Source organism: Sporosarcina sp. resist (assembly GCF_014302295.1).
In the GTDB taxonomy this organism is placed as follows: Bacteria; Bacillota; Bacilli; order Bacillales_A; family Planococcaceae; genus Sporosarcina; species Sporosarcina psychrophila.
Window position 1 is genome coordinate 4,871,777 of record NZ_CP060287.1, and the last position, 57,671, is coordinate 4,929,447.

51 protein-coding genes and 2 pseudogenes are annotated in these 57,671 nt (G+C 35.9%); 19 read left to right on the top strand and 34 right to left on the bottom strand.

Annotated elements, in window-relative coordinates:
* Positions 1–107: 107 nt before the first annotated feature.
* Positions 108–356 (top strand): hypothetical protein, encoded by a 249-nt coding sequence (locus tag H7992_RS23455; protein ID WP_187046198.1) that lies wholly within the window; start codon positions 108–110, stop codon positions 354–356.
* A gap of 160 nt (positions 357–516) precedes the next feature.
* Here H7992_RS23455 and H7992_RS23460 read toward each other — a convergent pair whose 3' ends face one another.
* The 6 genes from H7992_RS23460 to H7992_RS23480 all read right to left on the bottom strand — a co-directional run bounded on the left by H7992_RS23460 (position 517) and on the right by H7992_RS23480 (position 5,583).
* Positions 517–1,083 (bottom strand): NADPH-dependent FMN reductase, encoded by a 567-nt coding sequence (locus H7992_RS23460; protein ID WP_187046199.1) that lies wholly within the window; start codon positions 1,081–1,083, stop codon positions 517–519.
* Positions 1,084–1,095: 12 nt separating this feature from the next.
* Complete coding sequence (locus H7992_RS23465) at positions 1,096–2,154, bottom strand: LLM class flavin-dependent oxidoreductase (protein ID WP_187046200.1); 1,059 nt, start codon at positions 2,152–2,154, stop codon at positions 1,096–1,098.
* 45 nt (positions 2,155–2,199) lie between these two features.
* Positions 2,200–3,141: a ring-cleaving dioxygenase gene (locus tag H7992_RS23470; protein ID WP_187046201.1), complete on the bottom strand. Its 942-nt coding sequence runs from the start codon at positions 3,139–3,141 to the stop codon at positions 2,200–2,202.
* Between the two features lie 54 nt (positions 3,142–3,195).
* Positions 3,196–3,639, bottom strand: a complete 444-nt coding sequence (locus H7992_RS23475; protein WP_067213680.1) for a MarR family winged helix-turn-helix transcriptional regulator — start codon at positions 3,637–3,639, stop codon at positions 3,196–3,198.
* Positions 3,640–4,153: 514 nt separating this feature from the next.
* Positions 4,154–4,288 carry a hypothetical protein gene (locus tag H7992_RS24940; protein WP_255428532.1) on the bottom strand — a complete coding sequence of 45 codons (135 nt, stop codon included), beginning with the start codon at positions 4,286–4,288 and terminating at the stop codon, positions 4,154–4,156.
* Positions 4,288–5,583: a tetratricopeptide repeat protein gene (locus H7992_RS23480; protein WP_187046202.1), complete on the bottom strand. Its 1,296-nt coding sequence runs from the start codon at positions 5,581–5,583 to the stop codon at positions 4,288–4,290. Before H7992_RS23480 ends, H7992_RS24940 begins: the two co-directional genes overlap by 1 nt.
* 357 nt (positions 5,584–5,940) lie before the next feature.
* On the opposite strand from H7992_RS23480, the gene H7992_RS23485 reads away from it, so the two are divergent.
* Entirely contained in the window at positions 5,941–6,105 is a 165-nt protein-coding gene (locus H7992_RS23485; protein WP_156476125.1) for a hypothetical protein, read from the top strand.
* Between the two features lie 271 nt (positions 6,106–6,376).
* Here H7992_RS23485 and H7992_RS23490 read toward each other — a convergent pair whose 3' ends face one another.
* The 5 genes and pseudogenes from H7992_RS23490 to H7992_RS23510 form a co-directional block, all read right to left on the bottom strand.
* Positions 6,377–6,865, bottom strand: a complete 489-nt coding sequence (locus tag H7992_RS23490; RefSeq protein WP_187046203.1) for a hypothetical protein — start codon at positions 6,863–6,865, stop codon at positions 6,377–6,379.
* A gap of 279 nt (positions 6,866–7,144) precedes the next feature.
* Positions 7,145–7,297, bottom strand: coding sequence for a hypothetical protein (locus H7992_RS23495; protein ID WP_187046204.1), 153 nt, complete (start codon positions 7,295–7,297; stop codon positions 7,145–7,147).
* 861 nt (positions 7,298–8,158) lie between these two features.
* Positions 8,159–9,031, bottom strand: coding sequence for a tetratricopeptide repeat protein (locus H7992_RS23500; RefSeq protein WP_187046205.1), 873 nt, complete (start codon positions 9,029–9,031; stop codon positions 8,159–8,161).
* Between the two features lie 13 nt (positions 9,032–9,044).
* Positions 9,045–9,992: an ATP-binding protein gene (locus tag H7992_RS23505; RefSeq protein ID WP_187046206.1), complete on the bottom strand. Its 948-nt coding sequence runs from the start codon at positions 9,990–9,992 to the stop codon at positions 9,045–9,047.
* A gap of 418 nt (positions 9,993–10,410) precedes the next feature.
* Positions 10,411–10,563, bottom strand: a pseudogene (locus H7992_RS23510) (bile acid:sodium symporter family protein); the annotation flags it as partial.
* A 561-nt stretch (positions 10,564–11,124) separates the two neighbouring features.
* Between H7992_RS23510 and H7992_RS23515 the strand changes: the two are divergent.
* The 5 genes from H7992_RS23515 (at position 11,125) to H7992_RS23535 (ending at position 14,594) form a co-directional block, all read left to right on the top strand.
* Positions 11,125–11,883, top strand: coding sequence for a GTP pyrophosphokinase (locus H7992_RS23515; protein ID WP_067213688.1), 759 nt, complete (start codon positions 11,125–11,127; stop codon positions 11,881–11,883).
* A 440-nt stretch (positions 11,884–12,323) separates the two neighbouring features.
* A complete protein-coding gene (locus H7992_RS23520; RefSeq protein ID WP_187046207.1) occupies positions 12,324–12,770 on the top strand; it encodes a PaaI family thioesterase in 447 nt (148 codons plus the stop codon).
* A gap of 213 nt (positions 12,771–12,983) precedes the next feature.
* A complete protein-coding gene (locus tag H7992_RS23525; RefSeq protein ID WP_067213690.1) occupies positions 12,984–13,466 on the top strand; it encodes a DUF2975 domain-containing protein in 483 nt (160 codons plus the stop codon).
* A gap of 10 nt (positions 13,467–13,476) precedes the next feature.
* Positions 13,477–13,698, top strand: coding sequence for a helix-turn-helix domain-containing protein (locus H7992_RS23530; RefSeq protein ID WP_067213691.1), 222 nt, complete (start codon positions 13,477–13,479; stop codon positions 13,696–13,698).
* A gap of 107 nt (positions 13,699–13,805) precedes the next feature.
* Positions 13,806–14,594, top strand: coding sequence for a DUF817 domain-containing protein (locus tag H7992_RS23535; RefSeq protein ID WP_187048030.1), 789 nt, complete (start codon positions 13,806–13,808; stop codon positions 14,592–14,594).
* 248 nt (positions 14,595–14,842) lie between these two features.
* Here the strand turns inward: H7992_RS23535 and H7992_RS23540 are convergent, their stop codons facing one another.
* The 3 genes from H7992_RS23540 to H7992_RS23550 form a co-directional block, all read right to left on the bottom strand.
* Positions 14,843–15,400: an NADPH-dependent FMN reductase gene (locus tag H7992_RS23540; protein WP_067213692.1), complete on the bottom strand. Its 558-nt coding sequence runs from the start codon at positions 15,398–15,400 to the stop codon at positions 14,843–14,845.
* Positions 15,401–15,515: 115 nt separating this feature from the next.
* On the bottom strand, positions 15,516–16,364 hold the full coding sequence (locus H7992_RS23545; RefSeq protein ID WP_187046208.1) for a VOC family protein: 849 nt from the start codon (positions 16,362–16,364) through the stop codon (positions 15,516–15,518).
* An 18-nt stretch (positions 16,365–16,382) separates the two neighbouring features.
* Positions 16,383–16,790 carry a DoxX family protein gene (locus H7992_RS23550; protein WP_187046209.1) on the bottom strand — a complete coding sequence of 136 codons (408 nt, stop codon included), beginning with the start codon at positions 16,788–16,790 and terminating at the stop codon, positions 16,383–16,385.
* 137 nt (positions 16,791–16,927) lie between these two features.
* Here H7992_RS23550 and H7992_RS23555 point away from each other — a divergent pair, with 137 nt between their 5' ends.
* Complete coding sequence (locus H7992_RS23555; RefSeq protein WP_187046210.1) at positions 16,928–17,254, top strand: winged helix-turn-helix transcriptional regulator; 327 nt, start codon at positions 16,928–16,930, stop codon at positions 17,252–17,254.
* 503 nt (positions 17,255–17,757) lie between these two features.
* Here the strand turns inward: H7992_RS23555 and H7992_RS23560 are convergent.
* The gene (locus H7992_RS23560; RefSeq protein WP_187046211.1) at positions 17,758–19,134 is read right to left on the bottom strand and encodes a catalase; all 1,377 of its coding nucleotides are present in this window, start codon (positions 19,132–19,134) and stop codon (positions 17,758–17,760) included.
* Between the two features lie 270 nt (positions 19,135–19,404).
* Between H7992_RS23560 and H7992_RS23565 the strand changes: the two genes are divergently transcribed.
* Complete coding sequence (locus H7992_RS23565) at positions 19,405–19,830, top strand: GatB/YqeY domain-containing protein (RefSeq protein WP_067213697.1); 426 nt, start codon at positions 19,405–19,407, stop codon at positions 19,828–19,830.
* Between the two features lie 482 nt (positions 19,831–20,312).
* On the opposite strand, the gene H7992_RS23570 is transcribed toward H7992_RS23565, so the two are convergent.
* On the bottom strand, positions 20,313–20,618 hold the full coding sequence (locus tag H7992_RS23570) for a monooxygenase (RefSeq protein ID WP_187046212.1): 306 nt from the start codon (positions 20,616–20,618) through the stop codon (positions 20,313–20,315).
* Positions 20,619–21,644: 1,026 nt separating this feature from the next.
* Between H7992_RS23570 and yiaA the strand changes: the two genes are divergently transcribed.
* Complete coding sequence (gene yiaA / locus H7992_RS23575) at positions 21,645–22,115, top strand: inner membrane protein YiaA (protein ID WP_067213699.1); 471 nt, start codon at positions 21,645–21,647, stop codon at positions 22,113–22,115.
* Positions 22,116–22,731: 616 nt separating this feature from the next.
* On the opposite strand, the gene H7992_RS23580 is transcribed toward yiaA, so the two are convergent.
* From H7992_RS23580 to H7992_RS23605, 7 genes are all read right to left on the bottom strand, one after another.
* Positions 22,732–23,628, bottom strand: a complete 897-nt coding sequence (locus H7992_RS23580) for a hypothetical protein (RefSeq protein ID WP_187046213.1) — start codon at positions 23,626–23,628, stop codon at positions 22,732–22,734.
* Entirely contained in the window at positions 23,621–24,787 is a 1,167-nt protein-coding gene (locus tag H7992_RS23585) for a sensor histidine kinase (protein WP_255428534.1), read from the bottom strand. The genes H7992_RS23580 and H7992_RS23585 overlap by 8 nt, the downstream gene beginning before the upstream one ends.
* 6 nt (positions 24,788–24,793) lie before the next feature.
* On the bottom strand, positions 24,794–25,258 hold the full coding sequence (locus H7992_RS24945; protein ID WP_255428535.1) for a hypothetical protein: 465 nt from the start codon (positions 25,256–25,258) through the stop codon (positions 24,794–24,796).
* A 110-nt stretch (positions 25,259–25,368) separates the two neighbouring features.
* Positions 25,369–26,049, bottom strand: coding sequence for a response regulator transcription factor (locus tag H7992_RS23590; RefSeq protein WP_187046214.1), 681 nt, complete (start codon positions 26,047–26,049; stop codon positions 25,369–25,371).
* 973 nt (positions 26,050–27,022) lie between these two features.
* Positions 27,023–27,262 (bottom strand): MMPL family transporter, encoded by a 240-nt coding sequence (locus H7992_RS23595; RefSeq protein WP_187046215.1) that lies wholly within the window; start codon positions 27,260–27,262, stop codon positions 27,023–27,025.
* A 425-nt stretch (positions 27,263–27,687) separates the two neighbouring features.
* The gene (locus H7992_RS23600; protein ID WP_187046216.1) at positions 27,688–28,305 is read right to left on the bottom strand and encodes an NAD(P)-dependent oxidoreductase; all 618 of its coding nucleotides are present in this window, start codon (positions 28,303–28,305) and stop codon (positions 27,688–27,690) included.
* A 1,158-nt stretch (positions 28,306–29,463) separates the two neighbouring features.
* The gene (locus H7992_RS23605) at positions 29,464–30,021 is read right to left on the bottom strand and encodes a cysteine hydrolase family protein (protein ID WP_067213704.1); all 558 of its coding nucleotides are present in this window, start codon (positions 30,019–30,021) and stop codon (positions 29,464–29,466) included.
* Between the two features lie 310 nt (positions 30,022–30,331).
* Here H7992_RS23605 and H7992_RS23610 point away from each other — a divergent pair, with 310 nt between their 5' ends.
* The 4 genes from H7992_RS23610 to H7992_RS23630 all read left to right on the top strand — a co-directional run bounded on the left by H7992_RS23610 (position 30,332) and on the right by H7992_RS23630 (position 33,761).
* The gene (locus H7992_RS23610; protein ID WP_187046217.1) at positions 30,332–30,985 is read left to right on the top strand and encodes a CPBP family intramembrane glutamic endopeptidase; all 654 of its coding nucleotides are present in this window, start codon (positions 30,332–30,334) and stop codon (positions 30,983–30,985) included.
* A 55-nt stretch (positions 30,986–31,040) separates the two neighbouring features.
* Positions 31,041–31,730 (top strand): response regulator transcription factor, encoded by a 690-nt coding sequence (locus tag H7992_RS23615; RefSeq protein ID WP_067213706.1) that lies wholly within the window; start codon positions 31,041–31,043, stop codon positions 31,728–31,730.
* Positions 31,727–32,779: a HAMP domain-containing sensor histidine kinase gene (locus H7992_RS23620; RefSeq protein ID WP_187046218.1), complete on the top strand. Its 1,053-nt coding sequence runs from the start codon at positions 31,727–31,729 to the stop codon at positions 32,777–32,779. Before H7992_RS23615 ends, H7992_RS23620 begins: the two co-directional genes overlap by 4 nt.
* 640 nt (positions 32,780–33,419) lie before the next feature.
* Positions 33,420–33,761, top strand: a complete 342-nt coding sequence (locus H7992_RS23630; protein WP_187046219.1) for a toprim domain-containing protein — start codon at positions 33,420–33,422, stop codon at positions 33,759–33,761.
* 191 nt (positions 33,762–33,952) lie between these two features.
* On the opposite strand, the gene H7992_RS23635 is transcribed toward H7992_RS23630, so the two are convergent.
* The 5 genes from H7992_RS23635 to H7992_RS23655 are packed head-to-tail and all read right to left on the bottom strand — an operon-like array spanning position 33,953 to position 38,206.
* Positions 33,953–35,047, bottom strand: a complete 1,095-nt coding sequence (locus tag H7992_RS23635; RefSeq protein ID WP_187046220.1) for a sensor histidine kinase — start codon at positions 35,045–35,047, stop codon at positions 33,953–33,955.
* 8 nt (positions 35,048–35,055) lie between these two features.
* Positions 35,056–35,754, bottom strand: a complete 699-nt coding sequence (locus H7992_RS23640; RefSeq protein ID WP_187046221.1) for a response regulator transcription factor — start codon at positions 35,752–35,754, stop codon at positions 35,056–35,058.
* 40 nt (positions 35,755–35,794) lie between these two features.
* The gene (locus H7992_RS23645; RefSeq protein WP_187046222.1) at positions 35,795–36,532 is read right to left on the bottom strand and encodes an ABC transporter permease; all 738 of its coding nucleotides are present in this window, start codon (positions 36,530–36,532) and stop codon (positions 35,795–35,797) included.
* Positions 36,533–36,546: 14 nt separating this feature from the next.
* Positions 36,547–37,293, bottom strand: coding sequence for an ABC transporter permease (locus H7992_RS23650; protein WP_187046223.1), 747 nt, complete (start codon positions 37,291–37,293; stop codon positions 36,547–36,549).
* Positions 37,265–38,206, bottom strand: a complete 942-nt coding sequence (locus H7992_RS23655; protein ID WP_187046224.1) for an ABC transporter ATP-binding protein — start codon at positions 38,204–38,206, stop codon at positions 37,265–37,267. The genes H7992_RS23650 and H7992_RS23655 overlap by 29 nt, the downstream gene beginning before the upstream one ends.
* Before the next feature lie 546 nt (positions 38,207–38,752).
* Between H7992_RS23655 and H7992_RS23660 the strand changes: the two genes are divergently transcribed.
* From H7992_RS23660 to topB, 4 genes are all read left to right on the top strand, one after another.
* Complete coding sequence (locus H7992_RS23660) at positions 38,753–40,267, top strand: hypothetical protein (RefSeq protein ID WP_187046225.1); 1,515 nt, start codon at positions 38,753–38,755, stop codon at positions 40,265–40,267.
* A gap of 2 nt (positions 40,268–40,269) precedes the next feature.
* Positions 40,270–40,803, top strand: a complete 534-nt coding sequence (locus H7992_RS23665) for an ABC-three component system middle component 1 (protein ID WP_187046226.1) — start codon at positions 40,270–40,272, stop codon at positions 40,801–40,803.
* A gap of 2 nt (positions 40,804–40,805) precedes the next feature.
* Complete coding sequence (locus H7992_RS23670) at positions 40,806–43,625, top strand: AAA family ATPase (protein ID WP_187046227.1); 2,820 nt, start codon at positions 40,806–40,808, stop codon at positions 43,623–43,625.
* A 350-nt stretch (positions 43,626–43,975) separates the two neighbouring features.
* On the top strand, positions 43,976–46,132 hold the full coding sequence (gene topB / locus H7992_RS23675) for a type IA DNA topoisomerase (protein WP_187046228.1): 2,157 nt from the start codon (positions 43,976–43,978) through the stop codon (positions 46,130–46,132).
* Positions 46,133–46,531: 399 nt separating this feature from the next.
* Here the strand turns inward: topB and H7992_RS24950 are convergent.
* The 6 genes and pseudogenes from H7992_RS24950 to H7992_RS23700 form a co-directional block, all read right to left on the bottom strand.
* Positions 46,532–46,645: pseudogene (locus H7992_RS24950) on the bottom strand (EamA family transporter); the annotation flags it as partial.
* A gap of 58 nt (positions 46,646–46,703) precedes the next feature.
* Positions 46,704–47,720, bottom strand: coding sequence for a hypothetical protein (locus tag H7992_RS23680; RefSeq protein WP_187046229.1), 1,017 nt, complete (start codon positions 47,718–47,720; stop codon positions 46,704–46,706).
* A gap of 125 nt (positions 47,721–47,845) precedes the next feature.
* On the bottom strand, positions 47,846–48,550 hold the full coding sequence (locus H7992_RS23685) for a hypothetical protein (protein ID WP_187046230.1): 705 nt from the start codon (positions 48,548–48,550) through the stop codon (positions 47,846–47,848).
* Positions 48,534–50,177 carry a tyrosine-type recombinase/integrase gene (locus tag H7992_RS23690; RefSeq protein WP_187046231.1) on the bottom strand — a complete coding sequence of 548 codons (1,644 nt, stop codon included), beginning with the start codon at positions 50,175–50,177 and terminating at the stop codon, positions 48,534–48,536. Before H7992_RS23690 ends, H7992_RS23685 begins: the two co-directional genes overlap by 17 nt.
* Positions 50,178–50,195: 18 nt before the next feature.
* A complete protein-coding gene (locus H7992_RS23695) occupies positions 50,196–54,275 on the bottom strand; it encodes a helix-turn-helix domain-containing protein (RefSeq protein ID WP_187046232.1) in 4,080 nt (1,359 codons plus the stop codon).
* Position 54,276: 1 nt separating this feature from the next.
* A complete protein-coding gene (locus tag H7992_RS23700; RefSeq protein ID WP_187046233.1) occupies positions 54,277–55,503 on the bottom strand; it encodes a tyrosine-type recombinase/integrase in 1,227 nt (408 codons plus the stop codon).
* 314 nt (positions 55,504–55,817) lie between these two features.
* Between H7992_RS23700 and H7992_RS23705 the strand changes: the two genes are divergently transcribed.
* Positions 55,818–57,539: a type IA DNA topoisomerase gene (locus H7992_RS23705; RefSeq protein WP_255428537.1), complete on the top strand. Its 1,722-nt coding sequence runs from the start codon at positions 55,818–55,820 to the stop codon at positions 57,537–57,539.
* The last annotated feature ends 132 nt before the right edge of the window (positions 57,540–57,671 follow it).

The following is a 57,671-nucleotide window of genomic DNA, read 5'->3' on the forward strand; positions in this document are numbered from 1 at the left end:
GTAGAACTTGTGAGCGGTTATCCGATTTAATTTATACATCTACTCATGAACTCCTATCATTAGCCATATAGTCAGGCTATATAAGTTGATATATGGAGGAGGATATCATGCAGACGAAAGAAGTACGCTTACGTCGAATCCAGCAACTAGCTCATGAAATCATGCATGAAATGAATAGAGGGAATGAGCCAAGACAGTTTGAGACGCTAAATCTCGCGGTTGATAATCTATCTCGGGCACTTGGAGACTTAGCAGATCCATCCGGTAACTATTCACTCGACTATATAGAAGAAAAATTAGGAAAAGCACATTATCTATTATTTAAAAACGAAAAAAAGATAAAGCTTCATTCTTAATAAGTGACAGTCACTACTAGCCAAAATCCCCACAATCTCGTCGTAAACTTCTACGAGATTGTGGGGATTTTTGTAACGCCCTAGATTTTCACTTTAAGCAGTACCACCTTTTTTCTTTCTAAGTTCCCGTCGCACAATGTGGACTACTGCCTTGAACTAGTTAAAAACCATATTCCTCATCTTTCGCTTTTCGAATCCCTACATAAGCATCGACAAGAAGCACGGTATCTTCCACTAAGCGCTCCAGACGGAAGAGAACATCATCATTAACGATTTCTTTGCGATGGAAATCCTTTTCTTCTATAAACACATAAGTAGGTACAATATGTGCCTTCATATACGCTAAAATTGGCTTTAACTGTTGTTCCGCCATCAAATAATGCTTAGCTGTACCTGCTGTTACGAGCATACTCACTACTTTATCCCGGAACGCATTGACTGGTAATAAATCAAATATATTTTTGAGCGTAGCCGGAATAGAAGCTTGGAACGTTGGCGATCCAATAATGATTGCATCCGCGGCCATAAGCGTTTCTGTAACATACTTGGTGTCACCCTCGTAGTCCCAATAATTACGCCCGTCACTAAAAACCATTTCAAATTCAGCCAGATCCAGTAATGTAATCTCTGCATCCGGGTATTTTTCATGCGCTATTTTGACTGTATAATCCATCGCTGTTCTTGTTTTAGACCCTACATTGGAGCCCGATAGTAAGACGATTTTCATGCTAGCATCTCCTTATTTACCAGCAGTATATTTCTTAACTGCTGGTAGTATTTCTGTCGCAATTAATTCGATATTTTTCATAACTTTATCAAACGGTACGCCACCAAAGTCAATTTGTGCCATGAATCGCTGTTGACCAAATAGCTCATATTGGTAGAGCATTTTTTCAATAATTTGCTGTGGACTACCAATCATTAATGCATCGCGCGTATCCGTTGATTGTGCAAATTGTTGTTTCGGATAGCCGCCGCCTCTTAACGCCTGCATACCTGCATTGGCATGTGGATAATATTCACGAAGCGCATCCTGTGAAGTTTCTGCTGTATAGAATAGGCTCGTTGTTGCAATTGGCAACGCCGCTGGATCAAAACCACTACGCTGCGCCGCCTCACGATAGGCATCCACCGACGCCTTAAAGTTAATCGCTGGTCCACCAAGAGTTGTCAGCATCATCGGGACTCCTGCATACCCCGCCTTAATCGCACTCGCGGGTGGTCCTCCTACTGCACGCCATATTGGCAGATGACCATTCTGCGGTTGTGGTAAAATCGTTGCATTTTCCAATGGTGCCCGAAATTGCCCCTGCCATGTCACCGTTTCTTCATTATTTATCTTCAACAGAAGTTCTAACTTTTCTTCAAATAACTCTTCGTAATCATGTACGTCAAACCCAAGTAAACTATAGGCCCCAATCCGTGAACCACGCCCTGCAACAATTTCAGCTCGACCTTTTGAAATTAAATCAATCGTGGCAAAATCCTCATAGATACGCACAGGATCAGATACACTTAACACCGTTGCAGAACTTGCAATTTTAATATTTTTTGTTGCCTGTGCGATAGCGCCTAAAATGACCGTATGCGCTTGTGTTGTAAAATGCGTTTGATGACTCTCCCCTACTGCAAAAACATCTAGTCCCGCCTCATCAGCCAACTTACTTGCTTCAATCAATTCGTGAATACGCTGCTCTGCGCTAATACGACTTCCTGTTAACGGATTTAGTAAATGATCCCCAATCGAATATAAACCAAATTCAAGTCCTTTAGTTGTGTCAATACGGTATTTCTCCATTTTCATCGTCTCCTTTTCCTATGCCCATACTTTGTATCGTTTCTATTAATCAATCGGTTGTAGTTTCGCTTCAATTTCTGCACGTTTTGATTCTAAAAATGGTGGTAAATCTAATTCTTTTCCTAAATCTTTAACCGCTGAATCAACTGTAAATCCAGGTCCATCTGTGGCAATTTCGAATAGAATGCCATTTGAATCACGGAAGTATAAGCTTTGGAAATAAAAACGATCGATAACACCAGATGAATCGAAGCCACGTTCTTTCACGACTCCGTCCCAATAGCGCAGCTCTTCCTCGTTCTTCACACGAATCGCTAAATGATGAATACTGCCTCGTCCCGGTTTTTCACTCGGCCCCTCCAACTGCTTCAAAACAATTTCACCAAATGCTTGCCCAGCAACCGACTGATAAATAGCTTCTTTCTCAGAATGAGCTACTTCCACATAGCCAAACATCTCTTGCAACATTTTAGCCGTCCGTTTCAAATAACGTACTGTTATTTCCGTAGTTCCCATTCCTAAAATACGATGCTCTTGCTCCACAACTGAATCTTCCCAAGGCGACCAAAATTCAGGTATCGCTTCGCCATTATTATTTAGCAAGATCATTCGTAACCCCTCTGTATCCTCAAATGGCAGCGCTGCTCGACCTGCATACGTTGTAATGTCTCCGTGCTCTACATCCAATTGCTCAAAGCGCTTTTTCCAATACGTTAAACTTTCAAGTGATGGCACGAGTAAGCCGATTTGTGTTATGGCATTTGTTCCACGGACGGTTTTTCCAGCGTTCGTCATTTCAAAAAATGATAACTCCGTTCCTGCACTTCCCGTTAAATCCCCATAAAACAAGTGATACATGGATGGGCTATCTTGGTTAACCGTCTTTTTCACACGGCGCAAGCCTAATACATCTCGGTAAAAGTGATTAGTCGCTTGAGCGCTTTTTGTAATCATTGAAATGTGGTGATGTCCTGGTATCTTATACATGCTAGTTCCTCCTTGGTTTTTAAATTGATTAGTCAAGTGATAGTGCAAAAAAAATCACTCCAGCGGCAATTCTTTTTTTTGACTATGTTTATGGATGCGTGTCATTAATTTGTAAAGTGTTTTCTCTTCTTCCTCGTTTAATACATCAGCAAAAAATGACGTTTGAAACGCCAGTTGAGCTGGCATCGCCTCTTCTAAAATCGCTTCAGCCTTGTCAGTTAAGCTAATCATTTTCGTTTTCCAGTCTTGCTTACGTACAATATAGTCTTCTTTTTCAAGTCGTGCGAGCATGCGGGAAATACCGCCTTGCGTAACGGTCACTTTTTCAGCTAATTCACTTTGTGTAAGTGGCTGGTATATCTGAATTTGAACAAGTACATCAAATTGGGCAGTTGTTAAATCAAAACGCTTTAAAAACTCATTCGACAGTTGGTTACTTTGGTTTGTAAAACGCATTAAACGTAACCAAATCAACGAGCCAATCGTATTATTACGCATCTTGTTTCGCCTCCTCATCACTAACCTTAATATCACTTTACCACGCAAGTGATGGAGAATCAAGTTATAAACCTTGAATTCAAGATTTAATATTTAAACTTTTACTTTCTAATAAGCAACTGGTAACCAGAATAAAAACTTCCTACCTCGCACATTGATTATTACTATATAGTCCGCACTTAACGAATGGAATGTTCCCCTAACACCGCTTTGTCGCTTGGTGATGGCCTCACGCAGTAAGCCCGCCAGAAGATCACTTGGGAGGGATTGAACTGCATCCCTCCTTGGTCTTATTGCTCCGGCTCACACTTGTCGCTCATTCGCTAGTTTTGTTCGTTATACTGGTTAGCTATACCACCTAGTTAACTCTAAATAAGTAGTGCCGAGTATATAGTAGTTTGTTCATTTTTACTTATTCCACTATTAATAAATACGGACGTTATACGAATCGCTTAAGTACCGGTTAAAATGACAAAGGGAACAACCCCATTAAGAGTTGTTCCCTTTGTTGTGCTTATTTTAGGAGTTCAATAGTAAAACTAGATGTTTTAAACAACTTAGGCACTTTATCTTCAGATGCGGAGGCCTGATTACCAGCAACCCCACTTAAAATTACTACAAGTAAAAGAATAGATAAAAGTTTCTTCATTATAAATCCTCCCATTTTTTTATTTTTCTGAAAATGTTTTCATACTTATTTGCTTCTTGATAACAAATAGATGATAGCTTGTATTTCCGATTACTAAAATGCCATTCGGCAAGTGCTAAATAGTATTTGTGAACATATCGGTAATCTTGTACTTTTTTAAAGTATTCAATTGCTTCTTCAGTAATACTTTCGGATAAACCTCGTTCACTATGGAGGGATTCGAAAATATTAAAATGATGATAATACGATGTTAAGCTTTTATCTTTTAATTTTAAAAACAATGAGGTTCCCTCATCACACCATACTTTAACTAACGCTTTATTGTTCATCTTAGAGTATTCAATCACTAAACAAAGTATTGAAATAATTGGATCATTTTCATCAGTTTTATATGCAATGCTTTGTTTATAGTAAGCAATTGCTTCCTCTTTATTGCCCATTATACTAGATAAGGATCCTAAGTTATGATAGACAATTCCTTTTTCTCGACGTAAATTGAATTCATCACAAATTTGCATCGCTTTTAGGTAGGATTCCAAGGCTTCTTGAAATTGTTCACTTTTCTTACGAGTGATTCCAATAAGTATGTAACACTCTAAAACTCTCTTCATTAAAAAGTTTTCCCTGAAATATTCAAGAGCTCTTCTTGTATATTCAATTGAGGTAAAGATTCGACTATCTGCGGTGTAAACTACCCCTATCATATAATTCAATTCTGCTTTTTCCCAAGCTTCTAATGCAATGTCATCGACTAATAATAACACATCTTCTAAATATTCAATCGATTTATTGCGATTTTCTGTTGAATAATTATAAATTGCTTTATTTACTTTATATAGATAGGTTTGCCGTGGGTTAAATTCTTTGCTTAACTCTTCAAGATCTTTAATTCCCTTTTTTATTTCATCCAAATTCCCGCCTGAAATAATGCGGAACCTTAATACAATCAGCAGATAAGTGTAGTAGAGCGTTCGATTTTCAAATAAGGGACTGTGTTGTTCTAAATACTCCAGTTTTTGTTTAGTGAAACTTTCATCTCGATTTGTGATTACTTCCTTGTAAGTAGCTTCTATCATTTTTTCAAAATCAATTTCAGTTTGCTGATTATTTTTCTGTAACTTCGATGAATCTATTCCTAAACGATTAAATAATAACGTGACTATGTCTTCGCTTGGGAAAATTAAATTCCGTTCGATTTTAGATAAGTAAGATGGCGTACAGATTCCTTTTGCTAATACTAATTGCTTCATTTCTTGTCTAATTCGTTCTGCCCTTATTAAATGACCAACTTTCATTAGCGAATCCCTCTCTTTTACAGCATAGTACATACTTAACATTAATCATACCATTTTAATGTGAGAAATTTATTACCGAAAGGCTTAAATAATGCATAATTCTAAATAAAATGTCCCAACCTAATTGGATGTTACTTTAGTCTTGTGGGTGGTATGTTTAACTTAGCAAGAAACAAGGGGTAGTACGCATGCGAATCGAAGACATTTATTCCCATAAAATCGTTAAGGTAATTAAAATAGATAAAGGCCATAGTCAATGTATAGATAATAATGGATCGGTTCCGGATTCTAAAGCAATTTCCAATATGTTAAATCTAGTGGATAAATTCATACCATTCTTTCGAAGGGAGTGAGATTATGCCTACAGAAACGACAAACGAGCAATTTGATGGTGAATATAAAGATCTGCAATTATATCAAATGAAAATTGAACTGATTGAGTTTTTGGATAAGATGAAGTCTAATGGATTCTTAGAATCAGTAGAATTTCGCGATATTTCAAATGAAATCAAGCAGATTTAACTCAAGGAGTTATTCATTCAATTCTATCATTGAAAAGTTTTTCAGTTTAATTTTGGTGAAACAAAACATGTGCTAATGCAGTTCTGAGTGAGTTAGTTTGATAGTTGGAAATCACTAAACCACTAGAGGGTAGTAAACAATACCAAAATACAGCCTACGCTAATACCAATAAAATCGTATACAACAAAAAACTCAGTCTAATTGTAATGACTGAGTTTTTTTATGCAATTGTAGTTCGCTGGCATAGATAGAAATCATTTGCTCCAAACCACTAACACAAAACAATAACTTTATTGGGTGTAGTTTGGGCTGGGATACTTCTAGTAGTAGCACCATAGGTAACAATTAGATTTCGATTTGCAATACTTCCGGTAAAGGCTTGCCCGTTTTCCAATAAGATTTTAGTATGCGAAGATATATTTAATCTTAATGCGCCGTCACTACTCTCTAATTGGCTGTTAAAAAAGGATACCTTCACATTTTGATAGGGAGTGTCTTTGGCAATTACAAGCGCTCGAAATTGTGGTGGGTATATGAGAGGGACTAACGCGTTCGCATCATAAAACCCTGTTATCTTATCTCCTACTGCCACCATTACATGATCTACAAAGTAAGTTGTAGGTGACACTACGAAATTGACTAACGTCCCGTTCCCATTTTCCACGGCTATTAATTTATAGCAACCGGCTTCGTTATTTTGCCCTATCGAAAAATCATCAATCGTCGTTACCGTACCATTAAAAGCTTTAAAGTTTATCATCCCGTTACCTCCGTTGCTAATCGAACTTATATCTATATAGATTATGCAATCTTAATATCGATTGTTCGCTAGACACGGAAGTTTGTGTAGGCAAATGTAAAGCTAGAAATATTATAGATCTCTGGCTTTAGTGCTTCTATTGAAAGCTGATGCACTATTAATGAAAAAACTGTTACCATGTATAAAAAAACATCTTTATCTACTAGATCTCATTGTAGACAAAGATGTTTTTTACTATTTATATGATGTGCCCTCTAACAGAAGTAACGAATCAGTTACTCATCTCTGAAAGTAGCTCATTAAAATTACCCAAAAAGATTTTCTGTTTTTCTTTTTCATGCTCATGCAGCGACGTGCTAATTCATGAGCTCTTGCTTCTTTCTGTAATTCACGCATCCGTTCACGGACGTATTCTATATCATGTTCAAACATTCTATTACTCCCTTAGGAGCACTTCCAAGTTTATTGTAAAAGTATGGCAAACACCATTCTTGTTATATATTTACCACCTAAATATACTGTTGGTGACTCCAATTTATTTTCTCCGAATCGCTTATTCAATCTGTTATTTACAATTTTGTTGATCATCTTTTATTCTCCTCCTCAATCTTATTTTTAATTAATTCTTAAAGTATTAAAATCTTTCACTATCCGCTCTCTGTAGATTCCTTCCTCAATACTTTTCTTTGCTGAATTACGTAAAACATAGTCAACACTCCTTTTCTACTTATTTATGCAACACGCAATGCGTGGAAACACCAATTTGTATTTAAATTGAACTCAAAAAGGCACACGCCTATTAAAATAAGCGTGTGCTCATTATAAAGAACGGCAGAATATATGCCATTCCGATACTAATTAGTTAAAAGAAAGATTGTTTACGCACGGAATGACTATAAAGTTATAGGTAGAATATACACGTTTAATCATTTTTTCCGTGCCTCCCTCTTTTTTGTAAATCTAACTACTTTAGGATACCATTTCCATTTTATAATTGTCAATACATTTAGATAATAAAGTTTCTTCGCATTCTAACTGCTTATGGATACCTTATACAGTTATTCGATGCATTGTTTTCCCTTTGCAACAGAAAAAGTTCTTTAGCTGATTTCAATCAATAGACTTTATTCTTCAAATTTTTCGTTCACTACTATAACTGACATCCAAAAACGGAGGCTATTATTATCGCCTTCGACATCGTTTAATCCCCATAAAAACCCTAAAAAAGTACCTGTTTCTGAAAAAATTCAGATCTAGGTACCTTTTTTCATATCTATTCATTAATACAAGATTTCATGCCTTTACAATTATCCGACCAAACACCTTTACATTGACAATGATTTTCGTCGACCAATGGGCCAGGACATATAAAATAATAAATACAACGACAAGTGGCTTAAATAAAATCCAGGCCACAATCCAAATTAGGAATGCATATATCGGTTTTACTCTTGTTAACAGTTTAGACGGCACCAAGAACAATCGGTACACTTTATATTGCTTTTGTAAAATTTCCAAGTACTCTTCTCTTAATTGGCGATTATCAGGTTTTATTCGGACTGCATTTTCCAAGTAATGCAATGACTTTAAATGATCTCCCCTTTGATCAGCTGCCCAAGCTAAATACATAAAGACAGTTGAATTTTCTGGCTCTAGTTCCAATGCTTGTTCTTCCGCTTGAAGAGCAAGATCTTGATTCCCCAAAATACTTTCAACATAACTGTAATTTGCAAGATAGAGTGCATTAGAAGTCTCAAATTTTAAAGCAACGAGAAAGCTTTCTTTCGCTTTCTTATAATTACCGCGCTGATTATAAATATTCCCTTTCAAAAAATAATAATGGCCTTCTTCGGGGTAAATCGTTAAAGCCTCTTTAATCGCGGTCATCGCTTCATCATATTTACCTTCTGTGTAAAGCGTCGATACCCTAACCTCCCACGCGACCTCATTTTCCGGTTCTTTCTTTAATGCTTCTTGTGACCAATGCCAAGATTTTTCAAAGTCATCTAACATTAAATAGACTTTACTGAGCAGCGCATAACCATCCGCATCTTCGGGGTATTGTTGAATGTAGTTTTCCGTCTCTTTAATGGCGTCTTTAAAACGACTCCACTCACACAATTGTTCAATCCGCATGAGTTGTGCATATTGTTTTTCTTCGTCCATCGCAACTCACAACCTATCTAATTCTATTCTCTTTTATATAATCAAGCACATGTTGATAATCCTTATTCACATCACTGAAGGTGGCGTAATTTTTAGCCGTGGAAAACCATTCCAAAGTCGTCGGCTTCCTTTGCTTCAATGCTCCACTTAAATCATCATTCGTTAACGGTTGTAGTTCACCCGCTTCCAACGAACGGTGTAATGCGGACTCGATTGCATCCCCGACAAGTTGGCCAAGATCAGCCCCAGAGAAATGTTCTGTTTTACTAGCAATTTTTTTATGATTTAGCGAAGACTGAGGTTTGTCTTTCAGTTTTAATTCTAAGATGACTTCTCTTTCCGTTTCACTTGGCGGGGGTATGAACAGCAACTGATTGAAACGGCCAGGTCTCCGTAATGCAGAATCCAAATACCACGGCGTATTCGTTGCGCCAATAACATAGATACCATGATTATGAGAATTTAGACCATCTAACTCAAGGAGCAACTGATTGACAAGCATCCTCTCATGATGTTGTCTCATGTTTTGCCGATTTCCACCAATTGCATCCAACTCATCAATAAATAAGACGCATGGTTTATTTTCTCGCGCTGCTTCAAATACATCATGGAGATTATGCTCGCTTTCCCCTACGTACATAGACAAAATTGCTTGTAATTCCAAATGTAGAAAACTGGCATTTATTTCACCTGCAATCGCTTTTGCCAAAAACGTTTTTCCACAACCCGGTGGTCCGTATAGCAGTAAACTTCCCCCGGCTTCTTTGCCATATGCTTTAAAAAACTCTGGATTTTTAAGTGGAAGGATGAAGTTCATCTGAATTTTCTTTTTAACATCCTCCAAACCGCCAACATCAGCAAACGTCTCCTTCGGCTCTGTCTTTTCAATAAGCGTATTTTTCGCCTTGTCAAATTGAATTACTTTTAGTTGTTTTCGTTTTCCTTCATAGTCATTCGTCATAATAGGCCCCTTTGCACAAATTCATCCTAGTTTCTGAAATGCAAATACTCAAATATTTCCATATGTTAATTTTAGAATAAAGCGTAAAAAACGTCTATGAGTACAAAGCACAAGGGTATAAAGTTTTGATATAGCGAAAATTACCTGACAATCAAATTTCAAACTAGAATCCAGAAAACCCGACTCGATTTGTACCAAACGTAAATACAAACAGCCGAGATGAATGTCTTTGTAATTCTTTATTTTACGGCTTCCTCTTCACCCTACTGATGTGCACAACCGATAAAACAGCAGCCTCCTCCAATTTATCATTCTTATAAAGTTATAAGTTGCGAGGTTTTATTGGGGATTCTTTTGCAATCCGGTGTTAAACTTCAAACGAGTTTGCTATTTCTCTCTATGATAAAGTCAATAAAATATCTACTTGCTTGAGGAACAGCACTTTCGCAACGAGTCCTAGGACAATCGGAATGAGAATAATTTTTATGACCGACAAAAACATATCTCCTACTGAAACCGGTAGCCATTTTCTGGCAAGCAATAGGATCAATGCAGGTGCCACAAAAGGTGCCTACAAAGTAGTACAAGATGTGATTCCTCGAGGCGAAGTCTTTTTCAAATCGTTTTAAAAAATCACTTTTCATTTTCTACGATAAAGTTTATCGTATTTCTTGAAATAACACATATCGTTGCTACTATTGTAACAATCTGGATGGGGTCATCGCCTAGACTTTCATGAATAACAGAGGATTGTGGCAAAGAAGGAGAACTGATTTATCTCCCGGGACCCGCCTCCTCTTTTCGAATAAAGAGTGAACGAAACAGCAAATATCCAGTAGAAATGCTAAAATAGCTAGAACTCAAGTAAAGTTTTTTTGTATTCGTGCTATCATTCAATTGGCGATAAGTAGATGCACAAACAAGAACGTTCCCAAGGTAAGTGAACAGCTTTATTTGAGAGTAAATGCATTCTATTTATTGAAAAAGGATATGAAAATGCGAAGGCAAAGAAGATTACATCGCAAGGTATTTCTACCGGACGTCACCATTCAATTGCAAGAGAGAAGCTAAAGTAAAGGCCAACTATAGAACATCTTAGTCATAGTGAGCGTAAAGAAAAGAGGAATTTATTTTGAAACTGACAAATGAACTAGACTATAGCCGATTGAATCATCTAAAAAAAGAAATGACGAGATTCATGCTGGCCTATAAATTTGCGTTAGACGAAGTGAGCACCAAAATCAATATCTTGGAAGAAGAATTTCAATTAATACATGAATACAACCCCATCGAACATATTAATACCCGCTTGAAAACACCAGAAAGCATTATTAAAAAGGCACATCGTAAAAATGTTGAACTGTCCCTGTCTTCCATAAAGGAAAATATGCGGGATATCGCAGGCATTCGTATTAACTGCTCCTTTAACTCCGACATTTATAAACTAAGTGAAATGATTCAAAAGCAAAGGGATATTGAAGTGATTGAGTACAAAGATTACATACAAAATCCCAAACCCAATGGTTATCGGAGTCTTCATTTGATATTAAAAATTCCTGTGTTTATGACAGATCGGGTAGAGCACGTCTTTGTGGAAATGCAAATCAGGACAATTGCTATGGATTTTTGGGCAAGTCTGGAACATAAAATCTTTTATAAATTCAACAAATCTGTCCCGGAAAAAATTACGAAAGAGTTGAAAGAGGCCGCGGAATCTGCCAACGAATTGGATCAAAAGATGGAGAATCTTCAAAAAGAAGTCAATGAAATTAAACGAATGGATGAAGAGTTTACTACACCTCTTTTTAATGAAAAGAATGACTTCAATATCCCGCTTAAATTCTTAGAAATGATGAATGAAAGTAGCAAAATTAGCCTGACTGAAGTATAGCTAGTATTTTGGTTCCCAATTAATTCGCAAACCATTCATTTTCAACCTGGAAAGAGAGATGGGTTTGAAAGAGAACTGTTGTAAGATGCTGTTTGTTCCCGAGTATGGGGCAAACAGCTTTTTTTATTTATGCATGGATTAAAAAGCTTTCCCCAAGTGAATTTGAAGATGGACCTTCTGTGACTCCAGATACTAGGAATCGAAGTTAGAAATAGCGGGTTATGGTTTAACTTTTTAAGAAGTAATAATTATTTATAGATTGTATTGCACTCGTTATTTTACTGAATGTTCCAACACTGATATGCTAGTTTTAGCTAAAACCACAGCTGATAAGCAGAATCTTAAGAATGTGATTAATGCAATATTGAGCGTCTTAGACTGACCTTTTAGAATGACCGTTCCAAAAAGGATTCTACTTTTATAAGGATGGTGGCTAATCGATGAATTTTTTAGAAGTATTACAGAAGGTTGCTAAGGGCGAATTGCCTGAATCACCTGCTGCTGATTTAATTGGATTTAGAGTGACCAAAGCGGAGGATGCAAAGGTGATCATTGAACTCAACGTGACGGAAAAACTACACAATCCGATGGGAACACTTCATGGTGGAATAATATGTGATATCGCAGATGCCGCGATGGGCTATGCGTTTGCGACCACACTCAAGAAAGACGAACTGTTTTCAACGGTAGAAATAAAAACGAATTTCCTCAAACCAGTTTTCAGAGGTAAATTACGTGCTGAGGGGAAGTTAATGAAAAAAGGCTCTTCAATAGGTTTATTAACGTGTAATATCTTTGATGAAAAGGATGAGCTAGTTGCCTATTCGACAAGCACATGTATGGTGTTAAAAGGACAGTCTAATCAGAAGCGAATTCAGGTAGAGTGAGCCATGGATAAATAAGTAGTTGCACAAGTTATAAGTTGAATAGTTTAAAGTTATGGAGCATTTCCCTGTAATGAGAAATGCTTTTTATCTTTGCCTAAAATTAAAAAGATGTTTTTATAAAATAAGGTACAACTAAAAACGATAAACATTTATTGCAAATCGATAAAAAACGTGCTAAAATGAAATTACTAATAAATAAGTGAGGTGCTTTTTTTGAAACGAGGTTCAACAAACTTTTTAAAAATAGCCGTTATTCTTCTTGGAATCCCTATTGTTGCTTTATGTATTTTTGGGTTGCCCCTGCTAGCTAAAGAAGCAGCAGAAAGTAATTCGGAGTTTGCTTATGTACTATACGGCATTGTAATAATTATGTATATTTCGGCGATACCATTTTTCGTTGCATTGTATCAGGCTTTTAAACTTTTAAATTATATTGATAAGAGCAAAGCGTTCTCGGAAATATCTGTAAAAGCTTTAAAAAATATAAAACATTGTGCAATCACAATCAGTGGCTTATATGTGGTTGGTATGCCCTTCTTCTTTATCTTTGCGGAGTTAGACGACGCCCCGGGTGTCATATTGGTTGGAATGCTCTTTATTTTTGCTCCAATGGTAATCGCAGTCTTTGCTGCCGTTCTCCAAAAACTTTTGCAAGAAGCTATTAATATAAAATCAGAAAATGATTTAACAGTCTGAGGTGAAAACAATGGGAATAATAATCAATATTGATGTGATGTTGGCTAAAAGGAAAATGAGCGTGACAGAACTCTCAGAGAGGGTTGGAATAACAATGGCTAACATTTCTATATTGAAAAATGGAAAGGCAAAAGCGATTCGATTATCAACTTTAGAAGCGATTTGTAAAGCTTTGGACTGTCAGCCTGGAGATATTTTGGAATACCGAAGTGATGAAGACAACCAAGGTTAACAAAGTGGAGGTATTTAACATTGAAAGAAAAAGGACATCTTTTTACGTTATTTCATAAAAAGGGAGTTACTCATGAATTTAACCATCCAAAAATGGAGACACAAATCATGAGAGCATCAAAACAACTCGTTCGTTTTGGCCGGGAGCAGGCCCTATCATGTTTGTTTCCTGTCGTCATTTTCGCCTCTTTGGCTTTTACACAATTCATCCCACTTCCGTTCCTACCACGTTATGACTGGCTGCTCATTATCTTCCTTCTGATGCAATGGTGGATGGTGCGTTCTGGGCTTGAAACACGGGATGAACTAAAGGTTATCACATTGTTCCACCTTATTGGACTTGCTCTTGAAATTTTCAAAGTACATATGGGCTCCTGGGCTTATCCAGAGGATGGCTATTTCAAAATCTTTGGAGTGCCTTTATATAGTGGATTCATGTACGCGAGTGTAGCGAGTTATCTTTGCCAGGCATGGAGGAGGTTAAAGGTTGAACTGGTTAAGTGGCCACCGTTTTTGATAGTTGTGCCTCTTGCAGCTGCAATTTATTTAAACTTTTTCACTCACCATTATTGGATCGATGTTCGGTGGTGGCTATCTGGACTTGTAATTATCGTCTTTTGGCAATCATGGGTCACATACGAGGTTGATGGAACTCGTTACCGCATGCCACTCGCACTTTCTTTTGTGCTCATCGGATTTTTTATATGGATAGCTGAAAATATTGCAACGTTCTTTGGTGCATGGAAATACCCAAACCAAACCGATGCATGGAGTCTCGTTCACCTAGGAAAGGTAAGTTCATGGCTCTTATTAGTAATTGTTAGCTTTCTTATAGTAGCGACGTTAAAACAGGTTAAGGGGAAAAATTCCACTAAGGTAGATGCTAGTCAATTATAATGACAGTTAAGAATACGTAAGACGACTAGTGTTTTAACACAAAGTTAAGCAGTCATTTACTGGTTTCCTTTGGTTAATCAACACATGTGTAATTCCTCGTTTCCATGGCCAATAGATATAACGCAAATGAACTTTAAATTACCAAAAGGTCATCTTAAAACTTATTCCTTTTTGACGTTATAAAAAAACGTGCCAAGTACCAACACAATTACAAGTTGTGAAGTGGCACTTGGCACAAAATTGTTAATTTATCGTACAGTTTTCAATGCACCGCTCCAAGAAAGGACTTGGTCAAGCATTGTGTTCGCGTTGGCTGCATGGTAGTCAGCAGGTTTGAACACGCTCATGTTTTCAAAGTCAGACATAAGTGAGAACGTAACTGCCGTACGTACGTCAGCAACTTGTAGCTCACCCAAAATCAGGCGCAGGTTTTCATGTGCACGCGTACCGCCCAAGCTACCATATCCAACAAAACCAGCCGCTTTATTGTTCAATTCTGGGTTTAAGAAGTCAAGTGCATTTTTTAGCGCTCCACCGATGGCATGGTTATATTCAGGTGTGATGAAAATATAACCATCGAAAGAAGCCATTTTTTCTGACCAAGCTTTTATTTGTCCTTCAGCACCAGGTTGTGCATTTGCTGAACCCAAGAATGGAAGATTGTAATTTGCAAGATCTACGATTTCATACTCCGCGTCATTACGTTTTTCCGCAAAATCAACCATCCATTTTGCTACAGCATCACCGTTTCGCCCTTCACGCACACTACCTTGAACAATACCTATTTTCAATTTTTCATTTGTCATTGTTTTTTCCTCCTCATTAGATCTACCTAATAGTCTATCTAAAAACCCCACATAATAACCACCTATACGATTTATTTATCTCGGCTTCAATACTCTACTTTTATAAATCGCCCCCTTAAATCCCTAGATAAATACGATTCCCAGAAGGATCATAGGATACTAAAGAACCGTTTTCTTCTGTCACAGCTACACCAATATTCTTCAACTGGGCGATAACATTATTCCTTGCTACCTCATCTGCTAAAACTATAGTAAACGACTCCAGCCCAACACTATTTAAAGGTGGTGTTGGAGCCCCAACTCCGGCCCAAGTGTTTAAGGCAATTTGATGATGGTATTTACCCGTAGAGATGAAAAGCGCCTGATTGCCATACCGGTTAACCACTTCAAAACCGAGGCCCTTAGTATAAAACTCTTCGGTCTTTTTCAATTCAGATACATGTAAATGAATATGCCCCATGACGGTCCCAGCCGGTAAACCTTTCCACGACTGCGGTCTCCCTTCGGATAGAAGATCTTCAAAATTCAATGGATCCACTGTCATTGCCACTTCACCGTTACTCCAAGTCCATTCGGAAGGTTCGCGGTCTATATAAATTTCAATTCCATTTCCATCTGGGTCTGCTAAATATAAAGCTTCACTTACAAGATGATCTGATGATCCATACCGCAAACCGATTTCCATAAAATGATGCACGATTTCAGCTAAGTCTGAGCGTTTAGGTAGAAGAAGGGCAAAGTGATATAGACCCGTAGTTTTTCCATACTGGGGTACTACGTTTTCTGGTTGTTCGATTGACAACACACTCGTTTTGCCATCCGTTGTTAGTTTAGCCATTTTTTCAGTTTGTTCTAGAACTTGAAAACCAAGAATCTCCTGATAAAACGTAAGTGATCGATTTAAATCTTGTACCTTAATGTTTACATGACCCACAAAAGTGTTTGGTTTGCTATGAAATTCCATATTTCTTACCTCCGTTTTTTATTTTTGTCCCTCAGAACGAAAGATTTTATTACCTAACGAGAAACGAGTGCTGTTTGCAAAAACGAGAAAAATGGACATAGCGAATAGTGCCAATTCCAATTCGTACCCCGCCATTTCATCATTGCCAAGAAACCCTGCAGAGAGTTTTACTGTAAAAATTGCCCCCAGCATAATAACCGCAAACAATACAGAAATGATTCGTGTTCCAATACCAAGTATCAACAGAATACCGCCGATTAATTCTATAACTGCAACGGCATAAGCTAAAAATCCTGGAATACTAAGGCTTTCGAAAAAACCAGCAGTGTTAGCTAAGCCCCCTTGAAACTTGGATAATCCATGAATGAAAAAAGTAAGACCTAAAACCAAACGCAAAATAACCGTACCCACATCATTTTTATTCATTTTCACTATTCCCCTTTATAGTTAGTTACTTTATGTAATTAACTATATTATAGAGCGTTGTAGTTGTCAAGTAAGTTAATTACTTATGAAATAAACCCATCATGTTATATACTGCATATAAAGGAGTGAAAGAAAAAATGAAGCAATCTATTATTTGTCCCCGATTTGAAAAAGCCATCTCGCTTTTAAGTCAGCGCTGGATGGCTTTGATTATCAATCAAATATTGTCGGGCTCAAACCGATTTAGTACAATTCAATCTTCTATCGGAATCAGTGGCAAAGTTTTATCAGAACGCTTAAAAGATTTAGAACAACAAGGGATTGTAAAGCGTGATGTTATACCTGAAACACCTGTTATTATTGAGTACTCCTTAACGGAAAAAGGGCTTTCATTAGAGCCGGTTTTGAAAGAAATAGAAAATTGGTCACAGTCATGGGTGGAAATAGAGAGTGAAGAAACATAAAATCATATTCTTACCTATACACAAAAGGAAAATATGAAATTAACAAAATGATTTCTAAGAAAACGTCAACTAGGAATAATTACAGGTTTTTGAATCTTTCCGATTTGCGGGAAGGTGAATATATTCAATAATGGCATTTTCATGACCGTTCTTATTTTGGTACAGGCTAGTCATTCCTTTTTCTTAATCTTCTGCTGTAATTTAGATTAAGAAACCGTATTGAAAATAAAGATTGTACTAGTTGTCTTCACAAAATCAATAATCACAAAACTCATTTTCATTCAATGACATGCAATGTAGAGAAGCGCTCCCTTTTTTGAACTTTTGGTGCTTTTATTTTTTCTAAATTCTGAATAAACAAGAAAAAAGATTAGACATCCGCGTACATGTCCAATCTTCATTTTATTATTGTTCAATTGTATTTTTTGAGTAGTGTATTGTACATGTACCTAAATTCGAAAAATTCATAATAAGGTTTGATCATTTTAGTGAAAGTTATCGAATTAACCCTTTGTCTGTGTCTTAATTTGTCGGACAACCCGTTCTCCCATTTCCGGCGATGCATTGTACAGATACGTCAAAACAATGCGTCGTGTCTCATCGGATATGCCGGCAAGATCAGCAGAAAGATTATTTACTAAGTGATTTTGTTGCTCAGGGGGAAGAGCATGATAATATTGCCCGGCCTGCGTAAAATCATCTGGTTTTGGCAAATCGGATCGTTCAAGATGCCCCTCCACAAATCTGCCGTTGCCGCTTGTCACTTGTGTTGCTGGTGTCCAGTCTTCCTGATGATTGATAGGTATTTTGCGAAAATCTGGTCCAAGCCGCCGCCGCTGGGAATCCGAGTAAATATTGGCGCGTCCCTGCAGCATCTTATCATCTGATAATTCGGCCCCTTCCAAAAGATTGGACGGTGAATATGCCAGTTTCTCCACTTGTTCCATATAGTTATCCGGGTTGCGGTTCAACGTCAAGCGGCCAACCGGCATCAGAGGGTACTGCTGTTTATCCCAAACCTTTGTATCATCCAATGGATCATAAGGAAGAGTGGCTTCATCTTTCGGATTCATAAGCTGCACATAAAGCCCATATACAACAGGCTCTCCCTTTGCTAGGGTATCATACAAATCCTGACCTGCAATATCTGGGTTCTCGCCATTCCATCGGGCGGCTTCTTGAGCATCTATATACTGCTCCCCAGCATAAGGAACCCAGTGATATTTTACATAACTGCGTACCCCCTCCCCGTTCTTCCAAACGTAGGTATTCACACCATAACCCGGCATGTGGCGAAAGCTTTTTACTGTGCCTGCATCAGAGTAAAGCCGAACAACAAAATGGGTTGATTCTGGCGCTCTGGCTATGAAGCTCCAGAACCTTTCGGGATCCATCAAGTTATTTACGGGCGAGGGTAAAAAAGCTTGAATGGTCTCTGGAAAACGTATAGCATCTCGTACTAAAAATACAGGAATATGGTTGAAGACCAAATCAAAAATACCCTCTTCAGTATAAAACTTAGTAGAAAATCCACGCACATTTCGTGAGGTATCCGGAGTACCTTTATTACTTACAGCAAGCGAAAACCTCACAGTAACTGGAACTTGCTGCCCAGGATTTTGTAAAAAGCACAGCTTTGTGTATTTTGCCATAGAATACACAGTCTCAAAGTAACCAAAAGCACCAAAGCCTTTAACATGCACTGGTCTTTCTAAAATTGTTGAATGGACAAAGGTCTCCAATGTTTCATGTAAAATACTGTCCTGCTCCAGTACAGGACCTCTTTCACCTACAGTCTGTGAATGCATTTCCTCAGCCCATGATGCATTTCTGTTTAGATGCGTGGAAGAACCTGATTCCCCTCCATTGTTTTCTCTCATAGTTATTCCTGCCTCCTGTACCCACAAGTTAATTCCCTAAGATACACTATTATTTATGTGAGGCCCCATACAATTATGAATGTAGTTAGCAGAATAACCATGCAAAAAAGAACGGACATCCGCAGGACGCGGCGACCTTAGCCAGAGTTCCACTAATCTGCAGAGCAGGGAGTTTGTGCTGATTCAAGTCGATATAAATAAATCATCATTTGTTGCTTTTCACATGCATCTCTTCTATACTTTTAACCACTAATAGGAGGAGATCCAAAAATGTTAAAGACAATCGTATTCGAACATCTAAAGAATGCCATGAGGGAAAAAGATGTGCTCGCAAAAGGAGTACTAACATTAGTAAAAGCAGCACTCGATAGCGCTGAAAAGGAAAAAGGTGCAGTTCTTTCAACTGATGAGGAAGTTGCCATCGTCAACCGCGAAATCAAACAGACCAATCAAGCGCTGGAAGGCGCACAAAAAGCACAGCGTGAAGACTTAATTGCACAAGAAGAAGCAAAATTAGTTCTGCTCAAAAAATTCTTGCCTAAACAACTTAGCGAAGACGAAATTGTAACAATGTTGACAGAGGCAGGAATCACCAAAGGTATGAACATGGGTGATGCCATGAAAATCGCAAAACCATTACTTACTGGGAAAACAGACGGAGGAACGATGTCAAAAGTCGTGAAAAACTTAATCTGATATTAGTGTGGGGTTTCCGTGCAAGATAATTGTTGCACGGAAACCCCATATTCATTTGTAAATCGACAATCCCTTTATGTGGATGTTGGATACACTTCCCGTTAAGTAGTAATAGGTAAGAGCTGATACTATTCGAATAATATCAGCTTTTTTTCCTATTCACTCAAAAGAAATTGCGGTTGTAAAAGACCCATTTCACAAAAATCCCCTTGTAGAAATGAAGATCCTGCCTGTTAGCTATCCAATCTTATATATCAAGCAATTAAATTGAATAAAAAAATAAGACCTCCGATTTGATAGATCGGACGGTCAAATAGCTGATCCCTCAAGGGGGCCGGCTAGATACTAATACAATTCTCAAGAGTATCCTGAACTTTCTTTACAGAAAGAGTTTCTACTCAAGCACTGATGTACTGCTTTTCGTTTGATAAGAGACGATATAAAATCCGTGAATTTTAACAATAAATTTACAGGTTTTTTATTTACTTTATCGACCCTTTAGTAATTTCGGTAAGTTTAGAATTAATCGCAAAGATTTTTGCGTTGACGGCTGTGACTCCAAATCCGGCTAATCTTTTAGTGTGCATATCTAGATATTTTTCAGCTGTTTCTTTTGTTTCGAAAATGTAAATTCCACCGGCTTCATTTGTTTCTGGGCTTTCTGTCCAAACTTTCGACTTGAATCCCTCTTCTTCATTGATGCTTTTTGCTAAATCAGTAAACGCTTCCGCCATTTCATCTCCGAATGGTCCAGCCATTTTAAAATCCACTTGTAGTAGGTACGCCATAGTCATTCTCCTCCGATTATTTAGTAGTTGTAAAATAAATTTTTCATGCGCTTGATAATGATCTCGTGTAAGCTCTTTTTCAATAAATGAGTTAATGACTATTTGTTCAACAATGTACATGACTTCAATTTCTTTGTGAAATAGAAGTTTTTCTGTTTCACGCAAGCTAAAAAGGGATGGTTGTAGTGCTTCCAGATTCAGAAATTATTTTTATCCTTCACATAGTATTCAAATGGATGTCAATACCTTAATTATAAAGACTCTTATGTTATTTAGCTAACTTGCTTCGTTAGTTCATATGTATTATACCTAAAAGTTAAGAATGAGTTTTAAAAGCGTGGCCTTTTGTATGATTTGATCTCCTTCGAAGACTCTCATGAATGTATAAACATGTTGTTTCCTCCCCCTTTTCATTTTTCCCCTGTAATATTTAAACCTGTCAATCATAATATGTAATTAACTGCTACAGTATCGGCAGCTATCATTTTTCCCCATAAGTCCAATCGGGATCGAGTATTTCCATTTGGATTCAGTGTTCAATTTCCGTCAGTTTGTCCAGTTTGATAGTTACGTTAAAATAATATGTATTAGTTCGGATTGGGCTGTAACCCATTAGAAAATTGTAATACAAGAAGAGACTTACTTAGATGGGCTGCATCATTTTAACCAATCCCCTGCTTTCCAATATAACTTTGGAAAGAATTCTCACCATCATAGATATTTTTTTGTATACCTCTTCTTTCTCCCAATACGCAGAATATATCCCATAAAATTATATATATACGACTAGTTAATTTCCCCTTATTTACATACTATAAAAGTTCCAACAAAAAATTAGCTGCAATGTTCAAAGAATGATAGAAACGAACTCATTTGCGAATAATCCTTGATGATCCCTGTTAAAGCTAACATTTTTGTAGACTTAAAATCAGATTCAACTTTTTAGAGGAGTTAGACTATTCCCAAAAAACATTGCTGATTTATACTCGTTCAGATATGATTGTCGAAAGGGGAGGAGAACATTCAATGACTAATAATAATGAAGATTTATTTGATATGGAAAAACAAAACGCCCCAAAAATGAAAATAAAAAGAAAAGATGGAGAACCAACTCCGGTTTTCAAAGGAGCTTCATGGGCAGCACTGGTAATAGGAGTATCAGCTTATCTCTTAGGCCTGTATAATGCAGCTATGGAACTGAATGAACAAGGATATTACTTTGCAATTTTAGTATTCGGACTCTATTCATCTGTCTCGTTACAAAAAGCTGTAAGAGATAAAGAAGAAGGAATACCAGTCACGAACATTTATTATGGTATTAGTTGGTTAGCACTTATTATATCTATTTTATTAATGGCCATCGGTTTATACAACGCAGGAAGTATTGTCTTAAGTGAAAAAGGGTTCTATGGTATGGCTTTCGTTCTTAGTATATTTGCAGCGATAACCGTTCAGAAAAATGTTAGGGATACACAGAGAGCAAGAGAAATAGATTGAGTTACTTCCCGTTAATTTGACAGTCTGGACTTATTCAACAAGTAGAATATAACTAAGCGAGTCACCCCTTTTTCTTACCGGAGTGTGACTCGCTTTTTTTGAATAAACGCCACTACATTTAGGATGTCAGTCACCCATATACTCTATCTTATTAAATCAAATTCTCCCGCTCTTCAGCTTGGAAAGGACTTTTTTCAAGCTCTGGTCACTTTCCCCCTCGGTACCATCTTTCAATTGCTTCGCCTGAAGATAGTATTCATCCGTAGCGAGTCTAAAGGAAGGGTCGCTCTGACTGTCACCTTAGATTCAATTATCAATCAAAAAAAGAACCCTTATTCATCAAGAGCTCAAACCGCATTTCATTTTATGGTGCATACCGGGTGCGAAACGTCGACCTTCAAACCGTCAGCGTGACGCTCTCCCATCTCAGGTTATTATACTACCCAAAATTCAAATCAGAATCTCAATTTATTAAGCCCATCAGTCGGTTTTATATAGCCTTTAATCAATATCGAATGAAAAGTTATGCACGATATACCTTAGTATTTACTTTTGTTAACATCATTGCTTTCAATGATGTTAACAAAAGTTTCAACTCATCGTGACTACCATCAAACTAAGCCTGGTATGGAGGAAGTTCCATCATTTTCAGCTTGCCATCGACTCGTTTAACTGTGTAAGTAAACTTTTCGGTGATCGTGTCAAACTCCCTCGTATGGAATAAGGTTCCGTCTTCCAACTTTAACGTAATCACGAATATATATTTGTCCTTGCTTACTACGGTCTGTTCAAGAATTTCATTCAGTGAAATCCTTGGCAATAACATCAGATACTGATCAATTAATTTCAACTTGTCATTAGTGTCTGTTTCGGGAAATAAGTTAATGAGTCCTTGGTAACTACCGCCGTATAACTCGACCAACTTTGCAGCGTCCTGATTAGCAATAGCCTGCATATATTGCTCTAACATATATTGCGGAATCTCAACGACATTTTCATTCTTACCCCCCTCCTGAGAGTTTGCTGACGGACTCAACGTTAATTTCTTTTTCCAAGTTAACTCATTGCCTTCGGAATCTTTGAATAGAAATACAACCTGACCTTCCTCACCCTTCATCGTATCCGGATATATGAAACCCGAGAATTGTCCGTCACCACTAATGTAAAATCCATCTTCCCCATTAGCTCCGTGTTCAATGGCATCTTGAACCGAATTTACAATCAGATTATCCTTGGAAATCCACTGTATTTCGGCTAGCGCGAATCCTTCCGGAACCTGTTTCACTACGAAATCGAAACTATTTCGCTCTATCGGTTTTGGGGTCTGATCTATTACAATTAATATTTCATTCCCGGAATCCGCTAAAGCGTCCTCTACTTTGGTGGTATTGTCTTGATTTGTTTCAGATGGCTGCGCTTCCGGTGCTTCAGACTCAGATTTCATAGCACAACCACTAGTTAAAAGAAGCATGCACAGAGCTGAAATGATATAGCTGTATTTTTTGTTATTCATGGGGTTCTCCTCTGCTTTCATATAAGGTAAAAGAAAATGCGACGCCTTGATTTGTATTCGCTACACCAAATTCGCTATCATGAAGCTCCAGGATATGTTTGACAATCGCGAGTCCCAGACCGGTCCCTCCAGATTTACGATCTCGAGAACGCTCAATCCGGTAGAATTGATCCCACACCCGGTTCAAATCGTCCTCCGCAATGGGCGGTCCAGCGTTCTCGATTACCGTGACTACCTTTCCAGAATATGTCCGCTCGATACTAATGGAAATGACACTGTTCTCCACAGCATGTCGAATGGCATTACTCAATAAATTTAGAACGACCTGTTCAATCCGTCTAGAATCTGCCTTTACAAATAGTTCTTCTACTTTGTTCAACTTGTATTGAAGGTGCTTTTCCTCTAATTGATGAGAAAACGAATCAGCTACATTTTGAACGAGGTTTGTCATGGATACGCTTCTAAGCGTTAAATGAATTGCTTTGACTTCGAATTTGGAGAGCTCCAGCATATCCATTATTAAAGCATTCATCCGATCTGTTTCATTCACGATGTGATTCAGGTAACGGTCTTTTTTGTCGCTCGCTACTCCATCCTGCAACCCTTCTGCGAAACCTTTTACAATGCCTAAAGGGGTTTTCAATTCATGCGATATGTTCGCGATTAGCTCTTTACGAAGTTGCTCGGATCGCCGCTTTTCTTCCATCTCCACTTGTAATTTCACATTCATATTAGTAAGTTCCTTTAAGGTCGTATCTAAATTCTGAGACAACGCATTTAGATTGCGCGACAGCTCCCCGAATTCATCCTTCGAATGAATTTCAGGCTCCATGGTAAAATCTAACTTGGCGAGTCGCGCGGCAGCACGGTTTAGCGTAACTAACGGACGGGATACAATTCTCGAGTAAATCAAAGATAGAATAATGGTGAGCATAATAATTACCGGCGTCAAATATACAAAATACTTCTTGAGTATCTCGACTGCTTCCCCAACTGGTTGTAGAGAAGTCATGACGAATAAATAACGTTCTGTATTTTCACTATGTGCTAGCGATTTAATCAGAATAGCGTATTGGACACCGCTCCAATTATCTATCCATTCCGCCTGAACAAGCGAACCGTCCTGCAAACGAGATTCATATTGTTCTAGCTTCGGCATCCAGTCCTAGAGGGCTTCATCGATCAGGGTATCTTGATATAGAGGGTTATACGAGCGTTGTTCGGGTAGCATCAAATCCGTTATTTTACCCTTCACTCGTGTTAACCTATTTACGAGATCTTCGTTTTTCTGCTGTATGGCAACAAGTTGCATGACAGTATCATCCTCATCCATGAAAATACCGTCTATCACTGTTGTATCGCCGATCTGAATCCCATTCGGAATAGCACCTAGTTCCATACCATCCGCGGGCACACGAATGGTAATGGCCTGTCTGTCTGTTTGCAACTCCAGAAAATAAGGATTTATGCTAATCCGTTCAAACCGATGATTTAAGATGGAAGTACTGGTATCATTATCATTCATAAATGCACCGAGTAGCCGTGAAACCTGCTGATTATTGGATCCAACCTGTTCGTATTGATCCTCGAAATGGCTCATATTCTGCTCTAGTGCATGGATCTTGGACATTCGATAAAACCGCTCGAAAAACAAGCCCTCCGCAAGCATCACAAGGGAAAAAACAGTCATAATCAGAATAGATGTTACCACAAAAAGTTTAAGGACTACCCCCTGCCTTCTCATGCTTCCAACTCAAATTTATAACCTACGCGGATGACGGTACCTATATATCGACCTTCGGCACTAAGCTTGGCTCTTAATTTTTTGACGTGGGTATCTACTGTCCGCAAATCCCCTAAATAATCGTATCCCCATACAGCGTCCAGAATATAATCACGGGATAAAACTTTACCGTAGTGCTTGATAAGAAAGAGAAGCAAATCATATTCCTTTGGTGACAAAGAAATCATATTTCCCGCCACGGAAATAGTATGAGCCATTCTGTTTACTACTAGATCGCCAAAGGTATGTATATCTCCTTCACGACCAATTGTACCTTCCGTTCTTTTCATTAATGCGGTAGCACGAGCCACTAATACCCTCGGACTAAAAGGCTTCGTCACATATTCATCGGCACCCAACTCGAACCCCATCAATTGATCATCGTCTTCCACCCTAGCTGTAATCATGATAATCGGTATGTCTGACTCCTTGCGAATGCGCCTGCATACCGACCACCCATCCATTTCCGGCATCATAATATCCAAAACAATCAGGTCAATGGAATTTTGTTCAAAAATCTCCAGTGCGAGCATTCCGTTCTCCGCTTCGTATACTTCCCATTGCTCCTTTTTGAAATAATCCGTTATAAACTCACGCATCAGCGTATCATCTTCGACTAACAATATCTTTCTTTTCATAGCTGCACTCTCCACATCTATCCACGTCACCCTTTAACTATGGACATGATTCTAGTATATTTTCACGTACCCTACACCTCCGATAGTACTTTCTAGACCTAGTATAGAGGACTCCTGTGTACGTCGTGTGTACGTTGTATGGATTTCATAAACCAGTAAAGTCAAAACTTTTAAAGGACTTCTTCTAGCAATTACTAATTCACAACAAACAATTGTCTTAACTGAATCATACTCTTGTTTTCTTCAGTGTTACAATGTCACCGAGTTCTCAACGTTTGTTTGACATTAACAGCCGCCTTCACACCAACTATGAATTTGGAAACCTCTCCATTATATGCGATATTCACAGAACAAGCGTTTCTATTACGGAACGAAAGATATGCAGTCATGAAACCCGTCATCCTATTATGTGGGTGATAAGGGTCAAGCAATATTTAAATTTTAATAAAGGCTATTGAATCTCTTGTTATGCAAGGTAAATAGACCATATACGCGTTCGACTTTTTTTAAAGATTGTCGACCATAAAAAGTCCGCACCAATGAAAAGTTCGAGTTACGCGGTCTTGGAAGAACTTCGTTCACATATGTAAAAGGGAATGAGTCATCATTGTATTACTTGAGTGTGTATCCGACAATACAGAATTACTTGTAGAAATGTCAGTTTGGTTTGCTTTTAAAGCACATGTGAAACATCGTACATCTAAATTAAATATACTTAATGATGGAATATTAGAAGGTAGGCAAAAGCTCATTAGTTATTTGTATACGATGGATTTACTAAAAAAATCTCAATCTTGATCTGGAAGTTGAGCGGCTCTTTGCATTAATTGATGGTATCGCCATGCACGTAAATATAAAAATGCACATAACCCGATTAACAACCAGGATTTATGTGCATTTTCCCACTATACAATTGAGACTTTAATTAATGTGAAGCACCTAATAATGGGTTCTTGCTATTCAGCTTCGCATTTCATTTTAGAATATCCTGATTATAGTTAGCCGCCATACAAATAAATACCGTGTATGTAGCTAGTAAAGGAATCAAAGCAAGTAACGGCGAAAGATAAATGACAATCAATAAAACCAAAATAATTCCGACCGTTGATAAAATTAATACAAGATCAGCTCTAGAAAACAAGCTTAGGGTGTCAATAACAATTCCGGCAGGACCAGTCATATAAACCGTCATACCAATTTGATCTTGTACCATTACTTTTATCTTCTTTATACTTACCTCTAATTCTTTGGAATCTAATGATCTTTATTTTCCGAGAAAAAGCTTGTGTGGGCCTGTGGCGGTAAAATACTGAAAGGTAGCATCTCTTTTAATCTATTGACTTCAGCAGCACTCACATTATCAAGTACCTCACCAATAACTTCCGTTTCACCTCACTACTTAATTGCCTGTGTCATGCGGGGCGGTTGATATCATCGCTACTCGCAAATATCGCGGTTCGGTATCTCCCTTTAGGAAACCTTGAATCACCCACATATACAATAAAAACGCTACTTTTAATGAATACGATACATCAAAAGTAGATGGACCACTCAAAGGCCGAGTTCTAACACATCTCTAAATGTGTTAGAACTCGGCCTTCTACTATTCTTGTGCTTTTATCTAGCATTTCTTGTTGACTAGTCGCTCAAAGCAACAGACTGATGGATAAATTCTTCATTGACAATGGCCTGGTATAAGAAGTCGGCGACATCCGCACGAGAAATTGAACGGCCGCCTTTAGGAACCCCAATCGCTTCTTTACGGTATGTCCCTGTAAACGGTTTGTCGTTGAGTCCTAGGGGTCTTGCAATCGTCCATTGTAAATTATTATCTTTTAATACAGCCACTGCATTATGATGATCGTCTAGCACATTTCCAAGCAATTTTATCGTAATTTTCCCGATAACACCTGGTATTTCCTTGTCGATTCCTGCCGAAGCCATGTAAGCGATCCGCGACACTTGCTGTTCCTTCATACCTTGAGCGATGTTTTGCGTCATTTCATGAAGTATTGTCGTTTTTCGTAATCCAGTGTTCGTTCCAAGTGTTGAAATAACTGCATCATGCCCAAGAATAGCTTTTTTTACATCAGATGCATCTGTTGCATCCCCCTGTACAATCACAAGGTTCGGATTGGAAATGTTTAAGTTACTTGGGTTTCTTACGAATGCTGTGACCCTATGGTTGTCAGAAAGCGCTTGCTCAACAAGCAACTTCCCTGTTTTTCCAGAAGCTCCAAAAATGATGATTTTCATAAGTTCCCTCCAAGCTGAATTGGTTTACCATTATTTAACTCGTAAACTAATTCTAACATAACTATTAAAGTACGACCTCCTTCGAATTGGAATACTAAAAATCACTTTCCAGCATTGAGTAATTATTGCTAACAAATCCCCCGCCAACTTGTTCGGAATGAAAACATCACTTTTTCTAATCGATGTAAGCGTGGTTGTTTAATTAACAACTTCAATCTTTTGATTGTAAAAAACAGGTCTTAACTTAAGTCGATTAATCATCTTAAACCACCGATTACAATAAAGCTAGAACAAAAATAGGTAGTTAAAAAGGACTCAACAAATCTAAGGAAAGCTGCTCTTACTTAAGGTATATCACTTATCATTATTGAAAATGGATCAGCTTCAAGCAAACATGGCATAGCGCTTGGAAGCGTTTGAACTCATTTGGTCTATTGGATTAATCGTTTTGGAGTGCACCCACTACTGGTGGGGACCTCTCCTTATCCAAGATGAATGGTTCAATGGTTCCCTTGTTAAATTCCTCAATGTTTATATTTCAGCTATAGTTGGTCCTCGTCGTTCAGAGAAGTGAATTTAGACATATACATCAACAATATACTTTTCATTTTTCTCTCTGTACATCTCATTGCTTTAAAAAGTACTGATTGTTACACTGATCTTCATTTCTATATTCTATAAGATCGATAAAATCCCTATATTACATTGAATTGAGTAACCCATGAAGAAATAAAATATGGTGCCGTCATACATTAGATAACCTCCCCCATTTGGGCGATAATACAACTATCAGAACTAACGTTTCATCGTAAAAAGAAAAGAGGTGTGGTCATGAAACCGGTCATCCCATTATGTGGATGATATGGGTCTAGAAACCTCTATACTTGAATAACATTTGTTGAATCCCTTACTTGATAAGAACTGTAGACCATATTTACGATAGACTTTTCCGAGTAAATAGTCTAACAATAACGAGGATTAGAAGATCAATCATTTTGGGTGAATTTATTACTGACTCCGTTAATATTTAACACTGACACAAATAAAGGGAAGAAAAACGCCTTAAATTAAGGCGTTTTTCTTCCCTTTATTCAATTATTACTGCCCTGTTACACCTTCTCATTTGGCTATAAACAATCCGGTGGTTCAATAAGAGTACTATGAAAGTTCATTTACTAGTTGTTCTGTTGTAATTATTTTCGCGAACTCCTCATGCAAAGTTGCAATAGAAACATTGTGTATCACTTCTGCATCGTAATATGTACCATTTTGATCCGTCATACCAAAGGCTGCTGTTGCATCTGAAATAAGGTATGTATTGAATCCTAAATTACCGCTCATTCTTGTAGTCGTAGAAACACAATGAGGCGTGGTCAATCCTGCGATTACAACCGTTGAGATATCATTTTGTTTTAGATATTCTTCTAAATTTGTACCAATAAAACCGCTATTTACTTTCTTTGTGATCACTACTTCTTCAGCAGTAGGTTCAACCAATTTTTTAATTGCAAATCCAGCATTCTTAGGATGAAATACGGAATCTGGATTATCTGACATATGTTGAATATGGATTACTTTCCACCCTTTTTCCCTCCATAATGTCAGGATCTCACTAATATTTTCTTCGGCATGAAGATTATTTCGTTCTCCCCATTTTTTATCATCAAAAGCTTTTTGCACATCTATGATAATTAAAGCTTGGTTTCTTTTATCCATCACTAATCCTCCTAATTTCCCATACAATTAAAACATACAGACTAATCACGATTTAATCAATCATTTGTAGCTTGTATCCTCCACTAATTAAATGATTACTTCACCGCATTGATTAATGGTAAAAAAAGAATAAAGGAATATTAATGACTTTATCAAAACTTTATCAAAGCTTTATAAAATTACTATCTAGTCATTACGAACACATTAACTTCCTCTTGTACGATTAATAAAAAGAGGGAGGAATTTTTATGGTGAATATCAGGTTACGCAAAAACGAAACTTTTATAATAAGTAAACCAGGTGAAAGAGGATGACCGAAACCAGAAATGTACCTATCAGAAAAATAATTATTTTTGCACTTACTTATTGTCTTATTTTCGCAATTCGTTTCTTCCAGCATCTGTATACGGTCGAAGTAAGGTCAGCCATGACACTCATGTTATATACCGTGCTTTTTATCGCAGGAATCTTTTTATTTCGCCAGCATCTGGCTGATAGTTGGCAACTTCTGAAGAAATCCATTTCTCGTAGCTTATTGTTACTGATTGGCTTCTACTTCATTTTCATCTTATTTTCTGTTTTGGCTTACTACTTGTTACCTATCGGTGATGCAACCAATGATCAAAATGTTTATCAGATCGCAAGGGCATTTCCTCCAATTCTCATTCTCGCTATTCTTGGTATTATGGGGCCGATAGTAGAAGAATTTGTATACCGGCATTTGCTGATCTACAGATTATCAAGTCGTATACCCGTATGGGGTTGTGTGTTGCTATCAAGCATTTTGTTTGGATTACTGCATATGCACAGTTTCTCTGACCTCACAAACATCGTGCCTTATTTAACAATTAGCCTTATACTTGGCACATTGTACGTCGTTTCTAAATACAACTTGCTTGTTCCAATTATTTTTCATACATTTAACAATCTAAGCGCCTTGATCCCACTAGTCCTGTATACGTAAAATGACATTTTAGTTTAAATCAAGCAGTAAAATCTACACCAGAGGAGGCCTGACGTTGAATAAGAAAGTCTTAATAATTGAGGATGAGACTGAACTAGCAGATATAATTAGGGATTATCTCAAGAAGGATAACTTTGAAGTTATCATCTGCAATTCAGGGAATGAAGCGTTAACCATTTTCAATAAAGTGCAGCCTGATATTATTTTGCTAGATTTAATGTTGCCAGGAATTGATGGGCTAGAAATTTTGAGGAATATTCGGCTACAGTCTACACTGCCTGTCATTATTATCAGTGCAAAGGAAACAGAACTAGATCGTATCTTAGGGTTAGGATTAGGTGCGGATGATTACGTGGTGAAGCCGTTTTCTATAAAGGAACTTGTAGCAAGGGTAAAAGCCCAACTAAGAAGAGCAACGACATTTACAAACTTACAAACTGATGAAAAGTCAGTCTTAAAATTTTGCGATATACAAGTAAATAGGATATCCAGAGTAGTCAAAAAATCCGGAGTTGAAATTCAATTTACCGCAAAAGAGTTTGATATCCTTTCATTCCTGTTGTCCCATCCAAATCAAGTTTTTTCAAAACAGCATCTGTATGATCAAGTATGGGGATTTGATGAATACGGGGACTTAAACACTGTGGTTATCCATATTCAAAAAATTAGAGATAAACTCGCGTTGGCAAATTGCATCGTCACTGTTCGTAGTGTAGGTTATCGGTTTAACGGTGATTTACTATGAAACGAGGATTAATATCGACATTAAAATCTATTCTCATCCTGCTCATAATTTCGCCTTTGCTTATGGGCCTATTACTGGTGGGATTTAGTTCGTCAAGAGAACAATTACTTTTCATTATTTCTATAAGCCTCTTTTTTGCTATTCCTTATATTCTTGTAACAATGGTGCTAACCCGTTTTATAAAAATAAGAGTGGTTAAGCCTTTAGAGGAATTAACACAAGTATCGAACGAAATTCTTTCAGGAAACCTCGATTTCCCCATTAATTATGATCGAAATGATGAGATTGGTAGATTTGCTACTCATTTTGAAAAAATGCGATTGAGTTTAAAGAAAAACAAGGCGGAACAAATGGTCTTTGAACAAAAACGTAGACAGTTTATCACAAACATTACCCATGATTTAAAGACACCCTTAGCCTCTATCAGTGGTTATGTTGAGGGGTTAGGAGATGGGATGGCTGTTGACGAAGAAGACTTTCAAAAATACCTAAAAGTGATTGATAAAAAAGTGAAAGAACTGGATACTTTGATTGGTCAATTAAAGGTATTCAATAAATCCGAGGGAGATCAGCTACCTACAAAGGGTGAAGTGCTCTATGCAAAGGACCTTCTAGAAGATTTATACGAAACGTGTGGGGTGGATGTAGCCTTACAGGGAATACCTTGTGTTTTGATCAATGAAATAGAGAATGATTGTCGAATTAAAGTGGATAAGGACCATATGCAAAGGGTGGTTAGTAATTTAGTCAATAACGCTACCAGGTATGCAATGAATACATTTGAAATGAAAGGCTGGAATAATCATCAAACGATTTACATTTCGGTTGCAAATGATGGACATCACTTGCAACCGGAAGAGTTATCTAAACTATTTGATAGATATTATTCTGGTGAATATAGAAATGGAAACCCTAAAGGACATCTAGGGATTGGGTTGAGTATATCAAAGAATCTAGTTCATTTAATGCAAGGTGAAATAAAAGCTTCTATAAATAAGAATAGATTTATCATAACGATTGAATTGCCGATTTATGATGAAGGAATTTAAAAAGAATTACAACTCTTTATATATCATATTGCTGAAGAAAATAATTACAGTATCTTGTCTTTATAAAGTACCTTGTTCACATGATGTCTTACTGTTTTATGACCGGCTGTAGTTCCTTTACCAATCGCTATAAGCAAAACGTCTAAATACCTTTCAGATATATTTAAAGTCGCCTTTAATTGTTTAGAATCATAACCTGACATAGTGATTGTTTCAAAACCAGCTTCATTTACTAATAAAATTAAGGACATTGAAGCAAGACTTACATCTCTAGTTAATTCTAACTTTAAATCTTCAGCTGATTTATTTGCATAGTAATTAATTGCAGCATTCGCTAGGTGGTCCCTTAATGATTCATCAAAATAGCCTGCTTGAAAGCCCTCCTCATGTATCTTAATGATACTATCCTTATCAAAAGCTTGATAATCACCAAGAATGACAATACGGTATCAACAATATTAATTCTACTTGTCACTTCTCAACTATTTGTTGAGTATTGTCTTTTCTACTTGAAAACCAAATAAACTTCCACATAGCTTAGCACTAATTTTCACCCTAACTATTGATTAGAAAACCTTCTCAATCTATGAGATAATAGGAGAACTAACGTTTTTTCCTTATCAGTGAAAGAGGTCTTGTCATGAAACCAGTAATTTTAGCCGAAAAGCCAAGCCAAGCGAAGGCATACGCAGACGCTTTTTCTGTACGGCGACATGAAGGCTATTTAGAGTTATTGCCCTCCCCTATTTTTTCTGAAGGTGCATATATTACATGGGGAATCGGCCATCTTGTCGAACTAAAAGAACCTAAAGAGTACGATCCGAAATGGGCCAAGTGGTCGCTTGCCAGTTTGCCAATATTGCCGGAACGCTATGAGTTTCAGGTCGCAAAGGATAAAACCAAGCAGTTCGCCATTGTAAAAAAGCTGATTAAAGCTACTGATACTGTCATTAATGCTTGTGATATCGACATATCTCTATAAAACAAGACGTACATAATATAAAAAGATATCCTTGTCTATGTATAATAAGGGTTACTAATGGATTTTTGAAATGCACTTAATTATACAAATGCACATATACACATTGAGAAGTGTTATTTATGTGCAATTTATCAAGTGATCCTAACTTTGTTTAACTGAGGTATTTTTGCAAGGGAGTCCTCTCAACTAATTTAGAAAACGATACTTATTTCCGTACCATTCCCGACCTCACTTTCCACTAGCAGCTCCGCATCGTGTAATTCTACTAATTGCTTAGTTATCGCCAAGCCTAAACCTGTTCCTGAAGTATTTTCTGTTGTCGTTCCTCTATAGTATCGATTAAACATATTGTTTTGTGCTTCCTCATTCATTCCTTTACCGTTATCTTTAATCTTAATAGAGAACTCATTTGTTTTTTTATAATAAAAACATGAAATAACAACCTTTGTTTTTTCAGGATTGTGCATGATAGCATTCATGATGAGATTAGAGAGAATTCTTTTCACAGCACTAGGATCAAAAGAGCATTCATAATTTGTTACATTAAATTCAAATATGACCTCATGGTGAGAAATGTTCGGTAATTGTTGAAATTCAAGAACAATCGATTCTATGACGGGAATGATGTTTGATTTCGTTTTATTGATTGCATACTTTCTTTGATCGAGTTGCAAGGTCAAATGTAATTCATCAATTAGTTCCTTTATATGAATCGATTTTCCGTGCATTATTTTCATCGAGGCTAAAACTTCCTCTTTAGTGTATTGTTCAGGTTGCTCAATGATCATATTTGTGTATCCTTGGATATAGGATAAAGGTGTTTTTAAATCATGCGTTATGCCCGCTGTCCACTCACTTCGTCTCTTATCAAGAATCCCACGTTCTATTTTGTTTTCCTCTAATTTATTAGTTAGTGATTTAAGATTTAAGTAAATCTCATTAAAAAGAGGGAAAAGAATCATTTTTTTATTTTTATTATTATGCGGAATGGGTACATTATGATCTCCGTTGGCTAATTGATGTAACCATGTACTAAAGTAAAAAAATGGTTCAGATATTTTCTTTACATAAAATAGACCAAATAAAATAATAGAGATTATGATTGGTACGAAAGCCATAACCACTGCCCAAATTACATTTGAACCTATTTCCGTATCAAAAACTTTCTCTGCAATAATCGTTGAAAATGTGTAAAACAGAATCGAAGTTGTGAATACAGTAAAAAAAGATACCACAATTACAAGAAAAAAAACACCTGAAAAATGCAAGAATAACTTCTTTTTCATATTATAATTCACCCTTGAGAAACAAATTTATAACCCAAACCCCTAATATTAATTAACTTTTCAGGTAAGCTAGGATTTACCTCTATTTTTTTCCTAAGCCTTCTAATATGAACGACGACAGTATTTTCATACCCGATTCCCTGCTCTCCCCACACCGATTTATGAAGATGTGCCGTACTAAAAACTTGATTAGGATGTTTCATAAAGAAACATAACAACTCATATTCTTTTGAAGGCATTGCAACTGAATTGCCATCGATAAGAACTATTGCCTCTTTCATATTGACCTTGATTCCCCCGATTTCATAAATAGAGGTTGGGGTCTTTTGAATATTATCAAGCTTTTGTCGCCTAGTGATAGCCTTTATTCTTGCAATCAGCTCCATTGGATTAAATGGTTTTTTAATATAATCATCACCGCCTATTGTAAGTCCTGATATTACATCGAAATCAGTCGTTTTTGCTGATAAAAAGAGGATCGGGATTTGAAATTTAGAACGAATTCTTTTACAGACTTCATAACCATCCATATCGGGTAACATAATATCCAAAATGATTAGATCGATTGGGTGTTTTTCTACCATTTTTAAAGCTTCTTCTCCTGAATAGGCTGTGTATAAATGGGAGTAACCATTTTTTGAAAGAGCTAATTTCAGCATATCAATAATTCCTTTTTCATCATCTACAAGTAATATATTCTCACTCATATACGTTCTCCTACTCTGGTGGTGCTTATATTTTTTATAATCACAGACATTCTTCGTTTTTGTTTATAGTCTTCTTTCCCCATATATAGAGAATAAGAGAAAGAGTAAAAACAAGTGCATAAAAATAACTTAATGAATGTGAGAGTCCTGTTTCCGTTGGCGATGCCATTGCAATTGAAGGCAACGTCCAAAGATAATATTGTTCAAGGCCCACTACCATCATAACTAAGGAAAGAAAGGTGAATAAGACATTTAAAGATAAAGAGAACATAAAACTTTTTGTTTTTATAGCTAGCATCAATTGAAAAATAGCGATAGGAAAAATAGCAATCCATCCATTTATAACAGCTTTCAAAAAGAAAGTAAGATTCAGATTGTCTTGTAAACCAAGTAAGTTTCCTACAACTATAAAAAGAAGAAACTGCGTCATTTGTGTAATCAGTAATAATAAAACCAATAGAAATAATTTTGAAGAAAATACTTTTTCTCTTTTCACAGGCAAGGAAAACAATTGTTTCCAGCCCCCTGTTAGATGATCTGTCCTACACAAAAATATTGCATATATACCTGATAAGATGGGAAATAAAAATAAACCATAAAAAAATGTTACTTGGTTCCATAATTGATACCATTCATTCGTATCACTTTTAGATAAAATATCTAAAGATGATGTATAGTTAAAAGAGCCTAAGAAAGTACCCATAATAGGTCCGATTAATACTAAAATCCATATTTTTTGTCTTTTTAATTTCATTAATTCTATTTGAAAAAGATCCATAAATAAGTACCCCCTCACATTATATCCCGTTTCGTAAAATGAAGCATGCTAATGAGTATAATTAGAGCACCAACTATCAGACTTAATGCTACGTACATACCTGGATTTGCGGTTTGTATTATACTCATATTTTGAGCTTCATCAATGACTAGTTGTATTGGTAATACTGATGACGGAAAGGTCCAAATTAAAAGTCTTCCTATATCAAATGGAAAAACATAGAATGTATAACTAAAAATCGCTAAAAAAATCCCTATACTTAATGGAAATGCTTGATTCTTTACGATAAGCGAGAGCCATAGTTGGAAGGCGATTATAGGAATATAAGCTATGAATAGCGATACAAATGCTTTTAAGATTAGATTTATCAGACTAAAATCTATTCCTAAAAATATAAACCCTATAAAAGTAAACCCTATCATCAGACTTACAAAAAAAGCAATTTCAGCAATTATGCATTCAATTAGTTTTGCAAAATAAATTCCACTCTTTCTTAATGGGAGAGTAAAAGTTTGTTTCCACATATCATATCTGTGCTCAGAATTGGCAATATGACTACATATCAAAGTCATAGATATCGGAAAAAAGATTGCACATACCGTGCTCATTTGTAATAAATAGCTTTCCCAAGGTGATTCAGTAATAGGATTGTTTCTTATAGACAAACTTGCAAGTAGCAATACAAATGCACCTGAAATAAAAGGAAGAAGAAATACATACTTATTCATTTTTTTAAAGTCTATTTGAACCAAGGTCCACATTATTTTCTTCATCCTTCCTAATTAAGTTCAAAAAAATCTTTTCTAAGGACTCTTTTTGCTCTTCAATTCTATATATATTTATCTTATTTTCAACCAATAATTTATTAATAGCCGCAACTTCCTTGTATCCAGTTTTACTTATCACAAAGCCATTACTATGATTAGCAAATTTTATTTTTCTATCCGTTAATAACATTTGTGTTTTCTCAATTTCTTCCACATGAAAGTGAATACATGACTCATTAAGATTTCTTAAACTACTCATTTCCCCTTGAAATATTAACCTCCCCTTATTGATGATTCCAACGTGTGTAGCAATTCGATCAATTTCACTTAGTAAATGACTTGATATAATGATCGTCATTCCGTATTTCTCGGGGAATGATTTAATTAGTTCTCTAATTTCCTCAATGCCAGAAGGATCGAGACCATTTGTTGGTTCGTCTAAAATTAGTAGTTCAGGTTTCCCTAAAATAGCTGCGCCGATACCTAATCTTTGTTTCATACCGAGAGAGAAATTTTTTGCGAGCTTATTTCCCGCCATGTTTAGTCCTACTATTTGGAGCACTTCATTTATTCTTATATCAGGAATTTTCCTGACTTTCGCAATTATCTTCAGATTTTCAAAGGCAGTTAAATTTCCATAATACGATGGAGATTCTACTAGAGAGCCAACATTTTTTAATACTTCAATTCTATTTTTGTCAACTGATTTTCCATTTATCCGAATTTCACCGTTGGATGATTTAATTAGCCCCAAAAGCATTCGAATTGTTGTCGTTTTCCCAGCACCATTTGGCCCCAAAAAACCGTAAATTTCACCTTGCCTAACTTCTAAAGAAATATTATCTACAACAGTAGAATGCTTATACTTCTTTGATAAGTTTTTTGTTTTGATAATCATTTTCTCCATTACCTCACCTCAAACACAACAATATCAGGTGATAATGAACAGAAAAGGAATAGAACATTAACAGAACATTAATCTTTAAAAATGTAGACATATAGCACAAAACAAAAAGGATCAGAAAAAGTATTGATATGATTTAATTGTCAAATATATTATTTTAAAGTATCTAATGATAAAATGGCCTCAGTTCGCATTCACGAAGAAATTGGTCAATAGTCCAGGGGTTTCCACTACCTTCATTGAATTATCTCGATAAAATAAAGTGTACATAATACAAAAACTATCCTTACCCATATACAATAAGAGTAATTAATGGCTTCTTAAAAGATATTGAAGAGTCAGCTGTACCTAATCTTTCGGAACAATATATTATCTGGTTAAGTAAACAAGAGGTATTGACTTAGAACCAAAATACAATCTTTACCCTGTTCGAATAATAAGTAAAAGTACTTGGTGTTTTTAACGTTAAATAAATTTGGATTCATTGGACGAAGTAGTACCTTTGTCTATATACTAGGGATATTGTCATATAGAAAGTAGGTTGGAAAGATGAGTTTGCCAAGTGTGAATTCTACAGATGTAAAGCATTCTATTGCCGGATTTTACTATCAACTTTTAATAGCTTGCAATGAGCTCGTTTCTATAACTAATTACCCAAATGGTTATGTAGGAGTTGAATATGGAGCTGACATTAGAGTAAATAAAGGTAATGACAGATTCATAGAAGCAAAGTTCTACAAGAACGATACTTTTTCCCGATATAGTGAAGCAATTCGTCATACAATATACAACTTCTATCATACATATAGGACAACAAAAACAAGTGGTACATTTAACATAAACACTAATGTCCCTATTTCTAAATCCGGCATTGAATTCTTTGATAACTGGAACAAAGGTGATTTTAAAGACCCTTCCGATTATATTCATTACGTTAAAGACTGTTTAGTATATGAATATATTGAAAAAAAACCTATCAAACAAGTATTTGAAGATTTTAAAAGTACTCATAAATCGAAGTTCCCTGAACAGAAGAAACCACAATATAAGTCTGAACTAATTAAGCAGCTTAAACTTGACCATAAGAACTATATGAAATATATCCCTCATGACATTTTAATAAGCGATGAAGATATATTTAATTTTATAAAACAGGTTAGTTTCAACTTCCCGACTAAAAAAACAGAAAAGTATGATAGCGTAATAAGGTTGAAAGAAGATACAGAGAAAAAATTGATGATTTTATATCCCGGTTTTTCAGTACAACAATATGAAAATATTCGTCACCTAATAATGAATTCGTTTTTAGATACAACCGTAGACACAAATAATCATGCAATAAACGTAAGTAAACTCGACGAGTTAGTAAAGAATCATGAAGAAGATATAATCCAACTGATTAGTCATGATTCATTAGTTAAAACAATAATTGAAATTGAAAAAGAGTTAGTTAAGTATGAGAAAAAATTGAGAGTTAAAGGTTTTTCTAATCAAATGGAACATATCTTAAAAGTGGTAGGAGTATGTACAGAGCAATGGATCCAAGAATTGAAAACACATGGGGAAAAAACGGTGAATAGTAGATATTTAATGAGTGCCGAACATCCTTATCCATTAAACATAATTGACCTATTTAAAACAATGGGTGAAATTTCTTCGATTGCCGAAGATGATTTAGGTGAAGTTCAATTGGTTAATCTGGAGGGGATTAACAATTTTGGTTTTACGTCATATAAAGAATTTTCGTTGAAGACCACTCCTTCATCAAGCGATAGAGAAGATGAACAAACTTTAATAACTACGTTTATTGAACATAGCTTAAAGGAACAGGAATATCTTAAAGCTATTGGCGACGAAACAATTGTATTCGATGCTCAATGTAAGATTTGTAATTATGACAAAATAGAAATTGAAAACATTGTGATGGACATTGCGCGACCATTTGGGAGTATTGTACAACAGAGTTTTTATCAATCTTTTCAATATAAGTGCACAAAATGTCTCAAACTTGTTACGCACGATGATAAGTGTTCATTTGCAAATGACATTAAGAAAGGATTGTAAAAATGGAGGATATATTAAGAAGTCTTGAATTATCAAATTCCTTAACATTTGAAGACTTGCCTAATTGCAGAATCTGCAATTTAGATAAAGATAAGATACTGATTATCTCGTGTGTTGAAGATTTGCACGAGATTCAAAATATAGTCAATCGATTACCTGGGTTAAGACAAAAAATAATGAATGAAATAAATAACCGTAAAAATATAGAACATGTACAAACTGAGAAAATACCTATGTCTAAGTTTCTATGGGATATGTATATAGTGGTTCTACACAAAATTAATGATATAGACTCCAAATTTGAATCTGCAGAAATAGCTGAATATGAACGAGACCGATTTGTTGCTAGGAAGATCATAATCGAATACGAGCATATTTCTGAACTGCAAAAAAAATTCAATGAGTTATTATTCCCAGAACGAATTTTAAATGATTTCCCTATGATTGAGTTTGAGGATGATGAATCTGAAAATGATTATCTAACTATTCAAGGGTTGCTGCAAGATATAGAAATACTTTTAAAGGAGGGGGATTAAAATTGTACCTAACCAGTGTGAAAATAAAAAACTTCCGAGGATATGGTGAAAACCACGAAAGAGAAGACTGCTGCTTTGTATATGACGATTTAGATGCACCTCTAGTAATATTCAAAGGGTATAACGGCTTTGGAAAAACATCTTTCTATGAAGCCATTGAATGGTGTCTAACCGACAAAGTATACCGATTAGAAAAATTTTATGACGATAAAACTTATCAAGTAAACGAATTAAAAAGAAGCCACTACTTGAAATTTTATCACCCCTCACATGGGAATACATCAAATAGAGAGATCTTTGTTGAACTGATTTTTAGTAACGGAATGAAAATTGTCAGAACGACTAAAAATAACATACTTCGAACAACTGTAAAAGATAATTCTTATATGTCAAAAGTCTTAATGGGATATGATGAGTTAAAAGAGGTTTCGACTGAGGAAGTATTGCATGCATTTATTTTAAAAACTAAAGATAAAGAAACTTTTTTTCTTACTCATATGCTAGGTCAGGAAAGCATAAGTGATTTTTTAAGGCATAACTCCCCTTCCGAGAGAAGAGAAATTTTCATGCGTCTTTTGCAAGAAGAAAAATTGAACGAATTGTTTTTAGGGATTCAAAAATATAAAACAAACGGCAATGCTCTTCTCAGGAAATACAGCAAGTTTGAAAAAGAACAGAGCAAATATGAAAATGACCAAAAGGAGATAGAAAATTTCATAAAGAGACTCCACTTCAGTGATATTTCTAGTTACTTGAAATCCCTTAATAAATGTTATTCTCAAATTGAGCCGTTAATAAAAGAAAACATTGTTGAAGATGAATTAAATCTCGATTCTCTTATTCCCTCTGACGGGATAAAACTTAAAAATAGTGTATCAATGCTACAAAGTATAAGTTTCACGCAAGATAGAATACCCTCATTAAATAAAAATCTTATTACAAAACATGAAACATTGAAACGCTCGAAAAAGAAATTAGAAACCTTAGAGCTTTTAGAAATGGCAGGAATTAAAATTAATAATTCCGGTCACGCTAGTAATTTATTAGAGAAAGATTTCAAAGGTTTGCAAGAACAACTTCGAGTTATTACTCAAATAGCTAATGATTTTGATGAAAACAAAAATGAACTTGATAATAAAGTAAAAAAGTTATCAATCCATAATCAATTTTTTTCATTATTATCCCGAAATATTGATTTAACCGAAATGACAATTAAAGAAGAGCTTTGGGAAGATATCAATAAAGAAAAAGCTGATTATATATTATTTTCAAATAAGTTCAAACAACATTTACAAGGAAAATCAATTAATTTGATAGTACAAACAATAGATTTAGACTGGTTTAATAAAATAAAAAGTAACTTTGAAAAGCTTCAAATTGAGAGGCAAATAGAACTTGTTAATTTAGAAAACTTACAAATACTAAAGGGGAATATCTCTAAATTAAACAAACAATACCAACAATCATTAAATAGCGTAAAACAACTAATTAGTAATAATCCACAAGAGATAGATAATTGTCCTGTCTGCTTGAATAAAGACTTCACAGACGATAAGTATTCAGATAGTAATATAAAAAATTGGGATTCATCCCTTGATATATCCAATAAGCTTTTAGCCATAATTGATTCTACATTTTCTGTTGGAAATGAACAAGTTGAGGAATTATCCCAAAGAGAAAGTGCAGTCTTATTGAATATAAGACAAATAGAAAAAGAAATAAAGGAAGATATCCTGGTTAAAATAACTGAACGTTTAAATACTATTAGAATTCTATTTACTACCCAATTTACCGAGTTAGAAAAACAATTTAATGATAGCATTTCTAAACTAAGTATTGAAATTGATAAACAAAAAGACAAAAAAATGATTATTTCACAACAAATAGAAAGATTTAATGAGTCTATAATTGCACTTTACGGAAATGATTTCAACATAAATGAGTTAGATTTATTAAAATTAGAACAAGTTATTAAGGATAAAGAATTATGGTTTAAAGAAAAAGCGCCAATGTTAGATTTACTAAACGGAGATATTAACCAGACGGTAATACAGAATGAAATAACTTTAATAAAGGAAAGTGACATTAATACGTATACGCTGGAAGAATTATCAGGTAGTATTCAAGACACTTCTAAAAAAATAGAATATCTTAACAAACTGACATCATCATTTGATCTACTAATCAAATATAAAATTCCTGCAGAATATGAATCAACTCTGAGCGAATTCGATCGTATTGGAGAGAAAATAGAGCAAATTTCTACACAAAAACAAGTAATACAAGGCTATCTAGGACAAATCGATATATATCACGAGAAATTATTAAGTAAGCAAAGACAAGTAATACAAGAACGTCTAGAGGACCACCCAATCGTCAGCTGGGTTTATGAAACCATAAACCCACACCCTTTTTACAAAAAATTACACATTACTAATACTGATAGAGGTACAAACTTTACAGGTCAAACCCAGCTCGACGATAATATAGATTTATACTTAGATCAAATTTTCAGTGCTGCTCAGTTGAATATTTTAGCATTAAGTATTTTTTTCGGTTTAGGTTTGACTCAACGCTATAGTAAATTGCAACAGTTGTTCTTAGATGATCCAATTCAGAGCTTAGATGACGTAAATATACTTGCCTTCATTGACGTATTAAGAGCAATAATGGACTCTAAATATGGTGATAAACATATTATTATCTCAACACATAATGAAGATTTCGCTCAATTATTAGCAATAAAGATGAGGAACAGAAGAGTGGTTCAGTATAGTATCGTCGGTTATACTGAAGAAGGACCAAAAATACGAAAATCATAAACTTTTATTAATGGTGCTGATAGTAAATTATTAGCACCATTTTTTCATTTTTCGATCTTAGAATATTAACGCCCAAATATTTAAATGTTCTAATACCATAATCCTTAAATCAGATCTGGAAACCAACTAACTTTTTGATGATTGCCTCTCCGACTCTCGAAGGGAATCTTTACAAAAATTATGTGTATTTAAATATAATTTGTTAAACTATAATATGACATCTCTTTAATGAAACCTCGTATCCGGCAAAATACCTCGTAGAATATTACTGTATTCAGAATGATTTAATCGGAATTATAAGATACAATTTCAATGGAAAAATAATATTAATGAAAAAGAAGTGAATTTAAATGAGCAAAATAGCAATTTTGGCAGAAAAACCATCACAAGCAAAAGCATACAGTGAGGCCTTCTCTGTTAAAAAACGTGACAGAACTTCTATTGAACTAAATCCATGTAGTACGTTTCCTTCCGGCGCAATCATTACTTGGGGTATTGGTCATTTAGTTGAATTAAAAGAGCCCAAAGAATACAAGAAAGAATGGGCTTCATGGAATTTAGCAACATTACCAATCCTCCCAGACAAGTATGAATTTAAAGTTGTAAAGGATAAGCAGGCACATTTCACATTTATTAGGAGTTTGTTCAATGATCCTGAGATTTCGACCATCGTGAATGCCTGTGACGTGGACCGCGAAGGATCAAATATCTTTTATTCCATCTATCACATGACGGGGGCCAAAGATAAATTAATTAAACGGCTATGGATTAATTCTTTGGAAATCGATGAAGTTCGTAAAGGATTCAACAATCTACTAGACAATAAAAAGGACTTATTGCTCTATGAAGAAGCAAAAGCACGACAAATAAGTGATTGGCTTGTGGGCATGAACGGAAGTCGGCTGTATACTCTTCTTCTACAGAAAAAAGGATTTAAAGAGAGTTTATCAATTGGCCGCGTTCAGTCCCCTACAGTTTACTTAATTTATCAAAGACAAATGGAAATTGAAAAATTTGTTTCTGAACCATTTTTTGAAATTGAATCGACTTTTACCGCTGGACACGGGACATATAAAGGGAAAGCAAAAGCAAAAGAGGCGAAAAAAGAAGATATTGTTGCCCTTCTAAGAAAGCATGCGCTAAGTCCAAAATCACCTGGGATCATTACTTCTGTCAAACATACCGAAAAAAGAACGCCACCTCCCCAACTTCACTCGTTGTCGACATTGCAGGCGACAGCGAACCGATTATGGAAGACAAGCCCAGCGGATGTACTGAAAGTGATGCAGGGCCTTTATGAAAAGAAACTTGTTACCTATCCGCGTACAGATACTCAGCACATTACAACAAGTGAATTTAATTATTTGTTGCCGCAAGTGGATGCGTATCAACAGCTTATAGGACAAACATTCCCGATTGCTTCATCTTCACCTAAGAAGCGCTACGTTGACAATACGAAAGTCCAAGAACATCACGCAATTATTCCAACAAAAAAGGTCCCTTCACAAGCTGTACTCAATGGTTTATCGAGTGTAGAACGGAACTTATATGAAGAAGTTGTCCGCACGACGCTTGCGATGTTCCATACAGATTATCTGTACACAGAGACCAAAGTGACTACTGATGTAAACGGATTATTATTTTTCACAACTGGTAAGACCGAGCGTGATATAGGATGGAAAGCATTATTCAAACGCTCAACAAATAAGGAAAGTAAAGAAGAACCTTCTCTTCCTCCCCTTACAGAAAACGAACCCGTGAAAAGTAATATCGGCATAAAAGAAGGAAAAACGCTTCCTCCGAAGCCATATACAGAAGGTCAACTCATCGCAATGATGAAAACATGTGGGAAACTTGTTGAGGACAAGGAAGAAACGGAAATTTTAAAAGAAGTTGAAGGATTAGGCACAGAGGCAACGCGAAGTGGCATTATTGAAACGATTAAAAGGCATAATTATATAGAAGTAAAGAAAAATATTGTTTCCATTACTGATAAAGGACGAGTCCTCTGCCAAGCAATCGAAGGGAATCTTCTTGCCAGCCCTTCAATGACCGCAAAATGGGAAGCTTATTTGCGAAAGATTGGGAACGGAGAAGGAACTGGGGAGCGTTTCCTTGGAAGCATTGCGAAGTTCATTTATAGCTTATTGGAAGATGTACCGAACCAACTCAATGCCAAGCCCATTGATGCGAAACTTGTCGCAAATGTTGCAAGCAAGATGACTCGACGAACATCCTACAAACAAGTAGAAGTTGCGCCTTGCCCTACTTGTAAAGAAGGCGTCATAATAGCTCGAAAAGAGTTCTACGGCTGTAGTGCTTACAAAGAGGGGTGTAAACAAACATTCCCCGGTATCTTTTTAAAGAAAAAGCTAACGCCTAGTCAGGTCAAGCTTTTATGTACGAAGGGAAAAACGAACGTCATCAAAGGGTTTACAGCCAATACCGGCAATAAGTTCGATGCACAGCTTGCACTTGTCGATGGGAAAATAACAGTGGAACTTTAATATTTTTTCAGGGGATAAATGTTGCCAGGTTCTAAAGAAATTCAGAATCCAGTGAGAAGCAAACACAATAAAGCAATACCTGTGTTGACAGGTTTTTTCTTTGACTGTCGCAGCGGGTTAGTCAAATATATTAGAAAGTAAAAAATACAAGTTAATAGATCAAAAAAGAACACTAATGAACTATGCCATTTGTGTTCTTTGAAATTAAAGTTTGGACTTAGATTTATCCTAAACGGTCACCTTTTTGGACTCCAAGACTATTGATACGATGCTAAGTACTTTTATCGAAATTCTATTGGATAAGACTTCCCCCAACTTCATCGAGATAATTAATTCGCTAAATGCTATAGAGAGCACCGTCACAAAAGATATCAATACAAATCATATTTTGAATATCTAGATAAGAACAACATAAAAACTCATACTAACTGAAATAGCCTTCTTTAAAGTTAAACGTTCTTTAATGATTAAACTAGCAAACAAAACCATAAATGCGGGTGTTGTAGAAGTTATTCCTCTTTCTTATTATTATTTAAATTTCATAGCATATTAATAAATGCTTACATTCATATCATAAATGAGAAAGTTGAAGTAATTCTCTTTCTAACTTACAGATTAAGTCTATAAGGTTGGACTCATCTTTTTTTCTTTTAGTTTTTCTACGATCGATAGTATGAAATAAACTACTCTCTATTTCTTTAACATAGTTTATATATTCATCCTGAATATTATTATCATAAAAAGAAAGAACTGGTATAAAATCATCACCATTTATCGTAAATTCCAATGAAGTCATTTTAGACAAAAGAACTAGTCCTGCATCAGCAGTTACTAATTTTAAATCTCTAAGTCCATATTGTGCGCTTTCATAATACATCCTTTGAAAAAACCTCAAGTAATTTATGTCCCATGTAGTATTCCATGCATTTACTAAAGGGTTTAATTTCCCAAACTTAAAGATCTTATCTGCCGGTATTTGCATATCTGAAGTGCCTAAAAAATAATTAATAGCTATATTGGTTTCTATTGCAAGATTCGCTTTTAAATCTTCATTAACAAATCTTAGATACTCTTCTACAGCTTTTTTCTTATTCTTTTCTTTGATTTGTAAGATCATGATTTTTAAAACTGCTGAATATGTACCTGCTAACAATGGGTTCGGATGATTTTGTATTTGTTCTACTAGCGTATTACTAATGGGAGTTTTATCTATTTTAAAACTATTCTCGAAAATTACCCCATTCCCATTTGCATGATCATTTAGCTGTTTTTTATCTAATCTATATATATTTTCAAAAGCTAATTCCATCTTAGCAGCCTTTTGGGGATTTTCTTGTATCAATTTCATGTCCCAACAGGCCTCCGAAATACCTAATCCAGGTACAAATTCAACATCAAAATTATTATTTAAAAATTCTAATGTAGCAATTCTATGATGTTCGTTCATTTTATTTGGGGAAAAACAAAATTTTTCAATATTTATTGCTACATTGCTATCCAGTATTAAAGATTTATGTGTATAATCCCTTTTTTTAGAAACTCCAATATAATGATAATAGCCTTTGCTATCTTGAAATACATTATCCATTTAGCTTCTCACCCCATTAAAATATTCATATAAGAGATTATTCATTGGAAATCAATTTATTTTAAACTCTTATATTTATTGACCTAATTAAATTTGCTACAATCTTCATACCAACACTTCTCTATTCACACATCAAAGTCATCTAATAGTTTTTGCATGTTCTGATTTTGTTTTTCACTCTTGTCATTCTCTGCATTACTCTCATCTGTCACATCCGGAAAATACGATGATAAATTCTCCAAATCTGTACTTTTTTCTTTATAATCCTCTATATCAATAAGCTTGTCTTTGATATTCAATTGGCTTATTTGTGAGCCTTGTACGCCCTGTAAGTGTGGATAGACGCTTGAAACAACGATGTTGTTATAAAGCTGCTCATAATGTGCTGTACGCTTTCTCTGTTTTGCTACTTCATCTTTTAATGATTGGACTTCGGCTTGTCCATTCTGATAACGTTCCTCTTTTTCTTTGTATTCCTGTAATTCCTTGTAGAAATCATACAGCAAGATTTCCAGATCAAGTAATTCATTTTTCAAGGCTAGCTCATCATTACCGTATTTCTTAAAGATCAAGTCAACACTAGGTAGAATCGTTTCGTTATTACCTCTTAACGGGATATCAGTGATAACAGGTTCATTCAATTCGTCAATGTAGTCCTTGAGACGGCGACTCCATGTGTTCCGGCCTACCTTTGTCTCTTTCTCAAGAAGGGACGGGGTTAATTTCTTACCATGATATTTATATTTCGTATCTAGTGCTAACTGTTTTAACTCTTCATCCGTCCATTCTTTTGGTCTTCCTCGACTTTGGCTTTTATTGATCTTTGCCAAACGCATCAGCCCCCATTACTTTCGAGTCAATCATTGCTTTCATATCCATGTATGCCATTAAATTTCGGGATGTTGATTTTAATAAATCATCATTTCCTTGTCTGTATATTTTAGATAAATTCATCGATAAATCTTTCATTAATTCAATGGATTCGCGGATTTTCCCTTCAAGACTTCTTGATGAGTCTGACAGCCACGTAATTGCTTCTGTTTGTTCGTTTAAGCTAGGTTTAAACGCATAGTTCGAACAAAACTCACAGTGCTCTATACAAGTTTCGGGAAAAACATCTTTTTGCTCAGTGCAGTATCCGTGCTTCACACGCCCTACAATGTTTTCTAACGTATTAATATCAATCGACTTGCCTTTATCGTAAACATATCTTTTCCACCCAAAAATACCACTGTTCATCTCACCAGTGATAGTATTTTCCACCCTTTTCTGGGCTAAACGATAAACATAGGATTGTGCAAAATGCTCAGCGTGTGAGTAATAACTAAACTGACTCTTAATTACGTCATGACCAGCCATTCTTGCTATAGAGAGCATATTGAAGCCTTGTAGTGCCATATTTATGATAGCAAAATGCCTTGTGTCTCCTGACTTTATTCTCTCAAGGTCATACTTGCCGTAAATACCTTCAACGACCTTTTCATAAAAATGTTTTTTTAGTAAATCAAAATCTCTTCGATTAATTCGTTCATTTTTCTTTGGTATCTTGACTTTACGGTATGCCCATAGTAATTCCACTGGAAATAAATACTTAGATTCTGAATCGATTGTTTCCAACAGTTGTATAGCATTTTTTATGAAGATGTACGCTTTCTCGTCAATTTCAATAGAATCCATACGAAGATCAAAGCCAGGCGAATTCGACTTGTTTTTTATTCTAGGTATTGTAATTCTGTAAGGTGAAGCGTAGTTTTCGTTGAATTGTAAACAATCTTTTTCCAACAATAAAAATTCGGTTGGCCGCATCGGTAAGGTATTCGTTAGCAACCACCACAACATAATTGGAAAGTACTCTAAAGTTTCTTCGGTTGGGTGGTTTTGAAAGTAGTCATTAACGATATCATCAAAAATCATAATATCTTCAAAGGCAGGTAACTCCCTTGCAGTACCTTTGTAAGTTTGATGATTACTACAAATATCAATAATTTCCTTGTAATTAGTAATTTTGTAAAAGGAAAGAAATCGTTTTATATCAATAGACATTTGGTATCCTTGATATTTGTAAGTTTGACTTTGTAGTTCTAATAACGCCTCTAATTTGTCAGGAGATGTAAATCCATTACTTTTGAGAATAGCCTTCTTTATTAAAACAAGTTCATTGTAAATTGAAATAGGGGTTCTTCCAGATAATAATCGAATGACAGAATAAGCTTTGAGCGCTTTATTGAATTTATAATAAACCTCGATATCGAACGAGATTATCAGTGGATGATCCGATATATTGCAGGGCAATTTCCAGTGGGATTGGTCGAATGAACCAATAACATGATTGCCTTCTGCAAGTTGCTCAAACATTTTTTTATATTGCTTTAAGTCAAAGGTGTCAAACTTAACATTTTGTTTTCTTTCTATTACTTCATTTGGGTTAAGGGAATCAATTGTTACTCGAATTTCCATTGAAACACCTGCTTTCCATTAATCCATCAAAACTTTATGAGCCACATCCTCAATCCTTTTCCATGTCTTCTCGATGTCAATATAAGCTTTGACTCTTTCATCTCCAAATTCGAGACGTGCTTCTTTCCATATGAATAATGCGTGCATTAAAAATCTTGACTCTCTTCGTAAAATCACATCATTCGTTGCTTCTTCAATATTTGTAACAAGCCGGCTCAACTCTTCTTTCAATTGAATAAGCATTAAATTTCCTGGAATGACATATTCACATGAAAAGCAATTCGATAGCTTCGGATTTTTACAATTAGGAAAAACTAAACATTGTGCATGCTCATTTTTGGATGGAAGATCCCCATTAGCTAACCTTGTTATAATTTCTCGAATTTCCTCTTTCGAATACTCTTTCAACTTGGAAATGACCGATTGTCGTTTTTTATAAATGTTCTCTAGCAAAGTCTCCATACTGTCAGTTTGATTTTTTAAAGGCATTGGAGCTAAGCTATTGTTGACGAACTTGGCTACACTTTCTAACTCAAATGGAGATATTTCTTGCCTTACTTGTTCAATAAGATTACTTCGCTGTTCTAACGTGTCCTGCATGCCCTGAAACTGCGAGACGTATAAGATTAGGTAATTGTATAGCCAACCAAAATGTCCCCGTTTGAAAAGGTTATAGGACACCCTATTAATCGATCCATCTTGATTAGTAGCTTGAATGTACTGGCTCGTCGTATCTGGACTTTTATGTGATCTTGATACTTGTGTAAGATGTAAAGCTAAGTCACTATCCTGTCCATCTTCTTCAGTCACAGAATAGAATAAATACGTTGCAACGGATCTATTCATCATGAGTGAACTAAATTTATATTCTGAAGTACTTTTCATCTCATTGAAAAAGCTTCGATGTCTCGCTTTTCCTTGTGTTTTAATGTTGCTAAACTTTCCTTCCAAAAAACTATCTAGAAGCAAATAACTTTCGTCAATGCTTCGATGTAACTCTGAAATGATTAATGCTGTTGCTAACGATACTATTAAATCTGGAGACACGATGAATGTAAGTAATTCATTTGTTTTACTTGTTCTTTTATAGCGGAAGTGGGTGTAAAGTTGATTGATAATTGTTTGTGATTGATATTCGGACAACTCATTTTCATAAAACCAATCGAACGAATAGATATTTACTGTTTCTAAATCGATGTTGGGAGTGTTTAGGATCAAGTCCTGCCCTCTAATGAAGTCAGTTAGTAGTAAGATTGTATATACCCACATGTTTACGTAACAACGATCCTTTAGAGCGTTAGGTGTGTGTCTATCTATATCTTTCGTGTATTGATAAATTTCGTGAAATAGTTCGGGCGAATACATATCTTGTTTATTTTTATTTTCCGTGGTACTTACCAAACTAAACTCTTGGTCCGGTTCTATATTTTTTTGATGATAAACATGCCTTAAAAAGACTATCAATATTTTTTTCTCATGTTGTCGCAATGCCGAATTTGCACCTAATATACTTGATATGTCATCAGAAGGAACAAGATAAATCTCATTTTTAATTGTGGTCGCTAATTTTTTATAAAGGCTTTCTAACGAGCGAACACGATTTCTTTTGTATCTTGATGTACCATTCATATTATTTATTTGGAGTAAGCAAAACTGCTTATAAAGTACCTTAGTTTCTATAAGCTTTTTACTGATATCCACAGAATCTATAAAACTGATCAATTCTTCATACGCCCTTTTGGGTGCATAATCAACTTTTTTGCTAGACTCTTCTAAGGTTCTTGCAAGTCCATCTACATCAGATATCGGTATACGCCAAGAGCCCCCTATTTTAAAGGCATTTGGAAATTTATTTGGTTTTGTAACCATTTGACTTACTGCGGCGTTAGTTTTTCTTAATCTTTTAGCTGCCTCGGCAATTGATAAAGTACCTTTCTCTAAACGCCTTCTTTCTTCAATTTCTTTTCCCCATTTTTCAACATCGGCTTCGGAAATCCACCACTTTCCTTTTTGTTTAAATGCTTTAGTAAACGCTCCTTTTTGTAGCCTTTGTAGTATCGCGTCTCTTCCTACTTTTAATTTCCTTTCTATCTCAACAGAATTTAGAAAACCCAAAGTGCTAATTGTAACTTCCGCTGGTTTTCGAACTATCTTTTCAACTTTTTCTTTTTTTGGTTTTTCTCTTTTCTGGAAATCTCCCTGAATTTTTTCAAAATCTTTTAGGGGAATCCAAGTCTTCCTTGTAGATTTATAAGCATTTGGAAAATAATTATTTTCTAATAAGCTTCTTACCTTTGTAAGTGATCGATAGCCCAATCTTTTAGTTGCTTCTTCAAGGTCGATGGCATTATCGGTGTTGAGGCTTTCTTCATATTCCTCAATATCTTTTAAAGGGATTCTCCATTTGCCAAAAACATCTTTGAAAGCATTCGGAATTTTTTCTTTGTGAATTAGTTCCGTAACTGTCGCACTGGAATTCAGATTCAGTCGTTTCGCGACTTGAGTTGTGTCTATTGATTGAGAATGTTGTTTTTCAATCACTTCGATATTGGATATTGGTATCCACCACTGTCCATTAGCTTTAAAAGCATCTGGTAGAATAGACTTCTTTATCAATTGGTGTACTGAAAACTCCGCTTTATACCCTAACCTCTCAGTAACTTGCGTTGTATTTAAACAATCCTTTACTTTCGATAAAAAGTTATCTATATCGCTAATTGGAATTCGCCAACTATTATTGAACTTGAATGCATTTGGAAATCTATTTTTTTTCAACTGATATGACACGGCTTGTTTTGATTGAAATCCTAACATTTGAGCAGCTTCATTAAGCCCTAAAGTATTCAATGTCTTTTCTTGTTCCTCTAAGTTATTAAATGGTAATTTTAATTTCCTGTATTTTTCTTCTTTTCTATTCTGAAGGATTTCTTGGACTTCTCCAAAATCTGTAAGTGGAATCCAGATCTTCCCCTTAAATTTGTAGGCATTTGGGAAAGTATTATTTTTTAATAAGCTTTTCATCTTGGTATGAGACTGATAACCTAGTCTTTTAGATGCTTCATCAAGGTCTATAGAATCATTAGTGTTATAACTTTCCTCAAATTTCTCAACATCCTTTATTGGGATACTCCACTTTCCTAAATTCTCCTTAAAGGCAATTGGAAATTTATTTTTGTGTATTAATCCGATAACTTGGGCACTTGATATATCCAATCTCCGTGCAACTTGTGTAGTACCCAAGAATAAGGATTGTTCCTTTTCAAGCGCTTCGACATTTGATATTGGTATCCACCATTGACCATTTTCTTTAAAAGCATCGGGAAGAATAGATTCTTTTATCAATTGATAAACCGGAAACTCTGATTTATAACCTAATCTTTCGGCGACTTGCATTGTCCCTAAACAATTCTTTACTTTCGATAAAAAATTAACTATATCACCGACTGGGATTCGCCAATTATTATTGAGTTTAAAGGCATTTGGGAAGGTATTTTTCTTTAATAAATTTAACACGTTTTCTTTTGAATGAACTCCCAATATCTTCATAGCTTCCTTAAGTTCAATAGCCTCTAACATCTCTTCATATTTTTCTATATCTTTTAGAGGAATTCTCCACTTGTTGTCAATTTTAAATGCATTAGGAAAAAGATTTTTATTAATTAAGCTTGTAATATAGTTCGACGATGTTACTTTGAGTCGCTGAGACACTTCCTCCGCACTTAATGACTCTAGTTTCATTTTCACAATATGTTTAATATCATTTTCTGGTATCCACCACTGTGCGTTCTGTTTAAATGCATTGGGTAATTTAGATCTCTTTATTAATTCCAATACAGAAGCTTCATTGCCAGCTTTGTAGCCAAGTCTTTCTATGGATTCTTTAACAGTGAGGCAGTTAGTGGTATCTTTCAAACTATTTTTATAGCTATCATATTCATTTGCAGGGATTCTCCATCTGCCTCCTATTTTAACTGCATTTAGGAAATGATTGCTTCTAATCAAAGCGTTAACGTCATTAAGTCCTACTCCTAGCATTTTGGAGACTTGATTAGTCGATAAATAGTCAACACTGTTAGGTCCACTTTCACGCTTCCCCAAACTACCACCCCTTTCTGTCTATTAACTTAGGAATGTATACTTCATGCATATTCGAAAACTTATCTTCAATTTTCTTATGAATCCTTTCAGTTGAGACCATATATGTTAAGGATGAATTGATATTCGAATCCCCACGAAGGTGGGCGATTTCATAAGGGTTTTCTGCGTCTTCTGCAATCATGTTGGTAAATGTGCCACGTCCAATATGCGTGGACCATTTCATATGTTTCAAATGCTTCGCTAAAAGCTTCTGTTCACTATCGCCACGATTTTCAAGTAAAGCAATAAAATGATCCTTCACCTTTTGAAAATATTGTCTATAACTTCTTTGGGATAATGCTTTACCATCCCTATTAACAAATAAAGCATTACTTCCATCGCTAGGCTTATAAAGGCTAATATGGTCTTTAAACAGATTATGTCCCCAATCATTTATTTCTAATACTCGCTGTGTCCGCACCTTCTTTACCGAGGCATGTTCTTTTAAGTCTGTTCGGAAGTTCTGATTCTTAAGCTGCAAGATAAAGTCGCCTTCTTGCATCCTCCTGGCTACTTGTGTTCTCTTTAAATTCACTACCTCAGAAACCCTTAGACCACCAAACAATTGAAAGTACAAGCCTAATGCAATCGGTTTCGCTACCGCTATAGCCACCTCTAGCAACAGTGGAATGTAATTAATCGGCAAAGTATGTTCAATCTCTTTCATTGATTTTGACGGATACAAAGGTTGAAATGGAGATTCAAAATACGTTCCTAAATGAGTTTCTTTTTTCTCCAAAACTCTTTCTGGTTCTAAAGGAATTATATTTATCTTCATTAGCCAAAAATAAAATAGCGTTAAGGTTCTTTCAGCATCTTTTACTGTTGATCTTTTAACGCCTTTTAACGCTAATTGATTTAGATACTCTGTTCCATGATTAATTGTCAAATCTCTCAAAGAGGAAATTTTTAATTGTCTCCTGCTATCGGCCAAGTAATTTAAAAACTGAACAATATTATTCGCATGCTTGCGCTGGGTGTTATACTGTCTGTTTTTCCAATTATCAATGATAAACTGACTAATTGGATGGATTACATGTACATCAAGCTCCATATCTTTCAACCCTATTACAGCAAAGTGCTTCTTATCTATATCCCCATTACTGTGAAAGATATAATCAATCCAAACAGGAATCGTACTAAACTTTATGGATTGGTTGTTATCGAAATGAAGGATCTTCCTATCCATTAATAAGCCTCCTATCCTCTTATTTTTGTACAATATTTAACAATAAGAAATATAGTAGATATGTATTGATATTAGAATAGCAAGAATTTTCTTTATGTGCAATAATTAACTTGTAATTACATACAGAGTTCCTTAACTTTATTAGGTTAACAAGCATATTGGCGATACATATATGTACATTTATATTATGCGCAATGTTATAGAGATAAGTGGACCGTGAAGGATCGAATATCTTCTATAGTATTTATTATCAAACAGGCGCCAAAAACCAAACGATAAAGCGGCTTTGGATTAATTCGCTGGAAGTCGATGAAGTGCGCAAAGGATTCGCGAATTTACAAGACAATCGCAAAGATCTTCTGATGTATGAGGAGGCGAAAGCCCGACAAATTAGTGACTGGCTTGTCGGGATGAATGGTTCTCGGCTCTATTCCCTTCTGTTGCAAGCACGCGGCATTCGAGATGTGTTTTCAATCGGACGTGTGCAATCACCGACTGTTTACCTTATTTATCAGCGGCAAATAGAAATTGAAGCATTCGTTTCTGAACCATTTTATGAAATCGAAGCGACGTTTACTGCCGCAAACGGGACATATAAAGGTAAGGCCAAAGCAAAGGATTCGAAAAGAGAAATTATCCGGGACCTTCTCGCAAAACATAATATCCATCCGAAATCACCTGGTGTAGTTACTTCGGTAGAAACGGTCGATAAACGGACGCCGCCTCCACAGCTACATGCACTGTCTACACTACAAGCAACGGCAAACCGCCTATGGAAAATAAGTCCTGCGAATGTATTGAAGACAATGCAAGGGCTCTATGAAAAGAAGCTCGTGACGTATCCAAGGACGGATTCCAGGTATATCACACCAAGTGAATTCACCTATCTCGCTGGACAAGTAACCGAGTATCAGCAGCTTATCGGTCATACTTTCCCTGTCGCATCACTCGCTCCGAAAAAGCGCTATGTCGACAGTTCAAAAGTACAGGAGCATTATGCAATCATTCCAACGAAGAAAATTCCTTCACAAGGGGTACTTGCTGGGCTCTCGACCATCGAGCGTAACTTATATGAAGAAGTTGTCCGCACCACACTCGCTATGTTCCATACTGATTATCTGTACACTGAAACGAAAGTGACGACAGAAGTCAACAAGCTCCCATTCTTCACAATCGGGAAGACGGAACGCGATAAGGGCTGGAAAGCATTGTTCATCCGTTCGGCGAAAGAAAATGACAAAGACAAGGACGAGCCAACGCTACCGCCACTTGTGATGCACGAACCTGTGGAAAGTGATATCGGCATTAAAGAAGGCAAAACGATGCCGCCGAAACCGTATACAGAAGGCCAACTTATCGCGATGATGAAAACATGCGGAAAACTTGTCGAGGATAAAAAAGAGACCGATATTTTAAAAGAAATTGAAGGACTCGGTACAGAAGCTACCCGAAGTGGAATCATCGAAACGATCAAACGGCATGCTTATATCGACGTAACAAAAAACATCGTTTCCATTACGGATAAAGGGCGCATTCTCTGCCAAGCAATCGAAGGGAATCTTCTCGCAAGCCCGTCCATGACTGCTAAATGGGAAGCGTATTTACGAAAGATCGGCAATGGTGAAGGAACACAGGAACGTTTTCTCGGCAGCATTGCGAAGTTCATCAACAGCTTATTGGAAGAAGTACCGGGCCAATTAAACGCCAAGCCCATTGATGCAAAACTAGCCGCCAATGTAGTGAACAAGATGCCTCAACGGACCTCCTATCAACAAGTCGAAGTCGCTCCATGCCCTGCTTGTAAAGAAGGTATGATTATTGCACGCAAAGAATTCTACGGTTGCAGTGCCTACGCAAGTGGTTGCAAGCAGACTTTTCCTGCTGTCTTTTTGAAAAAAAAGCTCACGCCTACTCAAGTTAAACTTCTCTGCACGAAAGGAAAAACGAATGTTATAAAAGGTTTCGTCTCCAATTCTGATAAGAAGTTTGATGCGAGCTTAACGCTCGTAAATGGGAAAATAACGATTGAGTTCTAAGCGAAAATAACTACAAAAGATATCCAACCCAAAATCTATGGGATTGGATATCTTTTTTTATCCGCCCTATTAGGTAAACTTTATTTTAATTCAAGTTGACACAACTGCTAGATTACGCTTAAAATAATTGAT

Coding starts and splice junctions, on each gene's coding strand:
- H7992_RS23565 (WP_067213697.1), top strand. CDS start 19,405: ATGTTAAAGACAATCGTATTCGAACATCTAAAGAATGCCATGAGGGAA.
- H7992_RS23570 (WP_187046212.1), bottom strand. CDS start 20,618: ATGGCGTACCTACTACAAGTGGATTTTAAAATGGCTGGACCATTCGGA.
- H7992_RS23455 (WP_187046198.1), top strand. CDS start 108: ATGCAGACGAAAGAAGTACGCTTACGTCGAATCCAGCAACTAGCTCAT.
- H7992_RS23550 (WP_187046209.1), bottom strand. CDS start 16,790: ATGAATAAAAATGATGTGGGTACGGTTATTTTGCGTTTGGTTTTAGGT.
- H7992_RS23545 (WP_187046208.1), bottom strand. CDS start 16,364: ATGGAATTTCATAGCAAACCAAACACTTTTGTGGGTCATGTAAACATT.
- H7992_RS23560 (WP_187046211.1), bottom strand. CDS start 19,134: ATGAGAGAAAACAATGGAGGGGAATCAGGTTCTTCCACGCATCTAAAC.
- H7992_RS23610 (WP_187046217.1), top strand. CDS start 30,332: ATGACCGAAACCAGAAATGTACCTATCAGAAAAATAATTATTTTTGCA.
- H7992_RS23470 (WP_187046201.1), bottom strand. CDS start 3,141: ATGTATAAGATACCAGGACATCACCACATTTCAATGATTACAAAAAGC.
- H7992_RS23680 (WP_187046229.1), bottom strand. CDS start 47,720: ATGGATAATGTATTTCAAGATAGCAAAGGCTATTATCATTATATTGGA.
- H7992_RS23600 (WP_187046216.1), bottom strand. CDS start 28,305: ATGAAAATCATCATTTTTGGAGCTTCTGGAAAAACAGGGAAGTTGCTT.
- H7992_RS23480 (WP_187046202.1), bottom strand. CDS start 5,583: ATGAAAGTTGGTCATTTAATAAGGGCAGAACGAATTAGACAAGAAATG.
- H7992_RS23535 (WP_187048030.1), top strand. CDS start 13,806: ATGAGAGCATCAAAACAACTCGTTCGTTTTGGCCGGGAGCAGGCCCTA.
- H7992_RS23595 (WP_187046215.1), bottom strand. CDS start 27,262: ATGGTACAAGATCAAATTGGTATGACGGTTTATATGACTGGTCCTGCC.
- H7992_RS23660 (WP_187046225.1), top strand. CDS start 38,753: ATGAGTTTGCCAAGTGTGAATTCTACAGATGTAAAGCATTCTATTGCC.
- H7992_RS23495 (WP_187046204.1), bottom strand. CDS start 7,297: ATGTTTGAACATGATATAGAATACGTCCGTGAACGGATGCGTGAATTA.
- H7992_RS23465 (WP_187046200.1), bottom strand. CDS start 2,154: ATGGAGAAATACCGTATTGACACAACTAAAGGACTTGAATTTGGTTTA.
- H7992_RS23640 (WP_187046221.1), bottom strand. CDS start 35,754: ATGAGTGAGAATATATTACTTGTAGATGATGAAAAAGGAATTATTGAT.
- H7992_RS24945 (WP_255428535.1), bottom strand. CDS start 25,258: ATGTCCAAGATCCATGCACTAGAGCAGAATATGAGCCATTTCGAGGAT.
- topB (WP_187046228.1), top strand. CDS start 43,976: ATGAGCAAAATAGCAATTTTGGCAGAAAAACCATCACAAGCAAAAGCA.
- H7992_RS23690 (WP_187046231.1), bottom strand. CDS start 50,177: ATGGAAATTCGAGTAACAATTGATTCCCTTAACCCAAATGAAGTAATA.
- H7992_RS23475 (WP_067213680.1), bottom strand. CDS start 3,639: ATGCGTAATAATACGATTGGCTCGTTGATTTGGTTACGTTTAATGCGT.
- H7992_RS23665 (WP_187046226.1), top strand. CDS start 40,270: ATGGAGGATATATTAAGAAGTCTTGAATTATCAAATTCCTTAACATTT.
- H7992_RS23500 (WP_187046205.1), bottom strand. CDS start 9,031: ATGGACGAAGAAAAACAATATGCACAACTCATGCGGATTGAACAATTG.
- H7992_RS23650 (WP_187046223.1), bottom strand. CDS start 37,293: ATGTGGACCTTGGTTCAAATAGACTTTAAAAAAATGAATAAGTATGTA.
- yiaA (WP_067213699.1), top strand. CDS start 21,645: ATGACTAATAATAATGAAGATTTATTTGATATGGAAAAACAAAACGCC.
- H7992_RS23585 (WP_255428534.1), bottom strand. CDS start 24,787: ATGCCGAAGCTAGAACAATATGAATCTCGTTTGCAGGACGGTTCGCTT.
- H7992_RS23520 (WP_187046207.1), top strand. CDS start 12,324: ATGAATTTTTTAGAAGTATTACAGAAGGTTGCTAAGGGCGAATTGCCT.
- H7992_RS23620 (WP_187046218.1), top strand. CDS start 31,727: ATGAAACGAGGATTAATATCGACATTAAAATCTATTCTCATCCTGCTC.
- H7992_RS23635 (WP_187046220.1), bottom strand. CDS start 35,047: ATGAAAAAGAAGTTATTCTTGCATTTTTCAGGTGTTTTTTTTCTTGTA.
- H7992_RS23490 (WP_187046203.1), bottom strand. CDS start 6,865: ATGATAAACTTTAAAGCTTTTAATGGTACGGTAACGACGATTGATGAT.
- H7992_RS23700 (WP_187046233.1), bottom strand. CDS start 55,503: ATGGATAGGAAGATCCTTCATTTCGATAACAACCAATCCATAAAGTTT.
- H7992_RS23580 (WP_187046213.1), bottom strand. CDS start 23,628: ATGAATAACAAAAAATACAGCTATATCATTTCAGCTCTGTGCATGCTT.
- H7992_RS23555 (WP_187046210.1), top strand. CDS start 16,928: ATGAAGCAATCTATTATTTGTCCCCGATTTGAAAAAGCCATCTCGCTT.
- H7992_RS23645 (WP_187046222.1), bottom strand. CDS start 36,532: ATGGATCTTTTTCAAATAGAATTAATGAAATTAAAAAGACAAAAAATA.
- H7992_RS23590 (WP_187046214.1), bottom strand. CDS start 26,049: ATGAAAAGAAAGATATTGTTAGTCGAAGATGATACGCTGATGCGTGAG.
- H7992_RS23530 (WP_067213691.1), top strand. CDS start 13,477: ATGGGAATAATAATCAATATTGATGTGATGTTGGCTAAAAGGAAAATG.
- H7992_RS23540 (WP_067213692.1), bottom strand. CDS start 15,400: ATGACAAATGAAAAATTGAAAATAGGTATTGTTCAAGGTAGTGTGCGT.
- H7992_RS23485 (WP_156476125.1), top strand. CDS start 5,941: ATGCCTACAGAAACGACAAACGAGCAATTTGATGGTGAATATAAAGAT.
- H7992_RS23460 (WP_187046199.1), bottom strand. CDS start 1,083: ATGAAAATCGTCTTACTATCGGGCTCCAATGTAGGGTCTAAAACAAGA.
- H7992_RS23630 (WP_187046219.1), top strand. CDS start 33,420: ATGAAACCAGTAATTTTAGCCGAAAAGCCAAGCCAAGCGAAGGCATAC.
- H7992_RS23655 (WP_187046224.1), bottom strand. CDS start 38,206: ATGGAGAAAATGATTATCAAAACAAAAAACTTATCAAAGAAGTATAAG.
- H7992_RS23605 (WP_067213704.1), bottom strand. CDS start 30,021: ATGGATAAAAGAAACCAAGCTTTAATTATCATAGATGTGCAAAAAGCT.
- H7992_RS24940 (WP_255428532.1), bottom strand. CDS start 4,288: ATGAAGAAACTTTTATCTATTCTTTTACTTGTAGTAATTTTAAGTGGG.
- H7992_RS23505 (WP_187046206.1), bottom strand. CDS start 9,992: ATGACGAATGACTATGAAGGAAAACGAAAACAACTAAAAGTAATTCAA.